The 57,671-nt window shown below is 64.7% G+C and carries 43 protein-coding genes and 1 pseudogene (2 of these 44 cut by a window edge); 16 read left to right on the top strand and 28 right to left on the bottom strand.

Features of this window, described 5'->3' with window-relative positions; translation table 11 throughout:
• The 5 genes and pseudogenes from ACIBI6_RS33925 to ACIBI6_RS33905 all read right to left on the bottom strand — a co-directional run.
• Positions 1 to 3,929 carry the 5' portion of a non-ribosomal peptide synthase/polyketide synthase gene (locus ACIBI6_RS33925; protein ID WP_396958958.1) on the bottom strand. It extends 40,216 nt beyond the left edge of the window, so 3,929 of the gene's 44,145 nt are visible here — the first part of the coding sequence; it begins with the start codon at positions 3,927 to 3,929; its stop codon lies off the left edge, out of view.
• A gap of 337 nt (positions 3,930 to 4,266) precedes the next feature.
• Positions 4,267 to 5,031 carry a precorrin-4 C(11)-methyltransferase gene (gene cobM / locus ACIBI6_RS33920; RefSeq protein WP_364340834.1) on the bottom strand — a complete coding sequence of 255 codons (765 nt, stop codon included), beginning with the start codon at positions 5,029 to 5,031 and terminating at the stop codon, positions 4,267 to 4,269.
• 16 nt (positions 5,032 to 5,047) lie between these two features.
• Entirely contained in the window at positions 5,048 to 5,473 is a 426-nt protein-coding gene (locus ACIBI6_RS33915; protein ID WP_364340832.1) for a PPOX class F420-dependent oxidoreductase, read from the bottom strand.
• A 110-nt stretch (positions 5,474 to 5,583) separates the two neighbouring features.
• Positions 5,584 to 6,201 (bottom strand): LuxR C-terminal-related transcriptional regulator, encoded by a 618-nt coding sequence (locus ACIBI6_RS33910; protein WP_396958935.1) that lies wholly within the window; start codon positions 6,199 to 6,201, stop codon positions 5,584 to 5,586.
• A gap of 365 nt (positions 6,202 to 6,566) precedes the next feature.
• Positions 6,567 to 7,715: pseudogene (locus tag ACIBI6_RS33905) on the bottom strand (sensor histidine kinase); the annotation flags it as partial.
• A 130-nt stretch (positions 7,716 to 7,845) separates the two neighbouring features.
• Here ACIBI6_RS33905 and ACIBI6_RS33900 point away from each other — a divergent pair.
• Together ACIBI6_RS33900 and ACIBI6_RS33895 are read left to right on the top strand one after the other, a co-directional pair.
• Positions 7,846 to 8,904 carry an ABC transporter permease gene (locus ACIBI6_RS33900; protein ID WP_396958933.1) on the top strand — a complete coding sequence of 353 codons (1,059 nt, stop codon included), beginning with the start codon at positions 7,846 to 7,848 and terminating at the stop codon, positions 8,902 to 8,904.
• Between the two features lie 30 nt (positions 8,905 to 8,934).
• Positions 8,935 to 9,666 (top strand): ABC transporter ATP-binding protein, encoded by a 732-nt coding sequence (locus ACIBI6_RS33895; RefSeq protein ID WP_396958956.1) that lies wholly within the window; start codon positions 8,935 to 8,937, stop codon positions 9,664 to 9,666.
• A gap of 96 nt (positions 9,667 to 9,762) precedes the next feature.
• On the opposite strand, the gene ACIBI6_RS33890 is transcribed toward ACIBI6_RS33895, so the two are convergent.
• Complete coding sequence (locus tag ACIBI6_RS33890) at positions 9,763 to 10,686, bottom strand: LysR family transcriptional regulator (protein ID WP_364340826.1); 924 nt, start codon at positions 10,684 to 10,686, stop codon at positions 9,763 to 9,765.
• 141 nt (positions 10,687 to 10,827) lie between these two features.
• Here ACIBI6_RS33890 and ACIBI6_RS33885 point away from each other — a divergent pair, with 141 nt between their 5' ends.
• Both ACIBI6_RS33885 and ACIBI6_RS33880 read left to right on the top strand, forming a co-directional pair.
• A complete protein-coding gene (locus ACIBI6_RS33885) occupies positions 10,828 to 12,255 on the top strand; it encodes an MFS transporter (protein WP_396958931.1) in 1,428 nt (475 codons plus the stop codon).
• Positions 12,252 to 12,998, top strand: a complete 747-nt coding sequence (locus ACIBI6_RS33880) for a 3-hydroxybutyrate dehydrogenase (RefSeq protein WP_364340822.1) — start codon at positions 12,252 to 12,254, stop codon at positions 12,996 to 12,998. Before ACIBI6_RS33885 ends, ACIBI6_RS33880 begins: the two co-directional genes overlap by 4 nt.
• Before the next feature lie 11 nt (positions 12,999 to 13,009).
• On the opposite strand, the gene ACIBI6_RS33875 is transcribed toward ACIBI6_RS33880, so the two are convergent.
• The gene (locus tag ACIBI6_RS33875; protein WP_364341343.1) at positions 13,010 to 13,555 is read right to left on the bottom strand and encodes a TetR/AcrR family transcriptional regulator; all 546 of its coding nucleotides are present in this window, start codon (positions 13,553 to 13,555) and stop codon (positions 13,010 to 13,012) included.
• A gap of 141 nt (positions 13,556 to 13,696) precedes the next feature.
• Here ACIBI6_RS33875 and ACIBI6_RS33870 point away from each other — a divergent pair, with 141 nt between their 5' ends.
• The 6 genes from ACIBI6_RS33870 to ACIBI6_RS33845 are packed head-to-tail and all read left to right on the top strand — an operon-like array spanning position 13,697 to position 21,745.
• On the top strand, positions 13,697 to 15,286 hold the full coding sequence (locus tag ACIBI6_RS33870) for a carboxyl transferase domain-containing protein (protein ID WP_396958929.1): 1,590 nt from the start codon (positions 13,697 to 13,699) through the stop codon (positions 15,284 to 15,286).
• Between the two features lie 5 nt (positions 15,287 to 15,291).
• A complete protein-coding gene (locus tag ACIBI6_RS33865; RefSeq protein ID WP_396958927.1) occupies positions 15,292 to 17,301 on the top strand; it encodes an acetyl/propionyl/methylcrotonyl-CoA carboxylase subunit alpha in 2,010 nt (669 codons plus the stop codon).
• Positions 17,302 to 17,319: 18 nt separating this feature from the next.
• Positions 17,320 to 18,480, top strand: a complete 1,161-nt coding sequence (locus ACIBI6_RS33860; RefSeq protein ID WP_364340816.1) for an acyl-CoA dehydrogenase family protein — start codon at positions 17,320 to 17,322, stop codon at positions 18,478 to 18,480.
• Positions 18,477 to 18,965 (top strand): MaoC family dehydratase, encoded by a 489-nt coding sequence (locus ACIBI6_RS33855; RefSeq protein WP_396958925.1) that lies wholly within the window; start codon positions 18,477 to 18,479, stop codon positions 18,963 to 18,965. Before ACIBI6_RS33860 ends, ACIBI6_RS33855 begins: the two co-directional genes overlap by 4 nt.
• Positions 18,962 to 19,774, top strand: a complete 813-nt coding sequence (locus ACIBI6_RS33850; RefSeq protein WP_396958923.1) for an HpcH/HpaI aldolase/citrate lyase family protein — start codon at positions 18,962 to 18,964, stop codon at positions 19,772 to 19,774. Before ACIBI6_RS33855 ends, ACIBI6_RS33850 begins: the two co-directional genes overlap by 4 nt.
• Positions 19,775 to 19,819: 45 nt before the next feature.
• Positions 19,820 to 21,745, top strand: a complete 1,926-nt coding sequence (locus tag ACIBI6_RS33845) for an acetoacetate--CoA ligase (RefSeq protein ID WP_396958921.1) — start codon at positions 19,820 to 19,822, stop codon at positions 21,743 to 21,745.
• Between the two features lie 62 nt (positions 21,746 to 21,807).
• On the opposite strand, the gene ACIBI6_RS33840 is transcribed toward ACIBI6_RS33845, so the two are convergent.
• Genes ACIBI6_RS33840 through ACIBI6_RS33830 form a run of 3 tightly spaced genes read right to left on the bottom strand, consistent with a single transcriptional unit; the run spans position 21,808 to position 23,469 of the window.
• Positions 21,808 to 22,644: a helix-turn-helix transcriptional regulator gene (locus ACIBI6_RS33840; protein WP_364340808.1), complete on the bottom strand. Its 837-nt coding sequence runs from the start codon at positions 22,642 to 22,644 to the stop codon at positions 21,808 to 21,810.
• On the bottom strand, positions 22,641 to 23,162 hold the full coding sequence (locus ACIBI6_RS33835) for a DUF6879 family protein (RefSeq protein ID WP_364340806.1): 522 nt from the start codon (positions 23,160 to 23,162) through the stop codon (positions 22,641 to 22,643). Before ACIBI6_RS33835 ends, ACIBI6_RS33840 begins: the two co-directional genes overlap by 4 nt.
• The gene (locus ACIBI6_RS33830; RefSeq protein WP_364340804.1) at positions 23,140 to 23,469 is read right to left on the bottom strand and encodes a hypothetical protein; all 330 of its coding nucleotides are present in this window, start codon (positions 23,467 to 23,469) and stop codon (positions 23,140 to 23,142) included. Before ACIBI6_RS33830 ends, ACIBI6_RS33835 begins: the two co-directional genes overlap by 23 nt.
• Before the next feature lie 456 nt (positions 23,470 to 23,925).
• Here ACIBI6_RS33830 and ACIBI6_RS33825 point away from each other — a divergent pair, with 456 nt between their 5' ends.
• From ACIBI6_RS33825 to ACIBI6_RS33810, 4 genes are read left to right on the top strand one after another with little or no spacing between them, the layout of a single operon-like run.
• Positions 23,926 to 24,237, top strand: a complete 312-nt coding sequence (locus ACIBI6_RS33825; RefSeq protein WP_364340802.1) for a hypothetical protein — start codon at positions 23,926 to 23,928, stop codon at positions 24,235 to 24,237.
• Positions 24,234 to 24,533, top strand: coding sequence for a hypothetical protein (locus ACIBI6_RS33820; protein ID WP_396958917.1), 300 nt, complete (start codon positions 24,234 to 24,236; stop codon positions 24,531 to 24,533). The genes ACIBI6_RS33825 and ACIBI6_RS33820 overlap by 4 nt, the downstream gene beginning before the upstream one ends.
• The gene (locus ACIBI6_RS33815) at positions 24,509 to 24,982 is read left to right on the top strand and encodes a hypothetical protein (protein WP_396958916.1); all 474 of its coding nucleotides are present in this window, start codon (positions 24,509 to 24,511) and stop codon (positions 24,980 to 24,982) included. The genes ACIBI6_RS33820 and ACIBI6_RS33815 overlap by 25 nt, the downstream gene beginning before the upstream one ends.
• An 11-nt stretch (positions 24,983 to 24,993) precedes the next feature.
• Complete coding sequence (locus ACIBI6_RS33810) at positions 24,994 to 25,296, top strand: hypothetical protein (RefSeq protein WP_364340796.1); 303 nt, start codon at positions 24,994 to 24,996, stop codon at positions 25,294 to 25,296.
• 200 nt (positions 25,297 to 25,496) lie between these two features.
• Here the strand turns inward: ACIBI6_RS33810 and ACIBI6_RS33805 are convergent, their stop codons facing one another.
• From ACIBI6_RS33805 to ACIBI6_RS33735, 15 genes are all read right to left on the bottom strand, one after another.
• Positions 25,497 to 26,738: a TetR/AcrR family transcriptional regulator gene (locus ACIBI6_RS33805; protein WP_396958915.1), complete on the bottom strand. Its 1,242-nt coding sequence runs from the start codon at positions 26,736 to 26,738 to the stop codon at positions 25,497 to 25,499.
• Between the two features lie 183 nt (positions 26,739 to 26,921).
• Positions 26,922 to 28,208 (bottom strand): TetR/AcrR family transcriptional regulator, encoded by a 1,287-nt coding sequence (locus ACIBI6_RS33800; RefSeq protein WP_396958914.1) that lies wholly within the window; start codon positions 28,206 to 28,208, stop codon positions 26,922 to 26,924.
• A gap of 141 nt (positions 28,209 to 28,349) precedes the next feature.
• Entirely contained in the window at positions 28,350 to 29,039 is a 690-nt protein-coding gene (locus tag ACIBI6_RS33795) for a hypothetical protein (RefSeq protein WP_396958913.1), read from the bottom strand.
• Between the two features lie 12 nt (positions 29,040 to 29,051).
• A complete protein-coding gene (locus ACIBI6_RS33790) occupies positions 29,052 to 30,230 on the bottom strand; it encodes an MCE family protein (protein WP_396958912.1) in 1,179 nt (392 codons plus the stop codon).
• The gene (locus ACIBI6_RS33785; RefSeq protein WP_396958911.1) at positions 30,227 to 31,306 is read right to left on the bottom strand and encodes an MCE family protein; all 1,080 of its coding nucleotides are present in this window, start codon (positions 31,304 to 31,306) and stop codon (positions 30,227 to 30,229) included. The genes ACIBI6_RS33790 and ACIBI6_RS33785 overlap by 4 nt, the downstream gene beginning before the upstream one ends.
• On the bottom strand, positions 31,303 to 32,403 hold the full coding sequence (locus ACIBI6_RS33780) for an MCE family protein (RefSeq protein WP_396958910.1): 1,101 nt from the start codon (positions 32,401 to 32,403) through the stop codon (positions 31,303 to 31,305). Before ACIBI6_RS33780 ends, ACIBI6_RS33785 begins: the two co-directional genes overlap by 4 nt.
• Positions 32,403 to 33,407 carry an MCE family protein gene (locus tag ACIBI6_RS33775; protein WP_396958909.1) on the bottom strand — a complete coding sequence of 335 codons (1,005 nt, stop codon included), beginning with the start codon at positions 33,405 to 33,407 and terminating at the stop codon, positions 32,403 to 32,405. The genes ACIBI6_RS33780 and ACIBI6_RS33775 overlap by 1 nt, the downstream gene beginning before the upstream one ends.
• Positions 33,404 to 34,426 (bottom strand): MCE family protein, encoded by a 1,023-nt coding sequence (locus ACIBI6_RS33770; protein WP_396958908.1) that lies wholly within the window; start codon positions 34,424 to 34,426, stop codon positions 33,404 to 33,406. Before ACIBI6_RS33770 ends, ACIBI6_RS33775 begins: the two co-directional genes overlap by 4 nt.
• Positions 34,427 to 34,430: 4 nt before the next feature.
• Entirely contained in the window at positions 34,431 to 35,900 is a 1,470-nt protein-coding gene (locus ACIBI6_RS33765) for an MCE family protein (RefSeq protein ID WP_396958907.1), read from the bottom strand.
• A gap of 6 nt (positions 35,901 to 35,906) precedes the next feature.
• Positions 35,907 to 36,770, bottom strand: a complete 864-nt coding sequence (locus tag ACIBI6_RS33760) for an ABC transporter permease (RefSeq protein ID WP_364340777.1) — start codon at positions 36,768 to 36,770, stop codon at positions 35,907 to 35,909.
• Between the two features lies 1 nt (position 36,771).
• The gene (locus ACIBI6_RS33755; RefSeq protein WP_364340774.1) at positions 36,772 to 37,632 is read right to left on the bottom strand and encodes an ABC transporter permease; all 861 of its coding nucleotides are present in this window, start codon (positions 37,630 to 37,632) and stop codon (positions 36,772 to 36,774) included.
• Entirely contained in the window at positions 37,629 to 37,817 is a 189-nt protein-coding gene (locus ACIBI6_RS33750) for a hypothetical protein (RefSeq protein WP_364340772.1), read from the bottom strand. Before ACIBI6_RS33750 ends, ACIBI6_RS33755 begins: the two co-directional genes overlap by 4 nt.
• On the bottom strand, positions 37,817 to 38,041 hold the full coding sequence (locus tag ACIBI6_RS33745; protein WP_364340770.1) for a hypothetical protein: 225 nt from the start codon (positions 38,039 to 38,041) through the stop codon (positions 37,817 to 37,819). Before ACIBI6_RS33745 ends, ACIBI6_RS33750 begins: the two co-directional genes overlap by 1 nt.
• Before the next feature lie 473 nt (positions 38,042 to 38,514).
• Positions 38,515 to 39,408 (bottom strand): NAD-dependent epimerase/dehydratase family protein, encoded by an 894-nt coding sequence (locus ACIBI6_RS33740; RefSeq protein ID WP_396958906.1) that lies wholly within the window; start codon positions 39,406 to 39,408, stop codon positions 38,515 to 38,517.
• 207 nt (positions 39,409 to 39,615) lie between these two features.
• On the bottom strand, positions 39,616 to 40,272 hold the full coding sequence (locus ACIBI6_RS33735) for an FAD-dependent oxidoreductase (protein WP_396958905.1): 657 nt from the start codon (positions 40,270 to 40,272) through the stop codon (positions 39,616 to 39,618).
• 172 nt (positions 40,273 to 40,444) lie between these two features.
• Between ACIBI6_RS33735 and ACIBI6_RS33730 the strand changes: the two genes are divergently transcribed.
• Entirely contained in the window at positions 40,445 to 41,251 is an 807-nt protein-coding gene (locus tag ACIBI6_RS33730; RefSeq protein ID WP_396958904.1) for a carboxymuconolactone decarboxylase family protein, read from the top strand.
• A 65-nt stretch (positions 41,252 to 41,316) separates the two neighbouring features.
• Here the strand turns inward: ACIBI6_RS33730 and ACIBI6_RS33725 are convergent, their stop codons facing one another.
• Positions 41,317 to 41,505, bottom strand: a complete 189-nt coding sequence (locus ACIBI6_RS33725; RefSeq protein ID WP_396958903.1) for a hypothetical protein — start codon at positions 41,503 to 41,505, stop codon at positions 41,317 to 41,319.
• A gap of 262 nt (positions 41,506 to 41,767) precedes the next feature.
• Between ACIBI6_RS33725 and ACIBI6_RS33720 the strand changes: the two genes are divergently transcribed.
• The gene (locus tag ACIBI6_RS33720; protein WP_396958902.1) at positions 41,768 to 43,108 is read left to right on the top strand and encodes a helix-turn-helix domain-containing protein; all 1,341 of its coding nucleotides are present in this window, start codon (positions 41,768 to 41,770) and stop codon (positions 43,106 to 43,108) included.
• A 57-nt stretch (positions 43,109 to 43,165) separates the two neighbouring features.
• Here ACIBI6_RS33720 and ACIBI6_RS33715 read toward each other — a convergent pair whose 3' ends face one another.
• Both ACIBI6_RS33715 and ACIBI6_RS33710 read right to left on the bottom strand, forming a co-directional pair.
• Positions 43,166 to 43,384 (bottom strand): MbtH family protein, encoded by a 219-nt coding sequence (locus ACIBI6_RS33715; protein WP_364340758.1) that lies wholly within the window; start codon positions 43,382 to 43,384, stop codon positions 43,166 to 43,168.
• Positions 43,385 to 43,409: 25 nt separating this feature from the next.
• Positions 43,410 to 57,671 carry the 3' portion of a non-ribosomal peptide synthase/polyketide synthase gene (locus tag ACIBI6_RS33710; RefSeq protein ID WP_396958901.1) on the bottom strand. 10,956 nt of this gene lie beyond the right edge of the window, so only the last 14,262 of its 25,218 coding nucleotides appear in the window; its start codon lies off the right edge, out of view — the gene reads right to left on this strand; its stop codon occupies positions 43,410 to 43,412.

Raw genomic sequence — 57,671 nt, 5'->3', positions numbered from 1 at the left:
GGACGCTGCCGATCGGTGGGCAGGTCCAGCTGATCCGGCAGCCCGGCCAGCGCGTCACGCCAGTAGGCGATCTCGCGGGCGGCCATGGAGTCGGGATCGCTTTCGGCGCCGAGCAATTCGCGCTGCCACAGGGTGTAGTCGCGGTACTGCACCGGCAGGGGTGCCCAAGCCGGCGCTTCCCCGGCTGCGCGGGCTAGATACGCGGTCGTGACATCGCGCGCGAGCGGGCCGAACGAGACGCCGTCCGCCGCGATGTGATGCACGACGAATGCGAGCGCGTAGTCGGCGGTGTCATCGGAGGACGCACCGGTGATCTGATACAGGCGCACCCGGATGGGCAGTTCGGTCGAGACATCGAAGCCGGCGGAGGCGAATTCGGTCAGCACGTCGAGGAGTTCGGCCGCCTCGATTGGCTGCACGGTGATACTGAGGTCGACCTCTTCGATCGGCAGCACCTGCTGATAGGCACCGTCGCCCGAGTTGGGGAAAATGGTGCGCAGCGATTCCTGACGGGTCAGCACATCGGTGAGCGCGGCCCGCATCGCGTCGAGATCGACGCGACCGCCGAGCCGCACCACGAACGGCAGGTTGTAGGTCGGCAGCGTGGAGTCGAATTGGTTGATGAACCACATCCGCTGCTGTGCCAGCGACAGCGGCACCTGCTCGGGCAGCTGCTGGGCTACCAGGGCCGGACGTGGCCGCTCGGTGGGCGGCGCCGATTCGGCGCGTGCGGCCAGACCGGCCACGGTCGGGGTCTCGAACAGTGCGCGCACCCCGATGCGGGTGCCGAATGCTGCGCCGATCCGCGTCACCACCTGGGTGGCGACCAGCGAGTTGCCGCCCAGATCGAAGAAGTTGTCGTCGATGCCGATACGTTCCTGGCTGAGCACGTCGGCGAAGATGGCCGCCACGATCTGCTCGGCCGGGGTGCGCGGCGCGCGGAAGACGGCCGCGTCCGCACTGAATACCGGCTCCGGCAGAGCCTTGCGATCCAGCTTGCCAGAGGTGTTGAGCGGGAACGCGTCCAGCACCATGATCGCCGCGGGCACCATGTAGCTCGGCAGCTTTTCCGCGACGAACCGGGTGAGCTCGATCGGTTCGATCGACTGCCCCGGCGCGGGTACGACATAGGCGACCAGCTGCTGACCGGTCGCGGTATCGACCACAAGCACCGCGGCCTGGCTGACGGCAGGGTGGGCGAGCAGATCGGTTTCGATCTCACCGAGCTCGATGCGCTGACCGCGGAATTTGACCTGGAAGTCGGTGCGGCCGATGTATTCCAGGGTGCCCGCGACATTCCAGCGCACCAGGTCACCGGTGCGGTACATGCGCTCGCCATCGGTACCGAACGGGTTGGCGACGAACCGATCCGAGGTCAGATCCGGGCGACCGCGGTAACCGCGCGCCAGCTGACGTCCACCCAGATACAGCTCACCCGGTGCACCGACCGCTGCCGGGCGCAGCCGCGAATCCAGCACGTAGACCTGGACATTCCACTCCGGAATACCGATCGGCACCGTGACCGTGTCGGCGGCAGTGGCCTCCCAGTAGGTGACCGAAACCGCGGCCTCGGTGGGGCCGTAGAGGTTGTGCAGACCGGCGGGAGCGGAGCCTGCGGAGCGACCGGAGAAATCAGTGGTGATCTCCCTGAATTTCGCGGCGGTTTCCGGCGGCAGCGCCTCACCGATCACGAAAACCGCACGCAGCGTGGCACATTGGGCGGCGGTAGCATGGGCGACGAAGACCGTCAGCATGGACGGCACGAAGTCGGTGACGGTGACCCCGTGCCGCTCGATCATCTCGGCGACATACAGCGGATCGCGGTGCCCGTCCGGGGTCGCGACAACAAGTTTCGCGCCGACCAGCAGCGGCAGGAAGTAACCCCACAGCGATACGTCGAAGGTGGTCGCGGTCTTCTGCAGGTACACATCGTCGGCGCTCAGGCGGTACTCGTCCAGCATCCACAGCTGCTGGTTGACGATCGCATGATGGGTTACCGCAACACCTTTCGGGCGGCCGGTCGAACCCGAGGTGTAGATCACATATGCGGTGTTTTCCGGACGCAGCGGTGCGAGCCGCTGCGAATCCGTCACTGGCGCAGCGTCGTACGCCGATACGTCGAGGGTGTCGATTTCCACCCGGCGCACCGATTCCGGCAGCTCGAGTTCGTCACTGGAGACCGTCAGCACACAGACCGGTGCCGCGGACTCGAGGATGTAGGCGGTGCGCTCGGCCGGATGATCCGGATCGATCGGCACATACGCGCCGCCGGCCTTGAGTACCGCGTGCATGCCGACGACGAGATCGAGCGAACGTCGCATACCAAGTGCGACAAGCGATTCCGGGCCGACACCGTCGTCGATCAGGAAGCGTGCCAGCCGGTTGACCCGCGCGGCGAATTCCGCATAGGTCAGCGTGGCGTCCTCGAAATCGAGGGCAACGTTGTCCGGGGTCAACTGAATCTGCGCATCCAGCAGAGCTGCCAGGGTGGTTTCCGGGACGTCCTGCTCGGAGTCGTTCCACTCCGCGACGGTCAGCTCCCGCTCCGCCGCCGTGGTCAGCTCGAGGCCCCATACCGGCGCATCCGCCTCTGCCCGCAGGAAGCGGTCGAAGAATTCGAGGAAGCGTTCGTGCTGACGCCGCGTCTCCGCCTCGGAGTACAGGTTCGGGTTCGTCTCGAAGTCGATGCGCGCGCGCGAACCGCCCTCGGACTGATAGAAGTTGACGCCGAGATCCTCGATGCTGCCGGTGGACAGCACCACCATGGTGCCGACCATGGAGCCCATGCTGATCTTGTCCTGGAACAGCATGATGTTGATCCAAGGACCGAAGAACTCCCTGGTCACCACTCCGTCACCGGCCGCATCGCGGCGGATGTCCTCATGCCGGTAGCGCTGGTGGCGCAGTGCGCCGGTCACCTCGACCTGGACCTGCTTGAGCACGTCGGCCACGGTGGTCTCGTGCCCGATCCGCAGCCGCAGCGGCACGATATTGGACGAGACGCCGCCGGAGCGGCGCATCACGGCGGTGGTCCGCGCGGTCACCGGCAGGCTCAGGATCACGTCCTCGGAACTGGTCCACTGCGCCAGATATCCGGCGAACGCGGCGAGCAGCAACCCGGCTGGCGACGAATCATGGCGCGCCACAGCCGCTTCCAGCACCGCGTTCCGCTCGTCCGAGAGCAGCACACTGCTGAGCGTGTTGATCGGCGCCGGCCCCGCGGACCGGCCCGCAAGGCTGGTGCCGTCCTCCACACCGGCGACCCGCTCGGCCCAGTACTTCTTGTCCGACTGGAACCGGGAGCTGTCCCGGTAGGTCATCTCCTGCTCGAGGAGCGTGCGCAGGTGCGCGGCATTGGCCGGTGCGGGCTCGGTGCCGTTCAACAGGGCGGTATACCACTCGGCCACCCTGGAAAGGTTGGTCACCGCGCCGAAGCCGTCCAGCACGATGTGGTGCGCGCGCAGGTACAGGTACCAGTGGTGATCGCCCACCTGCAGGCCCGCGAAGCGCAGCAGCCGATCCTCGAGCAGGTTCAGCGGGGCGCTGTACTCGGCGCGCATCCACGCCATGGCGGCGGCCTCGGGATCGGCCTCGCCGCGGAAGTCGACGTAGTAGACCTTGTCCCGGTCCGGAATCGTGTAGTCGATCCACTGATACGGCTGGCCGTCGATCTCGGTGATGCAGAGCATGCCGGAGCCGCGCTCCTGCCCGGAGCTGATCAGCGCCTCGCGCAGGACCTTAAGGTCGAGGTCGCCGTACAGGTCGACATACTGCGCGATGTTGATCGGCACCTGCGGGTCGACGTGCTGGGCGTACCAGATGCCCAGCTGCGCCGGGGACAGCGGAAACGGCTCACTCGACTCCCTCGAAGCAGCGTGCGCCCGTTCGCCACCAGTTTCGCCGTTTCCGCCGAAATCCCGCCGGTCCAACCGTAACCTCGCTTCCGGAACACCACACGAGCGCTCCCCGATGAACACCGGGACGTGGACGCGCACCTATGCCAGCGTGGCGTCTGTGTTCCCGCGTTCAGTTCTCATCAATCAAGCAAAAAATGTTCATTGGCACTATCTGCCCGCCAGGCCGACCTTGTTACATGGGCGCGACCATGCCCGCCACCCACCGACCGGCTCCGCCGGGAAGTTCAATGCAGATCACCGAAACAATCTACCGTCGTCCTCGCCGCCCGACCAATCAGCTCCCATAGCTGGAAAACATCACCCCAGGCAGCGGGATCATCGCAAGTTTGCTGGGAACCTGTCACCGATCTCACACTGCTTGCGAAGGTCGGTGACGATCGCGGGCGGGGTCATAGAGATGGGACTGGGCGCAGGACAGATTCGGAGTGAGGGCGCGGCCCACGAGGATGACGGCGGCTTGGCGCAGCCCCGCGGATTCGACCTGGTCGGCGATATCGGTGAGAGTTCCGCGCAAGACCAATTGATCGGGTTGGCTGGCTCGATAGACCACGGCGGTCGGGCAATCGGCGCCGTAGTCCGCAATCAGCTCGGCGGCCAGGGGGCGGATCCGGGTAATGGCCAGATGCAGCACCAGCGTGGCCTGGGTCCGGGCGAAGTTCGTGAGTGCCTCGGTTTCGGGCATGACGGTCGAGCGGGCCCGGGTGCGGGTGAGTACCACCGACTGGACCACTTCGGGGACGGTCAACTCGGTGCCGAGCATGGCGGCCGCGGCGGCATAGGCGGGGACGCCGGGGGTGATGTCCCATGGCACGTCCGCCGCGTCGAGGCGGCGGGTTTGTTCGGTGAGGGCCGAATATATGGAGGGGTCGCCGGAGCAGAGGCGGGCGACGTCCTTACCGCAGCGGTGCGCGCGCACCAGATGCTCGGTGATCTGGTCGATGTCCAGGTGTTGGGTGTCGATCAGTTCGGTATCGGGGGCGCAGTGCGCGAGCACCTCGGGGTCCAGATAGGTGCCCGCGTAGAGGCAGACCGGGGCGGTGCGCAGCAGCTCTACCGCGCGAACGGTCAGCAGGTCCGCCGCGCCCGGCCCGGCCCCGATGAAGTGCACGGTCATGCGGGAGAGTCTAGGGCTAGGCCGTCGCGTCGAAGTGGGCGATCACCTTGTCCGGGTGCACCCGAACCACTAGTTCGCCCGGGACGCCGTTGCGCTTGCCGAATTCTTCGGCGCGATCCGCGCCCATATAGCGGCCGGCGATCTCGGTGGCGGTGCGCAGCAGTTCGTCGGGATCCTCGGACAGTGTCACGGTGCCTTGGATCTGAATGGAGGAATACGGCTCTTGCTCGAGGTCGACCACCACCGCGATGCGTGGATCGCGGGCGAAGGCCCTGCCCTTGGCCGTGGCCTTGCCGGTATTGAAGACCAGTTCGTCCCCCTCGAGGACGAACCACACCGGGGTGACCACCGGCCGTCCGTCGGCGGCCACGAATGCCACCTTTCCGGTTCGATTGGCATGGGTCAGAAAGTCGCGCACTTTGGGATCCGAAAGTGAGGCCATGCCCCAACCCTAGAACCCCCACAGCACCGGACAGATGATCACGTGGAAACTGTGGCCGCAAACCGCCTCCGGCGCTGCCGCCGCCAGTTCCACCTGATCTTGATCGCTCGCTAGATGGCGCCTTGTTCGCGGGCGCGGGCGACCGCGGAGGTCCGGGAGCGCACGCCGAGTTTGGCGTAGATGTGGACGAGGTGGGATTTGACGGTGGTTTCGCTGAGGAACAGATCCTTGGCGATCTCTCGGTTCGAGCTGCCGTTGGCGACCAGGCGCAGCACCTCGATTTCGCGCGGGCTCAGGGTGGTATCGGCGCGGCGCACGCGGATCATCAGTTTGGAGGCCACCGCAGGCGACAGCACACTCTCCCCCGCGGCCGCTGACCGCACCGCCGCGAGCAGTTGCACCGGCGGGGTGTCCTTGAGGATGTAGCCGCAGGCCCCCGCCTCGATGGCGCTGAGAATATCGGCGTCGGTGTCATAGTTGGTGACGACCAGGACATTGGGCGGCTTTTCGAGCGCACGTAGTTCGGCGGTCGCGTCGACGCCGGAGCGGCCGGGTCCGAAGCTGAGATCCATGAGCACCAGATCGACCGGGGTGGTCGCGCAGAACGCGACGGCGGCCTCCGCAGTCTGCGTGTCACCGAGGACGGTGATGTCGGGATTGCTCTCGAGTAGTGCGCGCAGGCCCGCGCGCACGATGGCGTGGTCGTCGGCCAGGAGGAGGCGGATCACGTGGGGTGCTCCTGGTCCGTCGCATTTGGTATGCCCGCTGCGGGCGGGTCGGTGTCACTCGGCGGCGACGCGGGTTCGGCCGCAGTCTGTATCACTGCGGGCGTGCTGGGCCCGCTCGGCGGCGACGCGGATTCGGCCGCAGTCTGTATCACTGCGGGCGTGCTGGGCCCGCTCGGCGAAAGCCCGGATTCCGCCGCAGTCCGGACCGCTGCGGGCGGGACGGATTCACTCGGCGCGGACGCGGATTCAGCCGCGGCCTGAACCGCCGCGGACAAGTCGGGGTCGCTCGGCACGGGCGCGGATTTCGCGGGACTCGATGCCGCTGCCGACAGGTCTGTGACCGAGCGGTATTCCGCTGATACGGCCTCCAGCGGAAACGAGACGGTGACCGCGGTGTGGCCGGGTTCCGACTCGACCGCCATTGTGCCGCCCTGCTGTTCGACGCGACTGCGCATGGCGGCCAGACCGAAGGTCCCCGTCGGTGCGCGGTCGAGCACCGATGGATCGATGCCCATGCCATCATCGACCACGTCGAGGTACACATCGGTGTCGGCATAGGTCAGGGTCAATCGCATCCGGCTCGCGTCCGCGTGGCGCACCACATTCGAGACCGCCCCCTGCGCGATCCGAACCAGTGCCGCCTCGACGGGCATCGGCAGGCGCTCCGGCGTGCCCTCGACGACCATCTGGGCAAGCAGTCCGGGAGTCTCGGCGCGTTGACAGATGCGCTCGAGCGCCTGCGCGAGGCTCTGCCCCTCCAGCGCGGCGGGGGTCAATTCCGCTATCAGCCTTCGGGTTTCGGCTAGGTTCTCCGCCGCGGTCTCGCGGGCGAGGCGAATCTGTTGCAGCGCAGGATGCTCCGGTGCCGACTGCTCCGCGGCGTGCAGCAGTAGTTGGATGCTGCTCAACCCCTGCGCGACGGTGTCGTGGATCTCCTGCGCCAGCCGCTCACGCTCGGCCAACTTGCCCGCCGTGCGCTCCTGTTCCACGAGAGTTGCTCGGGTACTGAGCAATTCGTCGATCAGGCGCTGACGTTCGGCGGATTCACCGAACAGCGCCTCGTAGCCGAGCCCGATCCCCACCGCCACGGCCGCGCCGATAATCGGCCCGATCGCACCCGCAACCGACCAGCCGCGGTGCACCCCGAAACCGATCACCGCCACCACGGTGGCCGCACCGACCGCAAGCAGACTCCACGGCCGTGGTAGCAGGTGCAGGTAGAGGAAGAACACACCGAATGCGAGGTATCCGGCATCGGGTGCGAGCACCACAAGTGCGAGCCACAGCACCGTCAGCGCCGCCAACCAAATGCGGATCCCCGCCGGGTGGCGGCCGACCAGCGCACCGGCGAAGTACACGGCCGAGAACGCCGCGGTCAGCGTGAGGACGCCGAGCGGATGTCCGGCACCCGGCAGCAGTGCACGCGCCGCGACCACCACGGCCAGCGTCGTCACCAGCACATGCAGCCCCAACCGCAGCGCGGTGAAGACGGGGGTGAGCGGCGACGAATGCACGTTGTCAGCTTATGTGCGGCTATCCGGGCGGCATCCATCGAAAGGCGTAAAACACCGAACAACCTTCGATCGGGCCGCATACCTCCGCATGCGCGATGGCGGTGACCTCGGAGCGCGGCAGGGTGGTGGCATGTTCGTCGCACTCCGGGATCTGCGGGCCGCACGCGGCCGTTTTCTGCTCATCACGCTGGTCGTCACCCTGGTGGCGCTGCTGGTGAGTTTCCTCAGCGGTCTCACCACCGGACTCGCGCACCAGAACATCTCGGCCATCGAGGCGATCCATGCCGATGCCATTGTCTTCGCCGATAACGGCGCGGATCCCTCCTTCGACACCTCCGCACTGACCGAGCAACAGGTCGAGGTCTGGCAGGCGGCCGCGGGTTCCGTTGACCCGATCGGCATCAGCCGGGCGCAGGGCGCGGTATCGGGTCAGGGTGCAAGGAAACCCGCCCAGGTCGCGCTGTTCGGGACCACCGCAACCGCATTCGGCAACCGCGTCGCAACCGATTCCGGCACTGTCGTGCTCAGCTCCGGCGCGGCCGAGGACCTCGATGCCATCACCGGTGACACCGTCACGTTCGGCGCGGGCACCTTCCGCGTGGCCGCGGTCCAGGGCGACGATTGGTACAGCCACACCCCCGTCGCCTGGATGACACTCGCCGACTGGCAATCGGTGAGTCCCCGCGGCGGCGCCGCCACGGTGCTCGCGGTATCCGGCATCCCGAATACCGCCTCCGCCAACGCATCTGCGCATACGACCTCGACCAGTGTCTCCGAATCGCTGTCGGCGTTGGGTTCCTACAAAGCCGAAAACGGTTCGCTGACACTGATGACGGTGCTGCTGTTCGCCATCTCGGCGCTGGTGATCGGCGCATTCTTCACCGTGTGGACGGTGCAGCGCATGCCCGATATCGCGACCCTGAAGGCACTCGGCGCGACATCCGGATCGTTGGTCCGCGACGCCCTCGCCCAAGCGGCGATCGTACTGATCGCCGGTGTCGCGGTCGGACTCGGAATCACGGTCACCGCAGCAACATTCATGGGCGAGGGACTGCCATTCGTACTCAGCCCTTCGACAACCCTGTTCCCTGCGGCGGTCCTGATTTTCCTCGGCCTGGTCGGCGCGGCCATCGCCCTGCGCTTCCTGTTCACCATCGACCCGCTGACCGCACTCGGTGCGACCCGCTGACCTCCGGAGACCCGCATGACCACCGCGACCATGACGAAAACCGCTCTCACCGTCAACGAAACAACCCTCACCTACCCGGACGGCGCAGGCCGCCTCACCGCACTGAACAACGTGAACCTGCATGTCACCGGCGGCACCATCGCCGCGATCACCGGCCCCTCCGGCTCCGGGAAATCCAGCCTCCTCGCGGTAGTCTCCACCCTGATCCGCCCCGACTCTGGCGAGGTGACCCTCGAAACACGTTACGGCACCGTGGATTTCGCCACATTGACGCGCCGCAAGGCCGCCGCCCTACGCCGCTCGTCCATCGGCATCGTCTTCCAACACCCCAACCTCATCCCCGCGCTGACCGCCGTCGAACAACTAGAGGCCATGTCCCACCTCGGCCAGCATTTTTTCACCTCTCCCATCCGACGCCGCGGAACCCGCACCAAGGCAATGGAATTACTCGACGCCGTAGGCCTGGCCGACCAACACTCCAAACGCCCCGCGCAACTCTCCGGCGGCCAACGCCAACGCGTCAACATAGCTCGTGCCCTGATGAACGACCCGGCCCTCCTGGTCATCGACGAACCAACCAGCGCCCTCGACACCGAACGCGGCACCGCCATAATCGACCTGATCCTTACCGTGTCCCGCACCCACGAAGCCGCCACCCTCCTGGTAACCCACGACCACACCCACCTACATCAGATGAACGCTGTCTACCGCATGGTCGACGGCACCCTCTCCCTCGACCGGGCCAACGGCCACGCCGCCTGAAACCTGCACGTCCGCCGGGATTTTCCGCGCGAGCCCGCCCCTGCCGGACCGCACGGATACCCGACCCTTGACGACATCACGAAGGCTGTCAACCGATTACGCCGATAAGCCGAGCAGCACATTCCGCTGATCCCGCACCCGAACCTGTATCGCCTCGACGACCGCCGCCACCTCGGGCCTGCGCAATGTCTCGGTGCGAGTGACGAGCCAATAGGTGAGGCGAATGGAGACTTCCTTTCGAAGCACTCGGATCAAGTCGTCGTGGCGATCGGCCATAAAGCATGGCAGCAAACCGAGGCCCGCAGCTGCGCGGGTTGCTTCGACGTGCACGAAAACATTTGTGGAAGTGACGGATTCACGCATGGCGGGTCGGAAGCTGGAAGCCAGGTCCAACTCGTCCACCTGCAACATGGAATCGATGAAGTAGACCAACGAGTGGCGCGCGAGATCCCCTATGGCCGTCGGTGTTCCGTGTTCACGGAGATAGTCGCGGGAACCATAGAGACCGAGACAGTAATCGGCCAACCGAATAGCCCTTGCGCGGTGCACTTGCGGCTCACCCACCACAACTTCGATATCCAGACCGGACCGCTGCTGGGAGGCACGCCGAGTCGCCGCCACGATCTCGACCGAGATCTTCGGATGCCGCCGCTGCACCTCCGCGGCGGCCGGTGCCGCCATATAGGCACTGAACCCGTCGGTCGCCGAAATCCGAACCACACCCTCCAGCACCCGCATGCCGTCGGCATCGGTAGCCAGGGACTTGACCGCCGATTCCACTGCCTCGGCCGCCGCCAACGCCTCGCGCCCGAGATCGGTCAACTCCCAACCGCCGGTCACCCGGGTCAGTACCCGCCCACCCAGCGTCTGCTCCAGTGCGGCAATGCGGCGCGAGATGGTGGTGTGGTTGATCCCCAGCTCCTCGGCCGCCGACACGAAGCGCCCGGAGCGCCCCACGGCGAGCAGAACCAGCAGATCATCCGCGCTGGGGCGGCTGGCACCCGGTGCGGCCGAACTCATATCTGCATTCTTGCAGATGCGCACTGCACAACTGGTTATTGCGGCCGAAGATATGTGCACGAATACTCGTGCTGACCACGAAATGTGGGGGCCGTCACATCTGCTTGCCAGATGTGGCCCCGGTCATGAAGGAGATGTTCGATGAGTGTGCGCGATGCGATGCGGCCGACGGGAAACGATCCCGGCGGGGTACCGGCCGGGCTGAGGCGGGTGGTGGCCGCGTCCATGGCGGGCACCGTCGTCGAGTGGTACGAGTTCTTCCTCTACGGCACGGCCGCGACGCTCGTCTTCAGCAAGGTGTTCTTCGCCAAGGACACCAGCGATCTCGACGCGATCCTCGCCGCCTTCATCACCTACGCCGTCGGTTTCGCCGCACGCCCCTTGGGCGGTGTCGTCTTCGGACATTTCGGTGACAAATACGGCCGCAAGAAGCTGCTGCAGTTCAGTCTGGTGCTCGTCGGAAGCGCGACCTTCCTCATGGGCTGTCTACCGACCTTCGCCCAAATCGGTTACTGGGCACCGACATTGCTCGTCGTCCTGCGATTCATTCAGGGCTTCGCGGTCGGCGGCGAATGGGGTGGCGCGGTACTGCTCGTGGCCGAACACAGTCCGAACTCCAGGCGCGGCTTCTGGGCTAGCTGGCCGCAGGCCGGGGTGCCGGTGGGCAATATGTTGGCGACGGTCGCACTACTGGCGCTGACCTCGACGCTGTCCGACGCCGCCTTCCTCAGCTGGGGCTGGCGTGTGGCGTTCTGGCTGTCCGCGGTGGTCGTGCTGGTCGGCTACTACATTCGCACCAAGGTCACCGACGCACCCATTTTCGTTGCGGCACAGCAGGAAATCGAACAGATCAAGGCCAATTCGCTCAGTGTCGTCGAGGTGCTGCGGCGCTACCCGCGCGGTGTGTTCACCGCCATGGGGCTGCGATTCGGCGAGAATATCCTCTACTACCTGGTGGTCACGTTCACCATCACCTATCTCAAGGTGCACGTGCACGTCGATACCAAGGTCATCCTCTGGTGGCTGCTGGCCGCACATGCCGTGCACTTGGTCATGATTCCGTTGGCGGGCAGCCTTTCCGATCGCTTCGGCCGACGGCCGGTGTACCTGGCCGGCGCGCTCACCGCGGGCACCTGGGGCTTCTTCGCCTTCCCCATGATGGACAGCGGCCATAACGCGATCATCATGTCCGCGATCATTATCGGCCTGGTATTCCACGCCTTCATGTATGCGGGCCAGCCCGCGATCATGGCCGAGATGTTCCCCACCCGGATGCGGTATTCCGGTGTCTCCCTCGGCTATCAGGTCACCTCGATCGTAGCTGGATCGCTCGCCCCGATCATCGCCGTGCGCCTGCTCAATACCTATGGGTCGGCGGTACCGATCGCCCTGTATTTGGCTGCGGCCGCGGCGATTACCGCGATCGCCGTCCTGTTCGCCCGCGAAACGAAGGGCATAACACTGGAGAGCATCGACACCGCCGACGCGGAAAACCTTGCCGCGCAATCGGCACATACACCGGCCGAAACCGTCATGCCGGAGCCGAGCGCCAGCGAGGCGCAGGCATGAGTGATCTGACCGGACGTTCCGCCCTGATCACCGGCGGCGCCAGCGGCATCGGCGCCGCCTGCGCCAGAGAACTCGCCGCGCGCGGCGCCATCGTCACCATCGCCGATATCGATGACGTGGCCGCGAAGGCACTCGCGAGCGATATCGACGGAAAAGCCTGGGCCATAGATCTTCTCGACGTCGCGGCACTGGAAAATCTCACCCTGGACGTGGACATCCTGGTGAACAACGCCGGTGTACAGAGCATCAACCCGATCGAGGACTTCCCGCCGGAGCGATTCCGGAACCTGATGACGCTCATGGTCGAAGCGCCGTTCCTGCTCATCCGCGCGGCACTGCCGCGGATGTACCAGCGAGGTTTCGGCCGGATCATCAATCTGTCCTCGGTACATGGATTGCGCGCGTCCGAATACAAGGTCGCGTACGTGACGGCCAAGCATGCTCTGGAGGGCCTGTCCAAGGTGACGGCGCTCGAGGGCGGCCGTCACGGCGTCACGAGCAATTGCGTCAATCCCGGATATGTTCGAACGCCGTTGGTGGACAAGCAGATTGCCGATCAAGCCAAGGCACATGGCATCGACGAGCAGCAGGTGCTGGAGCGGGTGCTGCTCACCGAGAGTGCGATCAAGCGGCTGGTCGAGCCGCAAGAGGTTGCGTCACTGGTGGGTTGGCTCGTCTCACCCAACGCGGGCATGGTCACCGGCGCGTCCTACACCATGGACGGCGGGTGGACCGCCCGGTGATTCCGGCGGGCCTAGCCCAATGCGGACAGCGCCATCTGTCGCAGGACCGGCCGGGCCCGGGTGGCGGTGGCATTGGTCGCGCTGTGCGGCGTGGAGTTCATCAAGCCGAAGCCCGCATGGGCCTGCACCCGCGCGGTCTCCTCCGGCAGTTCCGGATGCAACTCCCGCAGCACCGTCACCCAGATCTCGACATACTGACGCTGGGTGCGCCGCAGTTCTCGTCTGGGCCCGACCGGCACGTTCTCGAGGTCGCGGTCCTGGATCCGGATGAGTTCGGGCTCGCCGAGCGCGAAGTCCAGATGGAAATCGACAAGCCCGTCCAGCGCCTCCCGCGCCGACCCGGTCCGCGCCACCACCGCCTTCCCACCCGCGAGCAGCCGCTGACTGACCCCGATAAGCAGTTCGACCAGCAGCGCCTCCTTATTCGGGAAGTGCCGGTAGACCGCCGGGCCGCTGATCCCGACGGCCGCGCCGAGGTCGTCCAGGCGCATGCCGAGGAACCCACGATCGGCGATGAGCCGGGCACCCGCATCGAGCAACTGCTCCCTGCGCTGCATCTTCAGTTTTTCCCTGCGGGTGAGCGTGCCGGGGTCGGTGCTGGTCACACGCCCTCCTTTCAGCACACCTGGACATCTCGGTTAATCAACATTAACCTGAATTCCAGTTATCGGCGACTAACTGGATGGCAGGACGGCGTGATGACGGTGACCGAACAGGTCGGGGTCGACAACCGCACGGCACATGGGGCGCTACTGGAGGATCTACGCGCCCGGCTGGCCGCTGCGGCGCTCGGCGGGCCCGCGAAGGCGCGCGAGCGACATGTGGCCCGCGGCAAGCTGCTGCCCCGGCAGCGGGTGGATCAGCTGCTCGATCCGGGCAGCCCGTTCCTCGAGCTCTCGCCGCTGGCCGCGACCGGCATGTACGACGACGAATGCCCCGGCTCCGGGATCATCACCGGCATCGGGCGGATTTCCGGGCGGGAATGTGTGATCGTGGCCAATGACGCCACGGTCAAGGGCGGCACCTACTACCCGATGACGGTGAAGAAGCATCTGCGCGCCCAAGAGGTCGCATTGCAGAACCAGTTGCCCTGTGTGTATCTCGTCGACTCAGGCGGTGCGTTCCTGCCGCGCCAGGACGAAGTGTTCCCGGACCGGGAGCATTTCGGGCGCATCTTCTACAACCAGGCGACCATGAGCGCCAAGGGAATTCCGCAGATCGCCGCGGTACTCGGTTCCTGCACCGCCGGTGGTGCGTACGTGCCCGCGATGAGCGACGAGGCGGTGATCGTGCGCAATCAGGGCACGATTTTCCTCGGCGGACCGCCGCTGGTGAAGGCCGCGACCGGGGAAGTGGTTACCGCCGAGGAACTGGGCGGTGGCGAATTGCATTCGCGCACTTCGGGAGTCACCGATCATCTGGCCGAGGACGATCAGGACGCGCTGCGCATTGTGCGCCGCATTGTGGCCACGCTCGGCCCGCGCCCGGCCAGCCCGTGGGAGGTGACGCCGACTGTCGCGACCGCGAAGCCGGAGTCAGAACTGTACGACGTTGTCCCGGTCGATCCGCGCACGCCGTACGACGTTCGCGAGGTCATCCATCGGCTGGTCGACGGTGGCGACGGATTCCACGAATTCAAGGCCGAATACGGCAAGACGCTCGTCACTGGATTCGCCCGCATCCATGGCCATCCGGTCGGCATCATCGCCAATAACGGCGTGCTGTTCAGCGAATCCGCCATGAAGGGCGCGCATTTCATCGAACTGTGCGATAAGCGCAAGATTCCGCTGCTGTTTCTGCAGAACATCACCGGTTTCATGGTCGGGCGCGATTACGAAGCGGGCGGTATCGCCAAGCACGGCGCCAAGATGGTCACCGCGGTCGCGTGTGCGCGGGTGCCGAAACTCACGGTGGTGATCGGCGGATCCTATGGCGCGGGCAACTATTCGATGTGCGGGCGCGCGTATTCACCGCGTTTCCTGTGGATGTGGCCCAATGCGCGGATTTCGGTAATGGGTGGTGAGCAGGCCGCCTCGGTGCTGTCGACGGTGCGCGGGGATCAACTCGACAGCAGCGGACAGCCGTGGTCGGCCACGGACGAGGAGGCATTCAAGGCGCCGATTCGGGAACAGTACGAACATCAGGGCAATCCGTACTACTCGACCGCGCGGCTCTGGGACGACGGCGTCATCGACCCGGCCGACACCAGAACCGTACTCGGACTTGCCCTTTCGGTGTGTGCGCAGGCACCGCTCGAACCCGTTTCCTACGGCGTCTTCCGGATGTGATCGCGATGATGAACAAATCCCATCCCGTCGATTTCGACATCGTGCTCGTCGCCAACCGCGGCGAGATCGCGGTGCGGGTCATCCGCACCTTGCGCGCCATGGGCATTCGCTCGGTCGCGGTCTACAGCGACGCGGACGCGCAGGCCAGGCACGTGCGCGAGGCGGATATCGCAGTGCGCCTGGGTCCGGCTCCGGCCCGGGAAAGTTATCTCGATATCAAGAAGGTGGTCGCCGCGGCGGTGCGCACCGGCGCCAAGGCCGTGCATCCGGGCTACGGATTCCTTTCCGAGAATGCCGCCTTCGCGTCCGCGCTGGCCGAGGCGGGCATTGTGTTCCTCGGGCCGCCCGCCAAGGCGATCGAGATCATGGGCGACAAGATCGCGGCGAAGAACACCGTCGCCGCGTTCGATGTGCCCGTGGTCCCCGGTATCGCCCGTCCTGGCCTCAGCGATGCCGAATTGATCGACGCCGCAACCGATATCGGCTATCCGGTACTGGTCAAGCCATCCGCCGGTGGTGGCGGTAAGGGTATGCGACTGGTCGAGGAGCCGTCGGCATTGCCCGCCGCGCTGGCCAGCGCCCGACGCGAAGCAGCCGCGGCATTCGGTGACGACACCCTGTTCCTGGAGCGATTCGTCACCCGGCCACGCCATATCGAGGTGCAGATCCTTGCTGACCAATTCGGCCACGTGATCCACCTCGGTGAACGCGAATGCAGCCTGCAGCGGCGGCACCAGAAGGTCATCGAAGAGGCGCCGTCGCCACTGCTGGATGCCGCGACCAGGGCGCGCATCGGCGCGGCAGCCTGCAATACCGCACGCAGCGTCGACTATGTCGGTGCGGGCACGGTCGAATTCATCGTCTCCGCCGATCGGCCGGACGAGTTCTTCTTCATGGAGATGAATACCCGTCTGCAGGTGGAACATCCGGTCACCGAGCTGGTCACCGGGATCGATCTGGTGGAGTGCCAGGTACGCGTCGCGGCCGGGCAGAAGCTCGCGGTGGACCAGGATGAGCTGCGGCTGGTCGGACATGCGATCGAGGCGCGCGTTTATGCCGAGGATCCCGGTCGCGGCTTCCTACCCACCGGCGGCACGGTGCTCGACTTGTCCGAGCCCGAAGGCGCTGGTGTGCGGGTGGATTCGGGCCTACGCATCGGCACCGTCGTCGGCAGCGATTACGATCCGATGTTGTCGAAGGTCATCGTGCACGCCGCCGATCGCCATACCGCGCTCGCGAAACTCGATCGAGCACTGAGCGATACCGTTCTGCTCGGGGTCACCAGCAATATCGAGTTCCTGCGCTTCCTACTGGCCGACCAGGATGTGGCCGCGGGGAAGCTCGATACCGGTCTGCTGGATCGTCGTGTCGGCGACTTCCGGCCCGCCACCGTCGGGGACGAGGAGTTCATGGCTGGCGCCGCCTATCACTGGCTGCGGCGCTGGCCTGCGGCGGTGAGCGATCCGTGGGATATCCCGTCCGGGTGGCGCATCGGCACGCCCGCGCCGACCACCATCAGGCTCGCCAGCGGTGACCGCACCGAGCACGTCTACCTGACCGGCTCGCCCGACGCGGCCGACGTGCACCTCAACAGCGGCGAACCAGTTTCGCTCACTGCTGATTTCACCGACGGCAGGCTGGTCCTGACGCTGGACGGTGTGCGCCGGGATTACCGTGTCGCGGAGCACGACGGACAGCTCTGGGTGGCCGGCCCCTCCGGTGTCGCGGTATTGCGCGAGGTTGCCGAGGTGAATGTCCGCGGTGGCGCCGAACATGTCGGCGACGCCGAAATCCGCAGTCCCATGCCGGGTTCGGTGATCGCGGTACCGGTCGCCAACGGCGCCACCGTCGCCGTGGGGACCCCGGTCGTCGTGGTCGAGGCCATGAAGATGGAGCACACGCTCACCGCGCCGGTCGCGGGCACCGTTGAAGTCCTGGTCGAACCGGGGGTTCAGGTCCGCCTCGACCAGCCGCTGGTGCGCATCGCCGCGGCCTCCACCGAACCCGAACGCTGAGCGAGAAGGAATTTCCGCATGAGTGACTTTCTGTCCACCGGCACACTGCCCGAGGACTATCGCGACCTAGCACTGACGGTGCGCGATTTCGCCAAGTCGGTAGTCGCGCCCGTAGCCGCCGAACACGATGCGAACCATACGTTTCCGTACCAGGTCGTCGCGGGTATGGCCGATATGGGCCTGTTCGGCCTGCCGTTCCCTGAGGAGTACGGCGGTATGGGCGGCGACTATTTCGCGCTGTGCCTGGCGCTCGAGGAACTCGGCAAGGTCGATCAGAGTGTCGCGATCACGCTCGAGGCCGGTGTCTCGCTGGGCGCCATGCCTATCTATCGCTTCGGCAACGATAAGCAGAAGCAGGAATGGCTGCCGCAGCTGACGAGTGGCCGTAATCTGGCCGCCTTCGGACTCACCGAACCCGGTGCAGGCAGCGATGCGGGTGGCACCAGGACCACCGCGGTCGCCGATAGCGGCGAATGGGTCATCAATGGCAGCAAGCAGTTCATCACCAACTCCGGCACCGATATCACCAAACTGGTGACGGTGACCGCGGTGACCGGACAGTCGGGCGGCAAGAAGGAGATCTCGACCATCCTCGTGCCCACCGACACCCCCGGCTTCGTGGCTGAACCGGCCTACAACAAGGTCGGCTGGAATGCCTCGGATACGCATCCGTTGAGCTTCACCGACGTGCGGGTGCCGGAGGAGAATCTGCTCGGCGAGCGCGGTCGCGGCTACGCCAACTTCCTGCGCATTCTCGACGAGGGCCGCATTGCCATCGCGGCGCTGTCGGTCGGCGCGGCCCAGGGCTGCGTGGACGAGAGCGTGCGCTATGCCAAGGAGCGCGAGTCCTTCGGTCAGGCCATCGGCCGCAACCAGGCCATCGCCTTCAAAATCGCCCGCATGGAGGCGCGCGCCCACGCCGCGCGCACCGCCTATTACGACGCCGCCGCACTCATGCTGGCGGGTAAACCGTTCAAGAAGGAAGCCTCCATCGCGAAGCTGGTGGCCAGCGAGGCGGCAATGGACAACGCCCGCGATGCCACCCAGATCTTCGGCGGCTACGGCTTCATGAACGAATACGCTGTGGCCAGGCACTATCGCGACAGCAAGATCCTGGAGATCGGCGAGGGCACAACGGAGGTACAGCTGATGCTGATCGGACGGGAGCTGGGCCTGTGACGGAGACGGACGCCCCACGCCGGGTGGTGCAGCGCGGCCTGTGGTTCGAGGAGTTCGAGATCGGTGTGGTGTACGAGCATCGACCGGGCCGGACCATCACCGAGGCCGATAACGTTCTGTTCACCACGCTGACCATGAACACCCAGGCACTACACCTGGACGCGGCCTTCAGCGCTCAGCTGCCGCCGTTCCACCAGCGCCTGGTGAATTCGATGTTCACCCTCTCCACCCTGATCGGCCTCTCGGTCGCGCAGCTGACCCAGGGCACGATCGTCGCCAATCTGGGCTTCTCCGAAGTCGCCTTCCCGAAGCCGCTGTTCCACGGCGACACCATGTATGCCGAGACGGTGGTCACCGATAAGCGCGAATCCAAGAGCCGTCCGGGCGAGGGCATCCTCACCTTCGCGCACACCGCTCGCAACCAGCATGGCGATATCGTGGCGACTGCGGTACGCAAGACATTGGTGCGCAAGGAGCCCGCATGAGTTGGCAAATCCCCGGACCGGCCTGGCTGTTCTGCCCGGCCGACCGCCCCGAACGCTACGAAAAGGCCGCCGCGGCGGCCGATGTGGTGATCCTCGATCTCGAGGACGGGGTCGCGGCCGGGGATAAAGCCGCCGCGCGCAAGGCACTCGTCGGGACCGAGCTGGACCCCGAGACCACCGTGGTGCGGATCAATGCCGTCGGCACCGATGAACACGAATCGGATCTCGCGGCATTGGCGCGGACCCAGTATCGACGGATCATGCTGCCGAAAGCCGAATCCGCCGAACAACTCGACTCACTCTCCGACTACGAGGTGATCGCGCTGGTCGAATCGCCGCTCGGCGCCATGGCTGTCGGACAAGCGGTATCGGCGCGCAATGCGATCGGGGCCATGTGGGGTGCGGAGGATCTGGTCGCCGGGCTCGGCGGCAACTCCAGTCGGCATGCCGATGACAGTTATCGCGATGTGGCACGCCATGTTCGGTCGACGACGCTGCTCGCGGCCAAGGCGTACGGCAAGTTCGCGCTGGACTCGGTGTATCTGAACATCCGCGATCTCGACGGGCTGCGCGCCGAAGCGGTGGACGCGGTCGCGAGCGGCTTCGACGCCAAGGTGGCGATCCATCCGAGCCAGGTGCCGGTCATCCGGGCGGCCTACGCCCCGTCCGATGACGAAATCGACTGGGCTCGAAGGGTACTCGACGAAGTCCCGAACCATCGGGGCGTTTTCGCATTCGAGGGCCGTATGGTCGATGCCCCGGTGCTGCGCCATGCCGAGCAGATCGTGCGGCGCGCGAACCACACCTGATTTTTCGAAACTCAGCCAGGAGGTAATGCGGTGCAACCACAATGGATGCCGACCGAATCTGATATCGCGGAGGCGAGCATCACCGACTTCGCCGGGTTCGTGGCTGCCCGCACCGGACATTCCGCGCCGGATTACCGGTCGCTGTGGCAGTGGTCGGTCGACGATCTGCCCGGCTTCTGGGGTGCACTGTGGGATTACTTCGAGCTCGGTCCGATCGCGGGCGAGGTGCTGGAAAGCACCGAAATGCCTGGCGCGCAGTGGTTTCCGGGCACTCGGCTGAATTATGTCGATCAGGTCGTACGACAATTTCGCACCGATCGGCCCGCCATCATCGCAGTGACCGAGGATGCTCCGGCGCGGGAGGTGTCCTGGAGCGAATTAATCGACAGCACAGCCGCATTCGCGCGCACACTGCGCTCGCTCGGCGTGCGGCCGGGTGATCGGGTGGCCGGATACCTACCGAATATTCCGGAGGCGGTGATCGCCTTTCTGGCCACCGCGAGCATCGGTGCGGTGTGGAGCGCCTGCGGTCAGGACTATTCGCCCAAGGCGGCGCTGGACCGGCTCGGCCAGCTCGAACCAACCGTGCTGATCACCGCCGACGGCTACCGGTTCGGCGGTAAAACGCATGACAAGCGCGACGATATCGCGGCCTTGCGGGCGGGACTCGACACCGTGCAGACCACGGTCGCCGTCTCCCAGCTGGGCCTGCCGGTTCCGGACGCACTGGCCTGGACCGAGGCGGCCGCCAATACCGAGGCCGTTGTCATCGAAACCGAGACGGTCGATTTCGACCATCCGCTGTGGATCGTGTTTTCCTCCGGCACCACCGGACTGCCCAAGGGCATCGTGCACGGGCATGGTGGAGTCGTACTGGAGCATCTCAAAGCCGTTGCGCTGCAAGCGGATATCGGACCCAACGACACTTTCTTCTGGTACACCAGCCCGAGCTGGATGATGTGGAACTTCCAGGTCGCCGGACTGCTGGTCGGTGCGACCATTGTCTGCTACGACGGCAGCCCCACCTATCCGACCCCGGATGCACTGTGGCACATCGCATCCCAGGTCGGCGCGACCGTACTCGGCACCAGTCCGGGCTACGTGCTCGCCTGCATCAAGGCGGGTTCGGTGCCGCGCACCGACCACGACCTCACCGCGCTGCGGCAGGTCGGCATCACCGGTTCGTCACTGCCACCCGCATCGGCGATGTGGTTGAGCGACAATGTCGGTGACCACGTGCAGGTTGCCTCGATCAGCGGCGGCACCGATGTGGTCTCCGCCTTCATCGGCGGCGCGCGGACCGTACCGACCTGGCCGGGCGAGCTTTCCGCGCCCTACCTGGGTGTCGCGCTGGAGGCCTTCGACGCCGACGGCAAGTCGGTTCGTGACGAGGTCGGCGAACTCGTCATCACCAAGCCGATGCCGTCTATGCCGGTACGCTTCTGGAACGATCCGGACGGAATCCGTTACCACGACGCGTATTTCGACATGTTCCCCGGCATCTGGCGACACGGCGACTGGATCACCATCACCGAACGGGGCAGCATCGTGGTGCACGGCCGCTCCGATTCCACCCTCAACCGCCACGGCATCCGCATGGGTAGCGCCGATATCTACCAATCCGTCGAGCGCCTCCCCGAAATCACCGAGGCCCTCGTCATCGGCGCCGAACAACCCGACGGCGGCTACTGGATGCCCCTATTCGTCACCCTCACCCCGGGCACCGCCCTCACCGAAGACCTGAAAACCCGCATCAACACCACCATCCGCACCGAGGTCTCCCCCCGCCACGTCCCGGACGAAATCATCGTCGCCCCCGGCATTCCGCACACCCGCACCGGCAAGAAACTCGAGGTCCCCATCAAAAAGCTCTTCCAAGGCGCGGACCCGACGCGCGTCGTTGAACGCAGCGCGGTCGACAATCCGGACCTGCTCGACTGGTACGCCGCCGTCCGCCCGGCCCGGAACTGAACCGGCAAACTGACCGTGGCTGCGCTGTCGAATATCCGACCCGGATACGGCTGGGGAGAGGGCTATCCAGACCGGGTTTCGATAGCCTTCCGAATGAGTGTCCGCGCCGCTTCACCCGTTGCGGATTGCCTAGCGAGAATATCGAACGCCCGACCATAGAGGGAAATCTCCCGTGGCTGGGTAATGGTGATGCCTGCCGTATGGCCTTCAACCTTCACCATTCGGTTGTCGAACATAAAGAAGTTATCCACCACAACCAAGCCTTCGGCAGTGTTTGGAACAATTCCCAGAGTCACTCGAGGCATACCGATTACCGAATATAAACGGTCGAGCTGGCCAATCATCACCTGATCGTTCCCGAAGGTGGTATATAGCGACTGTTCAGCCATCAGTATATGGAATCGTTTACCCTTTTGATAAAGGACACGTTGCCGCTCCATTCGCTTTGAAACGGCTTCGTCCAAATCGTCGGGAATCTGATAGAACGCTATGACGTTTCTCATGATCGCTGTTGCGTAATCGGCCGTTTGGAGTAGGCCCGACACTACGGCTGACTCCCAGTTCCGAATGAACGTAGCTTGTGATTCGACCTTCATCGTCTGCTGCTGCCGACGCTTCATGCCTGTACCGAGCAGTTGACGCCACTCACCATATGCACTGTCGATGTTATGCAGCGTGGCCAGGAGGTCTTCGAGCTGATCACTGGCGTCACAGTGACGGCAGTAAGCGCGGACGACGATATCTGACACATGCAGTCGCGCGTACTCGTACTTGCTGACCTTCGACTCGTGCCAGCCCTCGAGGCGGGCGAGCTCCCGGCCGGACATTCCGGCGCGTCGCCGAATTTCCCGTAGACGTTTACCGAGAGCTTCCCGCGCTTCCTGAACTGAGCTGGTCACTGGATAGAAATCACCCGCGCATACTCGTCGTACGGCGTCGCCGAATTCCAGAGTCGATCCCGGACACCCCGACAGTACGAGACAATCGCCGGATCGTCGGTTACCGCCGACCCGCCAACCGCGCGGCCGTCCATATCGGAAAGGTTGAATGCCACAGTTTGGTAGTCGACCAACCACCAATCATCTTTTGGCACTTCCCCGGCAAGATGACGGGGAAGATAACGAATCTCCTCGCCAGCTTCCACGTTGAACGCTGCCATCGTGAGCGACCAGCGCTGGTAGTCGCTGTGCGGAACAGTGACTACGCGAACCCGTTTGAACGATACCCCGCGTGTCACAAGTTCCTGAACGAAATTAGACCAGCCCTCGTACCATTTCCGATAATCGAATGGCTCATTGGTCAAGAACTTTTGGAAAGGCTCGTCTTCCGATGGCACTCCGTACGAGTCCCGGACCTCCAAATGGAATGCTTCGTGTCTGGATTCCGTCAGAATTTCACGAGTCGGCCGGAATTCCAAAATAGATCCTTTCTGCCTTCGGAACCTCGATAGCTGTTTCGTAGTCTTCCATGGTCATCTGATCCAGCGTCTCCTGGTCGGTGACCAGTCGGCCGGACAGAGTGAAGGTGCCGCGTCCGGTATCCCTCATCGGTGCCCCGATGTATGTGCGAGGTTCAGCGAACCCGACCAAAAGGTGCGGGATCTCCACAGTTTCCGCCTGATCGGTCCGCCATCCGAGGACGACGTACGAGCCTTCGTCGGTGGCGAACAGCGTCGGACAGCCGTCATGATTCGATCCACCCTTGCCGAGGTAACGCAAGCGCATGGCCGCAACTCCTGTCTATAAGTGTGCTGCTCTTTGCAGCACATTCGACCATGTTCCCTTCTCCCATGACAGCATGCACCCAAATCGCACAGACATTGGCAAGTATTGGCACAATTCTGGTGTCCGCCGGTCAGTCGTTCGTAGCGTCGGAGTCGGCCCCGTGACATGTGACGCCAGCCGGTCACGGGGTGCCTACCAAGGATGCGGCCGAGCGGAGGAGAGCACCCGTGTTGAACAAACGACGGTCACAGCCTGATTGTGTTCTGCCGCAGCGAAACCCGTTCGTCGGCCTACCACGGCCCGAGCGTCAAGGCTGGTGGCAACCGCCTTCCGCCGAAGTGATCGAACTGTTCGTCGTTGCGGTCAATCAGTGGAGTTACCAGACCGACCCTGATGAATCGTCCCGGTGCCGGGGTTCGGAGTCCCCGGCACCGGGCGCACCAACAGGGAGGCGTGATGCGTCGAGTTGAGTTGCGGACCGCGCAAACCGAGGACGGTCACAAGGTCGCGGTGTGGCAGTTGGTAGCGCGTATGCCGCGTGTCCTGCGTGTGCAGTTTCCTACTGAGCATTTCACCGCTTACCGAGTGCCGTCTAAGACACCGCTCTACGGAGCGCAACCCGGAACGATCATGTTCGACGGGTATCCGGATTTGGCCGATGCCCGGGAGATGCTTCCAGAGCACGAAGACCTGTGGAACATCCTGCGCGATGACTACTGGGCCGTGCTGCTCAGTACAAGGGATCTTCCAAATCCATTGGGGGCGTGAAAATGCCGTCCGATCTCGTTCCGTCTCGTTCACGGGAGATAGCTCCTTCGGTACGGGCGTTGCTCGCGCAGTTCCATGAAGAGACTATTCAGAAGCTCGCCATTGCTCCGATCGATAGCGACCCGATCTACCAGGCTGCGGACGGCTCGCTGAGCGGGGTTGAGGACGGCTGGATATCGGACCCGGACACCGACCTAGACAAAGCCGATGCAATCACGATCCAGCCGACCAGCGTTATCGATAGAGAAGTTGGCGCGATAGGGGAAAGTCCTTGCAGTACAACATTTCTCGACTAAGCGTCATCGCCGCATTGCTCGGTGCGACGCTGATTTCCGGCGACGTCGCGAGCGCCGATCCGAGCCAACCATGGGTCACAGAGGCGAAGAAGACCATATGTGACAACGGCTTCAGCCCTTGGACCACACCGACGGTTTTGCCGCCCAAGATCGAAGGCTACGGCTGGGCAAAATGCGATCTCCCTGCCGATGGCGATCCTGGTCTTACGCATAACTACTACCTGAGCTTGCAGCGCCGCAATTCGTCTGGTGGCTGGGATTCCGTGGGTGAGCACATCCGAACCAGCCTTGTACCGTGGACCCGCCAGACCTACACGGCCAGCGCGCCTTGTTCGGCCGGATACTGGCGGATCGTCTCGTCGGCGAGCGGTACCATCCAGGGCAAACAATTCGGGCCAATCGAAACCGTCTCCGATTCACGGGTCGTCACAGCGGCCGAATGCGGATAGAAGGGGATGACATGGATCTGCCGAATGGACGCCGTTACGCCGAGTACATCGGCCCAGTCAGCACGCGCGAGCGGGTAGCCGGTTTGGTGCGTGCGCTGTCGCTGGAATTGCCGCGTCGGCGGAAGCTACATCCGCAGGACGCGGGCGGCGGGTACCAAGGCGTTCGCCGAGAGTTCGGCCGCTGGGTCGTGCGACCGATGACCGGCCCGGGTTCTCGCCGTTGGGTCAGCAAGCCGCACTACGCCACCCGCGCTATTCCCGGGAACGACCGCGAAGCGGCAACCGACTGGATGCTCGCGACTCTCGGACTCTGACAAGTCCGACATAGACCACAGCCCCCGGTTGCTTTCGAGCAATCAGGGGCATTGTCGTTCAGCGCTGCCTTAAAAGCTACGGACAGCAACCGCATCGCCTACCTCCATGACGGTCTCCCCGTATTAGCCCGTCGTCCTACTGCCGAGAACTGAACCGGCGGACGATCGCAACGCCCGGTCGTGGACGCGTTGTCGCAAACCTAGCGGCCGAAGAGGATGACCCGCATGAGGTGCGCAACTCGCTGCTGCGAGCACAGCGGGTTTTCCGGTCCGAGCCACTGCCCGAGGTCGACCACCAGTGCCAGTGCGGCGTGCACCAGCACACGCGCCTCGGCCGCGGATAGCTCCGGCCGGACTCCGATGAGCAGCTTGGCCCACTCTTCTACGTTGAGCCGCTGGATATTTCGCAGTACGGTGCGAACCTCCGGCGGCACATTGCTGATCTCCGCGTAGTACACGAAGGTCAGCTCGCGCTCGGCGAACGAGCCCTGCACGTACAGCTCGATCAGAGTGCTCAGTGCCTGTTCCGGGGTATCCGATGCGGCGATGGCAGGTCCGATGGCCGCCGAAACCCGGTCCGCCGCACGGCGAAACGCGGCTGCGAGTAGGTCGCCCTTGCTGCGGTAGAAGCGGTACACCGCTGACGAGGCGGGCATGCCCGCGGCATTGGCGATATCCTCCACGCTCACATTGGGATACCCGTGCTCATGAAAGAGCTCGATGGCCCGCACCAACAACAGCTCGTGTTTGAAGGTGAACGGAACCTCCTTCACGCCAAGGGATTCGGTGTCGTCGCCGGGTGTGGGCAGATCACAGGCGGTCACCGCATGACAGGCCGAGCGCAGCAGTGCCGCCAGCGCGCGCACCGGCACTGCGACATGGTGATCGGAGATGCTGCCGATCACGCTCATCGCGGCGGCCGAGAGCACCGCCCGATCCCCGTCGGGCAGTTCGGGTCGGGTCTCGGCCAGCAGTTCGCGGGCCACTGCATCGGTGGTGATCAGGTGATCGATGAGGGTCTGGCGATCGGGATCCTCCAGATACCGGTTCTGCCAGCGCAGCAGTGCGGCGCTGCGGCGATTCGCGATGGAGGCCGTGATCAGGGCATCGAGGATGTGGTCGAGGCGTTCGGCGGCCGGCCGGTCACGCAGTTGTTCGGGCAGGCGCACGGCCTCGGTGCTCAGCCCGGCCAGCCGCAGCGCCTCCTCGCGGAACAGGGCGTATTTGCTCGGATAGTGCCGATACAGTGCGGTAGAGCTGATATCGAGGCGCGAGGCTATATCCTCCATGCTCACGCCGTGGTAGCCGAATGCGCCGAAGGCCTCGGCAGAGGCGGCGGCGATCTGCGCCCGTCGGTTGCGCGGGCGGCGGCGCACCTCCCGCGATTGCGCGGCGCGGCCTGCGGTCGCGTCCTCCGGCGCGCGACGATCCTCGGCATCCATCCCGCGATGTTAGCCCAACCGGACGCTTGCTCGGCGTCTCTTCCCAGTGCTGAAATCGTATTGAATAGAGGATCACAAAAATATGCTCTTACATGGTGTCACTCCGCGAAACATGTGTAGAATACTCACTAACATACTCGGCAAAAGCGGCGGGCAGCATATCGAGCTGACGCGGGGCGCGGACTACGAGCGGGCCGGGCGGCCGAACAGAACCATCTGCATGAGCAATCGAACCCGGGCCGGGGAAGCGATCGGTTCGGCACTGAAGTTGCGCCCCAAATCGACCACCAACGCGAAGGCGGCGTGGATCAGGAAGCGAGCCTCGGCGGGTGAAAGCTCCGGTCGGACATCACGCAGCAGCCGCGCCCACTCTTCGACGCTGAGCCGCTGGATATTCCGCAGCACCGTGCGCTCATCGCTCGGAACATGCTGGAACTCTGTGTAATACACGAAGGTCAACGCGCGCTCGGAGAACGAGCCCTCGATGTACTGTTCGATCAATGTGGTCAGTGCCTCTTCGGCGTCGCCCGCCGCCGCTACCGCCGGGCCGATCGCACCGGAAACCCGGTCGGCGGCGCGTCGGAACGCGGCCGCGAGCAGATCACTCTTGCCGCGATAGAACCGATACACCGCCGAAGCGGCGGAAAGTCCTGCGGCAGTGGCGATTTCCTCGACGCTGACATTCGGGTAGCCGCGATCATGGAAAAGTTCGACGGCCTTGCGCAGCAACAGCTCATGTTTGAACGAATCCGGAATCTCCGCTGCCACCGGCAGTTCGGCATCGGCTTCCAGCGCTGGCAGCTCGGCGGGCACAATCGACCAGCAGGCCGAATTCAGCAGTCGGGCAAGGGATTTAGCGGGCAGACTGGCATGGTGATCGGCGATGCTGGTGATCACGCTGAGCAGGGCGGCGCGCAGCACCCGCAGCTCGTCCTCGGCGAGCTCCGGTCGCAATGCGGCCAATTGCACACCGATCGCGCCGACGACGGCGAGCTGCTGGTCGGTGAGGACCGTCAGATCCTCCGGCTCGAGATAGCGACCCTCCCACCGCACCAGGGTGACCGTCGGCCGATTCTCGATCGTGACCGCGATCAGGGCGTCGAGGACCTGACGCAGCCGTCGCTCCGACGTCCAGCGTTCACCCACCCCGCCGACTCCGTCGGCTGCCATCCCCCGGCCCGCCGCCTCCGGCAGCTCGACCGACTCCGTCATGGCCCGGCCCACCCGCAGTAACTCCTCCCGGAACAGCGCGTACTTGCTCGGATAGTGCCGATACAGCGCCGCCGAACTGATCCCGAGCCCGGACGCGATGTCCTCCATGCTCACACCGTGATAGCCCAGCGCGCCGAACGCGGCCGCCGACGCCGCCGCGATCTGGGCCCGCCGATTCTTCGGCCTACGCCGAATCTCCCGCGGTGCCGAGTCGCCGCTGACCGCCTTGCGCGCCGTACGGCGATTGTCGACACTCATGCCGCCATGGTATCGACAACCTCGACCGCCCCGGCTGTCCAGGTCGGTCTGATTTGCCCAGGTGGGGCGCGCAGTCGCCGGATCGACCAGGTACTGAACGATCGGTATGGTTTCGGCGTCGGGCCTCCCGCCATACCCGGGTTAGGAGCGTGGCGGCGTGGCAAGGGGTGAGTTCACCTTGTTGACCAGCCAGCGCCCGTCCACCTTTTCCAGGCGCATTACCATGGACAGTTGACCGGGGGCCGGCTTGCCCTGGGTGCCCATGCTGGTGATGGTTTGGCCGATTACCACGATCGCCTCGGCGGAATTCGTGTCGCCGGATTTGATTGCGCACTGGACGTCGTTGACCTTCGAGATCACCTCGCCCTGGGTGAGCACATCACGCAATTCTTTGCTGGTGCTGTCGAATTGCTTCTTCCAGTCACCGGTGGCGCCGTCGAGCACTGCGGCGAAGTATTTGTCGAGATTCTTGGCGTCGTAGTCGGCGAGTACAGGGGCGTATTGGCAGGCAGCGAGGCGGGCGTCCTCGCGGGCGGTGACAATGGCCCTGTTGTCCTTGTTCTGGAGGTAGTAGAACACCGTGGAGGCTACTGCGGCGACGAGCAGTAGTGCGGCGGCAGCGCGGTAGCCGATCGCGGTGCGATTGTTGGGCGTGCGGAGAAATCCGAACCGTTTGGCTGCAGGCACTTTCGAACCCACATCTGGCGTGGCGTCAACATTCGACGCCGCATCCGCGTCGATATCCTTGCCGAGCGAGACGGTAGCCTCCGGCACCTCGGCCTGCGCATTCTCGATTTCGTTATCGGCTGTATCGATCGTTGGCTCGCTCATAGCTTCTCGTTCCTATCTGCCAGGTGCGGGTCGGGAGAGTTCATTGCCGGTGACGCCGGGTGGCGGACCGGAACCGTTGTCCGGCACATTCGGGCGCGGCGCATTCGCCGAACCGCGTACCTGCAGTGCGGGATTGGTGGTGACGCAGTAGTTGTAGAGCCGCACCCTGGTATCGACGGTCTTGTCGGTCGGCACCACGGGGATCGTGTCGTAATCACAGGTCGGCCGCGGCCACGGATCGACCATTGTGTTGAAGGCGTTGTCGTGCGCCGGAATTCCGATGGCCTGCGAACCCTCGCGCAATGCCGGGAACAGCGCTTCGATGGCCGGTTGACGCAGCTTGGCCGCCTTGGTGATGGCGACGAAGTTGGTGATCAGATTGGTCATCGGGTCCTGCGTGTCGTGCACGATGCCGCCGAGGGTGGCCAATTGGTCCGGCCCGAGTTCGAGGAATTCGCGCACTTCCTGATCGGCCACGGTCAGCTGCTGGAACAGTGCGCTCGAGCCGGTGGTGAGCGTGGTCAGATCCGGTTGGGCGTGGGTGGTGGTTTCGGCGATCACCTGAAGGTTCTGGATCAGCCGCTGGGTCTGCGGCAGCAGATCGGTCAGGCCCGACATTGCCCGGCTGATTCCGGCGACCATATTGCGCAACCGATCCGGACCACCGGCCAGCGCCTTGTCGAGTTCATCGATGATCACATTGAGTCGCGTCGGATTCATTCCGCCGATCAGCCCACTCATATTCGTGAGCACCGCTTGCACCGTCACCGGTGTGCTCGTCGCCGACCGGTCGACGATCGAACCGTCGGACAGATACGGACCGCTATCGGAGTCGGGTCGGAAGTCGAGGTACTGCTCGCCGGCCGCCGAGAGTCTGCCGACAGCGACGGTGCCGCCCACCGGAATCCGTGCGGTGTCGTTGATTTCGGCGATGGCGGCCACACCGTCACCGGATACCCGAACGTCGACTACCTTGCCGACCCGACTGCCTCGGAAAGTGACGTCATTGTTCGCCGCGAGTCCACCGGAACCCTTCAGCTCGACCCGGACCCGGTAGGTGCTCGGCAGCGGGTTGATCCGCAGTACGGCCGCACCGAGATAGGACATGCCGAGAATCAGCACGACGATCAGCCCGATATTGGCCACCGCGATCCGATGCCGAACCAGCCGGTGCCACAGTGGAATATTCATCGTGCACCGCCCTGCAACCGACCGATGACCTTCTGGATCACCTCGGCCAGACTGCCGACAAACGCCGGTACATCGCCGATTTCCGGCCAGCGGCTGCCCTTCGGGTCGGTGATGGCACCGATATCGAGATAGGAGACCGTGGCGGCGACCGCAAGCACCGGTCCGTCGTAGCTGGCCATGACATCGGGATAGATGGCGTGCAGACCGTCGAGCGTGCCCGCCAGATTGTCGCCCATCTGGGTGAAGCCGGACATCAGCCGCTGGATGCTGTCGAACAGGCTCAGGAACTCCGGGCCGGTGGTGTCGGTGAAATCACCGAGCGCGGACATGGTGACCGAGACCTTGGCGACGAGTTCGGCGATACTTCTGTTGTTTTCGGCGACCAATCCGATCAGCGGCGGAAAGGTATCCGCAGCGGCACCCAATTCCACCTTGCGCCTGGCTAATTCGCCGGTGAGCACATTCAGCCCGGACAGCACGCTGTCGACATCGGCGGTGCGTGCGTTGAGTGCCGCGAGTACATCGGTCATTTCGGTGATCAGATGTGCGAGCTGCGGTGCCCGACCAGCGAACATCGAATTCATCTCGGTGGCTATCCGAGCAACCTGATTGAGTCCACCGCCATTGAGCAGCATGGAGATCGACATCATCAACTGTTCGACCGACGCACCGGTGCCGGTGTGGTCGGGTGCGATGGTGTCGCCGGGACGCAGCATCTCGGCGCTTTCCTGCTCGGCGGGCAGGGTCATGGCGACGAACATGTCACCGAGCGGGGTGGCCTGGCGCAGTTCGGCGGTGGTGCCGCGGGGCAACTGAATATCCTGCCGGATCCGCAATTCCACATCGGCGAGAAAGTTCGTGGTGCTGATCTTGGCGACCATGCCGATTTCGGTGCCGCCGATCTTCACGTGTGCATTCGCGGGCAGGTTGAGTGCGTCCTCGAAGACGGCGTGCAGCTCATAACCCGGCCCACCGATCCCCGGCTTGGGCAGCGGCACATTATCGACCGTCACGGCACATCCCGCAGCGGCGAGAACAACAATCGTCGCGGCGAAAACCGCACGTGCCGGCCTCATTTGGTGATACCGAGCAGCGCGGCGGTCAACCCGAAGTCAGGGCCGAAGTCCTGGATCTTCCCGGTGCGGCAGCCGTCGAGGCGTAGCTGGATGCGCTCACAGAACAACGAAAGCGCTTCACCGTCCAGCACCGCCTTGTCCAGCAGACCGTGCAGGCGCAGCGCCCCGTTCTCACGGCTCACGGCGTTCGAGAAGTTCTGGAAGAACAGCGGCGTCACATCGGTGATTTCGGTGAGCCCGCGGGCATTGGCCCGCATCTGGGCGGTCAATGTCGTGAATCGGGTGAGCGCACCGAGCAGTTGTTCGCGGTTCTGGCCGACCACGGTCGAGGTATTGGTGACGAAGTCGTTGAGCTGAGTGATCACCGCCTGCAAACCCGGCGCCTGCTTCCCCATAAGTTGCACGAGTTCGGTGAGCCGACCGCTGAAATCCCGCACCGTCTGGTCGTTCTGGGCAATTATCTCGGTGATCTCATTGAGTTTGACGATGGTATTGGAGATCTGGTCGCCATTGGCGAGGGTGACCTCGAATGCCGACGACAGATCGTCCAACGTTTCGCGCAGCTTGTCGCCATTGCCATTGAGCAGCGGGAACAGCACCCGGCTGGCCATCGGTCCGGTTTCGTTGTCGCCCTTCAAGGCCGCGCCGAGTTGATCGAAGGTTTCCAGGATGCGGTCGAGTTCGACCGGGGTGCGGGTCCGGGCGAGCGGAATGTGCTGGCCGTCGGTCAGCACCGGACCATTGCCTTCATAGGCTGGGGCGAGTTCCACATGCCGATTGGTGATCAGCTGCGGTGAGATCAGCGCCGCCATGGCGTCGGCCGGAATGCGCACGCCCTTATCGATGGACATGGTGACTTCGACATAGCTACCCTTGGGGATCACGGTATCGACCCGGCCGACCGGAACACCGAGCACCGCAACGTCATTGCCCGGGTACAGGCCGGCGACATTCTCGAAATCGGCACTGATCTGCAGGTGTTCGCCGAGGTACTGATCGGGCAGTGCGGTGAGGCTGTCGGGCAGCAGCGAACAACCGGTCGCCACCATCACTGCCAGGCCGAGCACCGCCGATTTCAGCAAAGTACCCATCTTCATCAATTGCACCCCTGTACAGCTTGGGCGAAGCAGAGCCAGTTGTCCGGGAATACCCATGGCGCCCACACATCGCCGTAGGGGCCATTGCCGAGGGCATTGTTGAACTGCCGCAATGCGACCGGCATGATCTCGTAGAGCGAATCGAGGTTGTCCCGGTTCTTTTCCAGCCCCTCGGACATGGTGTTCAGATTGTGGATGAGCGGACCGAGTTGATCCTGGTTCTCCAGGCCCATCTCCTGCAGCAGCCGCGACAGGCTCGCGACATTGTCGAGCAATTGCTCGAGCAGATTCTGCCGCAGTGCGACAGCATTGCCGATGGCCTCGCCTCGGGTGAGCAGCAGCAGCACGCTATTGCGGTTGTCGGAGGCCAGCTGGGCCACTTGATCCATGCTCTTCAGCAGGGTGTCCACCTCGTCGCGGCGATCATTGATCACCTTGGCCAGCGCGCCGATGCTGTTCAGCGCCTCGACGGTGAGCTGTGGGGAGTCACCCATCTGCTGGCTGAGCACATCCAGTGACTGCCGCAGCTTCGCCGGATCCAAGCGTTCGATGCGCTCGAAGGACGATTTGTAGTTCGGATCCCGGATGACCTTGCCGAGGTTGTAGGGCACCGAAGTCTGCTTCAGCGGAATTCGATTGTCCGGCAGTCCTTTTCCATTTCCGGGCAGCAACTCGATGTGCAGCTTGCCGAGAATTGTCGTCATCTTGATGGCGGCCGAGGCATCCGGGCCGAGTCGAAGATCCTTGCGCACCTTCAGATCCACGACGACCTTCGCACCGTCGAGTCGTACGGCACCAACGGAGCCGACCTCGATGCCGGAGACATCCACCGATGCTCCCGATCGCAGACCCGCTGCCTGCGCGAATTCCGCGTGAATTGTCTTTTCGCCCAAATGCGCCTGCGATAACGCACTCGAGCCGACCAGCAGCACAACGACCGAGCCGGCCGCGAGCAGTCCCAGCCACAACAGGCGATTGCGCACCGGGCGCATCAATGCCGTCATCGGCAGACCTCCGAATGAGAATTGCCGCCCACCTGTGAGAACAGCCCGGGTGGCAGCAGCACGCCCCATAGCGAGACGTCCAACGAGCAGATATAGGCATTGGCATACGCGCCGTAACTGGTGAATCGGGCGAGACCATTGAGGACGGTCGGCAGCTCGACCGCCGCCTGATCCAAGGACGCGCCGTTGAGGATCAGCAGCGCGACACCGCTGGTCGCATCGTTCTGCGCCCGAGCCAGATTCGGTTTCACCTGATTGATCAGAGCCGCCAGCGAATCGGTGGATCTCGCCACCGTATCGACCGACGACTTCAGCGATTCACCCTGTGCGTAGAGCGATTCCACCAGCGAACGCGCCTGCGTGATAAGGGTTTCCAATTCGCCGCTGCGATGAGCCAGGCCCGCGATCACACTGCTGAGATTGCCGATGACATCGCCGAGAATCCTGTCGCGCTGACCGAAGGTGCCGGCGAGTTCGGCGGCTTGGGTGATCAGGGCACTCAGCGAGACATTGTTGCCTTGCAAGGCCTGGATCAGGGTCTCCGACAGCGAATTGACCTGATCCGGTTGCAGCACACTGAACAGTGGTTCGAAACCCGACAGCAGCGATGACACATCGAACGACGGTTCGGTGCGCTCCAAGGGAATCGCGGATCCGGCAGTCAGCCACGCGCCCTCGTCCTTGCCGGGAACCAGGGCGATATAGCGCTGGCCGATCAGATTATGGTAGCGCACAAGGGCTTTCGTCGTCGTGGTCAGTCGCTGATTGTGCTGGATTCGGAAGTCCACGCGCGCCTTGTAGTCGCCGTCGAAATCTATGGCGTCGACGCGCCCGACCCTTACGCCCGCCATCCGGATGTCATCGCCGATACGAAGGCCCAGCACATCGGTGAAGGTGGCCGAGTACGAATCGGTATCGCCGGTTACCGAACGTTGCAGCGTCGACCAGATCGTGTAGGTCAACAGCACCGCGACCACGGCGAACAGACTGAATCCGACCAGTGCCTTCCCTGACTTCATGTACTCACCGCCCTTCGTTCGGTGCGGTGTCGTAGACGGTCACCGAACCACCGGCCAGTACCGGAGCCAAAAGCAGGTACTGCGCCGTGGTCGGCCGACCGCCGACGATCGCGGCGGCGGCATCGAGTCCGCGCAGATCCGAATGCGGCTGGGTAGATTGATCCGTCGCAGCGGCTGGCGCGGTGATGCCCGGAACGCTCGGCAGCCCCGGAACGCTCGGCAGTCCCGGAACGCTCGGCAGTCCCGGAACGCTCGGCAGTCCCGGAACGCTCGGCAGCCCCGGAACGCTCGGCAGTCCCGGAACGCTCGGTAACCCCTGCGCCGGAGCCGCAGGCGCTGGCGCTGGCCCCGCGGCTGCCAACCGCTGCGGCATCAGCTGCGGCGGAAACTCCTGCGGTGGTGCGACATCCGGCACCGTACCGCCCCCGCACCGCGGACCGGCCATTGTGCCGTAATGCGGACAGTCCTTGGCCGTGTACTGCTGGAACGGAGTGAAGCTGACATCCATCTTCCACACCATCTGTCGGCTCGGTCCGAATCCGAAGGTCGTGCGCACTCGCTGCAGCGCGGCATTGAAGTTGGCGGCGGTATCCGGGATGGCCTGCGGATCCCTGGCCAGACCGCCGAACAGGCCGTCCAACCCGACGACCAAGTCCTTCCCGGCGTCCGGATTCCGCGCGAATAGTGAATTGACCGAGTCGACCGCGCCGCTGGCATTGGTCAGCAGTGCGACCAGATTGTCGCGCCGCTCGGTGAGCGTGCGTGCGGTGGTCACCGAATCCGACAGCACACCGACCAGCTCTGGCGCCGAAACGCTCAGCGCCGTCACGGCCCGGCCGAGGTTGCCGAGCAGATCGCCGATACCGGGAATCGCGTGCACCTGGGTGAGCCAGGTATCGAGGCGTTCGATGGTGGAACCCGGCACCCGTGCGGCGGGATCGAGGGCATCGGCGAGTGTTGCGAGCACGCGGCCCAGCTTCTCCGGCTGAATATGGTCGAGCACATCGCGCAGCACACTGAGCGTGGTCTGCAACTGCGTAGTGCCTTCGCTGGTGTCCTCGGGAATTCGGGCGCCCGCGCGCAGGGTTTCGGTGGCGTGCCCGTTGTCGACGAGTTCGATGGCGGTGACGCCGAAGATATTGTCGGGGATCACCCGCGCCGTGACATTCGCCGGAATCAGGCCAGCCACAGCCGGTTTCAGATCTAGTGCGGCATCCTGACGTTTACCCTTGGCGACTACATCGACCCCGGCAACCGTACCGACGACCATGCCGCGGAACTTCACATCGGCATGAGTCGGCAGCCCATCGCCGGTGCTGGTGAGCACGGCGACGACCGAGACCTTGTCCTGAAAATAGCCGGTATAGCGCAGTCCGAGCAGGTACAGCAGTAATGCGGCCGCCATGGTCATGGCGATTCCGGCGAGCGTGAGTTGACGTGCGGTGGGTCCACGTCCACTTGGATCGAGCAGCATCGCCACCTACCCCGAAATCCGGAATCCGGGGTCGATACCCCAGATCGCAAGGGTCAGAAACAGATTCACGAACACCATGACGACGATCACCATCTTGATCGCGCGGCCGGCCGCGTGGCCGACGCCTTCCGGACCACCGGTGGCGATATAGCCGTAGTAGCACTGGATGAAAGTCGAAATGAGTACGAAAACCACGACTTTGACGATCGAGAACAAGACATCGATACCGTTGAGGAACTGGAAGAAGTAGTGGTCGTAGGTGCCAGCGGAGGTGCCGCCGAGGAATAGCACGGCCAGCTTCGTCATCAGGTACGCGACGGCGAGGCCGACGCTGTAGAGCGGGACGATGGTCAGCGTTGCGGCAATCATCCGCGTGGTGACCAGATATGGAAGTGGCCGGATGGCAATGGATTCCAGCGCGTCGATCTCCTCTGCTATCCGCATCGCCCCCAGCTGCGCGGTGAATCGGCAGCCCGCCTGGATGGCGAAGGCCAACGTCGCAAGGATCGGGCCGATTTCGCGCGTCGTCGCGAAACCGGAGATCGCGCCGGTCAGCGGATTCATAGTCAGCAGATTCAGCGCGGTGTAGGACTCCATGCCGACAGTGATCCCGCCGAATCCGCACAGGATGATGACCACACCGACCGTGCCGCCGCCGACAATGAGCGAACCATTGCCCCAGCCCACATCGGCGGTCAGCCGCAGCACTTCCTTGCGATAGTGCCTGAGCACGAACGGAATTGCCGCCACCGCCTGGCCGAAGGTGATCGCCTGGTGGCCGAGTCTCCGGTTGGCCTGCAGCGGCACGCCGGCCACCGCTCCCACCGCGCGAAACGGCTGCAGCGCGGGCGGGGTGTATCGGGTGCCCATCTCAGATCACCTTCGCCGGGAAGAGCGTGTTGTAGATCTGGGTGATGATGATGTTCGTCGCGAACAGCATCAGCGCCGAATTGACCACCGCCGCGTTCACAGAGTTGGCGACCCCACCCGGACCACCCTTGGTGTGCAGTCCGATATCGCAGGCGATGATCGCGGTGAGCGCACCGAAGATGGCGGCCTTGACCAGGGCGATTACCAGGTCGTTCGCCACCGCGAAGGAGGCGAAGGTACTGATGAACGAACCCGCCGTACCGCCCTGGGCGTACACGTTGAACATATAGCCGGTGGCGAAGCCGACGAAGACCACGAATCCGCACAGCAGGATGCTGACCAGAATCGCGGCCAGCAGTCGCGGCGCGACCAGTCGGCGCACCGGATCGACACCCATCACCATCATCGCGTCGATCTCCTCGCGAATGGTGCGAGAGCCGAGATCGGCGCAGATGGCCGAACCGACCGCACCCGCGATCATCAGCGAAGTGACAAGTGGCGCACCCTGGCGGATGATGCCCAAACCACTGACCGCGCCGATAAAGCTCGTCGCGCCAACCTGATTCACCAGCGCACCGACCTGGATCGAGACGACAACCGCCACCGGAATCGCGACGAATACCGTCGGCGCCGCGGAAACGCTTGCCATGAAAGCGCACTGCTTGATGAACTCGTGGAATGGGAAGCGGCGCACAAACATCGCGCGCAGCATCTCGACGAAAGCATCGCGCATGAGCCGAACCTGGCGACCCAAGGTTTCCAACGAGCGCTGTGGATGCCGTTGCCACAGTCCCTTCAGGTCCTCCACGGCCCGCTCTAGATCTGTTGGCTCAGTGGAACTTTCAGTGGCCCGGGTGCTCATGCCGACTCGCTGAGTTGATGCTGCAGCAGGACGAGGAGATACCCGACCACGGCGATACCGGCGACGGCGGTGCTGAGCACTGCGAGCCAGAGCCCGATCCGCAGCACCGGATTGACCTTCATGCGCCCCCCGAGGATCTTGACGCCGATCACCAAGATGTCGATGAGCCAGACCAAGATCATCATCAGGTCATGCACACATTCGAGAAGGTGAGCACCGGCCAGCACACGATCGAGCCGAGGAAGGATATGACCACGTCGATGCCTTGCATGCGGTGCAAATGGCTGGTGTGGGTCAGCGTCCAGATGAGTCCGACGAGCCCGTATGGAATGGCGAGAATGATGATGGTGCCGAGGAATTCGGAGACCTTCATCTCGTAGCTGAATATTCGATCCAGCTTCTTGAGCATGCGCCTATGTCCTTTCCCCCGCCGCCTGAGCGGCACAGCCGGACACGCGCCGGGCGAGGCATCGCTGCGGTGCGAGTGCGGCCGATCACGCTGCGATCGGTCGGGTATGAGTGCGTATGTTACGCACAATTCCTTCGGATACGGAAGAACTTGAGAACACTTAGTTCGATGAATCTCAAGAGAGAACCCAGTACAACCAGCTATACTTTGCTCGTATCGTTGAGAATCTTCAGTAACATAACCGATGGCCAGTCTGCTATGGGCCGGTTTGATGGCAGGAGCGCTCGATGACGAGCAATGCGGCAATCCAGGCCACCCACCACAGCGACACCAACGAACCGATGGCCGATCTGCGCCACATCCGCAAGAACGTGCTCCGAGACGTCGAGCCGAGTCGAAACACGGTTGCGGACAGTCGAGCAGTACCACCATTCGCCTCGGCTCGACGGACGCCCGCCACTTCGAGACAAGACTTAGCCGGAGTAGGCGTGCCACATCTGGTCGACGATCGCCGCGATATCGGAATGCTTTGGTACCCAACCTAATTGGTGCAGCGCCTTGGCTGGATCAGCGACCAGCGAACTCGGCTCCGGCACCGCGGGGCGATGAGTGAGCGCCACACGTCGTCCCGATACATTTTCGACAGCGGCAACCACCTGGCGGACGCTCGTGCCCCGACCGCTACCGATGACATATCGCTCGGTCGCGCCCGGCGGTGGCAGGTGTTCGAGCCCGGCCACGAACGCATTCGCGGCATCGGCCACGTGCACATAGTCGCGGACCGTCGTGCCGTCACCGTTGACCTCCAACGGTTCATTCCGCGCCGCAGCGCCGAGCACCCTCGGGATGAGTCGGGTGGGGTCCGGATCGCGACCGCCCGCCACATTCGTCAGCCGAAGAACGACAGTGGCGCCATGGTGCGCTTCGACGGCTGATTCGGCCGCCAGCTTGCTGCTTGCGTAGGGGTGCGGCGGGCTATCGGACAGATCCTCGGTGATCGGTCGGCCGCTCACATCGCCGTAGATCGCGCCGGTCGAGGCGAATACGAGCCGGGGCACCTCGACGGCCGCCATGGCATCGAGCAGGGTGATGGCCCCGACGGTATTGACTCCGAAGTACCGGAGGGGGTCGGTCATCGACTCCCGCACCCGGGTCAGCCCGGCCAGATGACACACCGCATCCACGCCGTCGACAGCCCGTCGAAGTGCGATCGGGTCGAGCAAGTCGGCAATGCGAATCGCGCTGGCATGCACGATGTCCGGTCGCTGCGCGCGCACCATGCCGACAGCCTCGTGCCCGGCCTCGGTCAAGGCCGAAACGACAGCTCTGCCGAGGTAACCCGCCGCTCCCGTGACAAGTACGCGCATGGCGCGAGCCTACGAAAGGGCGCCACAGCGACCGTCACCGGCGGCGAATCATCACGGTCGCACCCACCACGGCGCTGTGGTGCAGCACATCATTCGCGGCCGCTGCAGTGGGTGTTGTTCTGGTGGGCCGAGGTTGGCGCGTCGCGAGCGTGGCCGAGAAGGTGGGCGCCGACGCACACGAACGTTCCGCTGTGGATGGAAGGTCGGCTACCGGATCGGGTAGCGACGGTCGATGAGGTCGAACATGTTGGGCTGGCCCGCTTTGTAGAGTTCGCGGTCGATTAGTTTGAGTGGCTCCCAGAGGGGCATGGTGTAGCGAGGTGTGACGGTGGCCAGCCCGGCCGACGAGCCGGAGGCGTGCAGGACGGCGTTGGCGGCAAGGCGGCCGCCTTCATTCGCGCCCTCCATACAGGCGACATTCATACCGGTCTTGATCCAGTCGCCTGCGAGGAAGAGGTTGTCGATCGCGGTAGCGGCGTCGGGGCGGTCGGACCACGAGCCCGGGTTCTGGATGAAGATGGCGTCGTCGTAGGCGATTTCGGGCGTGCCCGCGTCGGTGAGGGCCGGGTCGATCATCCAGGAGTGCAGCATATCGTCGGCGAGCTGGATCTCGCCGTCGTCGTTGACGTGTGCCTTGATCTGCGCCCAGGTTTCGCGGGCGATCTCCTCGGGGGTGCACTGCTTGGCGGTCTTGCGGTTGAAGGTGCCCGGCTCTTCCCATTCGGAGATGATGGCGGACAGCACGTCCTGGACCGCACCGTCACCGTAGGTGGTCAGCGGCCGTCGCCAGAATTGGGCCTCGCTGATCGAGGTCAGGCCCCAGGGCGCGTCGTTGTAGCCGACGTGGCCATTGGCCAGGTCCACGCGTTTGCGCAGGAAGAATTAGGTTGCGACTTGTGCGAGCAGGTCGCCAGCTGTGCGACAGCCTTGCCGAGCTAGGGCTTCACACCGCGGTGCGTCACGATCCCGAGGCACAGCACAGTCGCTACGGGTCAAAGCTTGCGTTGGAGCACACTCCAACTTTTAGAGTTCGGGCATGACCAACACACAGGCCTCTAGCAGCAATGATCGTTTCGAGCGCGGACTGGAACTGCTTCGGCAGGTCGGTGGGCAGGAGCGGCCCGCGGTGCTGGACAGTCTCGCGGATATCGCACCGGACCTGGGGCGGCTGACCGTCGAATTCGGGTATGGCGACATACTGTCGCGGCCGGGGCTGACGTTGCGGCAGCGGCAGTTGGCGACGGTGTCGGCGCTGGCTGCGATGGGAAATGCCGCCCCGCAGTTGCGGTTCCACATCGACGGGGCGCTGAATGTGGGGTGCACGCGGGAGGAAATCGTGGAGACGCTGATCCATGTCAGCGTGTATGCGGGGTTCCCTGCCGCGCTGAACGGGCTCGGTGCGGCGCGCGAAGTGTTCGACGCCCGTACCGATCTCCCCACACCGGCCGACCCGGCGCCGGCACCGACGGGTGACCGGTTCGAGCGCGGGAGCGCCAAACTCGCCGAGATCGACGGGCACGCGGGCGAACAGGTCATCGCATCCCTGCGCGATATCGCACCGGATCTGGGGCGCTACATCATCGAGTACTGCTTCGGCGATATCTACTCGCGTCCCGGCCTGGACCTGAAGACCCGTGAAATGGTCACTGTCGCAATGTGCACCGCACTCGGCACCGCGGCGCCGCAACTGGGCGTGCACATCCACGGCCTGCTGAATGTCGGCGGCACCGAGACCGAGGTCGTCGAAATCATCACGCAGATGGCGGGTTATGCCGGTTTCCCGGCCGCCCTCAACGGAATCACCGTGGCACGCAACGTTTTCGCCGAGCGGACGCAGCACTGAGCACTCGAACCCGTTGCGGCGCTGTGTAACCGAGCGCCGCACCAAGCCCCTCGTCAAGGTAGTGGCTACTTATCGGCGGCGTACCGGAAGCAGTATGCGGAGGCGGCCAGATACTGTCGGCAGTGGGCACCGTGCCCGGCGTGCACGGACAGAATGAAGCGCGCTCGGTCATAGGTCAGTCCCACCGGCTCTTGATTGCAGTCGCGGCTCTGCACGAGCCACAATTCCCGTATATCCGAATGCAAAACGTCCATTGTTCACCTCCACCGAAGAGATAAGTGCACCCAGCACCGGCGGCCCCACCGGAACCCGCCGTCAACGCTGTGGATCGCCGACAGCGTCGGGACCGTGCGTCGGGCTCCGTCAGAGCCGGCACCCCCGAAAGGGTTTGGGGCACAAAACCGGTGCCGGGTACCGCTTCAGCGTGCACGTTGCGATTCGGTGGATAACAGAGCCGAATGCGATAAATGCGAGTAATTTTCGATTGAATCAGCCTGGTACAAGGGAGCGGGACCTATGGTTGAGGTCGACTGGACCGGCGAAGACGTACTCGCTCTTCGCGTGGCGATGAAGCGAAGTCGCTATGAGTTCGCGCGCCTGGTGGGCGTCACCCCGCGCACCGTGATCTTGTGGGAGAACGGCCGGACAACCCGGATGCATGCCGCAAGCAGGCGTTTGCTCGATCGAGTGCTATCGGAGGCCGATTCGGTTGTCGTCGCGCGATTCGAGCGCGCGATCGCGGGCCCGACGGCGGCCCGCGATACCGAAGATACGAGCGTGGCGCTCGATCGGATACAGCTCGGTAGGGACATCGGGCTCGACAAGGAAGTCGAGGATGACGACGTGAGAAGGCGATTGTTATTGGCCTGCATCGGCGCTGGCGTGGCCGGTCAGGCGGCTGAGATGGTCGCGAGCGAACCGGAGAAGATGCTCGCCACCCTGGATGCGGGTTCGATGAGCGAACGGCGGCTCGGCCTGCTCGAGCAATCCGTCGAGGCGCTCGGCGCCCGCGTGGTGCAGGTCCCGCCGCACGAGTTGCTGCATAGCACGCTCGACCAATTCCGGGCGGTCCGCGGCTGTCTCGCGGAGCGACAGGCGACCCATCATCAAATCCGACTGGTCCGTACCGCCGGGCGCCTGGCGAATGTGGTCGGTGAAATTCTGTTCAATGAGGGACATTTCGGTCAGGCCCGATTGTGGTACACCACCGCAATTCATGCCGCCCAGGACATCGGAGATCGCTATTCCGAGGACATCGCACTGGCAGGATTGGCGTATTTACCGACCTATAGCGATAATCCAAAGGAAGTTTTGAACCTACTCGGCCCGCGTCTCGAAGAAAATCCGGGCCACGGTCCGGCGGCGGCCTGGCTGTGGGGAATGGCGGCCCGCGCGCACGCCAGCCTCGGCAATTTCGACGGCTTCGTCAGCTGCATCTCCAGATCGGAGCAGGCGCTGGAAAATATGCCCGCGGAACAACTCTCGATCGGCATCTTTTCCTTCCGCCCGGAGAAGCTCGCTTTCTATCAGGCCATCGGCTACTCCCGCTTGGGCCGCGCCGAGCAGACCGCCCTGGCATCCGAGCGAGCTATCGGACTCTACGACCCCAGCGAGACCATGGAACCCGCGCTGGTCCGCTTCGAACACGCCACCGCCCTGCTCGCCTCGGGCGAGGTGGACGAGGCGTGCGCGGTGGCGACCTGCGCGATCACCAATGGCCACACCTACGTCGGCCTCACTGTCACCAAGCGCGCCAAACAATTCGATACCGCGCTGTCAGGTTTCCGAGGTCGTGCCGTCGCTGATTGGCGCGAGCAGGCCCGGATGGTCGTCGATACTGCACGCACCCGGGCATGAGGGGGCAGGGCGCACCGGTCGGCAGGGGGGATGTACGAACCGGCGCGCCCTACCTATTCAGTTGGCATCGGGTTGCATCGCGGTAATCAGCGAATTCGGACGCATATCCAGCCAGTGGGATTCGACGTATTGCAGGCAGGACCGGCGCGCGGCCGCGCCGTAGGCGACCGTCCAGCCGCCGGGGACGGCGGCGAAGATCGGCCACAGGGAGTGCTGGCCCTCGGCATTGATCAGGACGTAGAACTGGGCGTCATCGTCGTCGAAGGGGTTGGTCATTGATCGGCCTTCCTGGTGGGAGCGTTCAGGCCCGCTCGGCGTGCGCCATGACATTGGTCAGGACGTGGCCGATGCGGGCGAGGGCGGATTCGGAGGTCATGCGCCAGTGCGTGGCCTGGACGGCGTGGTTGTGCACGGTGCCGTCGACTGCGTCGGACCAGCTGGCCGCGCCGGTGGCCCCGGTCGGGTCGTCGAGTGCGGCGGTGAAGTAGACGAGATTGCCTTTATAGGGCCGTGGGCGGTAGCGGGTGATGAGCTCCAGTGCGTGCGTGCCCGCGTCCAGCAGACGGTCGAGCCGGTCGAATCCGAAGGATGCGAACGGTTCCGGGAGTTCTGCGATACGGCGGGCGAGCTGGGTGCGATCGAGTTCGGTGTCGATATCCTCGGCTTGTTCGCCGAGCAGACCGCCGAGCAGATCCGCCACCGGAACGCTTGCCGTACCGTCCACCGTTGTGTGCAGCGGGCTGTCCATCATGGCCAGCAGCGCGACATGTTGGCCCTGGTCCCGCAATTGGTTCGCGACGGCATGTGCGAGTACACCGCCGAGTGACCAGCCGAGCAGATGGTAGGGGCCCTCGGGCTGTACCGCGCGGATTTCGCGGACATAGTGTCCCGCCCAGTTCTCGATGGAATCCGGCAGCGCCGCCACCGAATTCAGCACCGGCGACTGGATGCCGTAGATGCCGCGTTCGGAATCAATATGTGCGGCCAGACCCGCGAACGACCACGCGACACCGCCGACGGGGTGGATGCAGAACACTGGTTCGCGAGATCCGCCGGGGCGCAAGGGCAGTAGGACATCGAAGGCGGCTTGCGCGTCGACGCGGCCGCGGCCGCAGTGGTGCAGTTCCAGTTGGGTGATCAAGTCCGCAGGTGTCGGCGCGGCGAACAGCCACACCACCGGGATCTGTTCGGCGAGTGCGATACTCAGCTGGGTCGCCAGTCGCGTGGCCAGCAGAGAATTGCCGCCGCGTTCGAAGAAGTTGTCGTCCATGCCGATTCGCTCGACCGCCAGCGCTTCGGCGAAGACGGCGCAGACCAGCAGCTCCAACTCTGTTTCCGGAGCGCGGAATTCCCGTATGCCCAACTCGGGCTCCGGGAGTGCGGTCCGGTCGAGCTTGCCGTTGGTGTTGAGTGGCAGGGCATTCAGTTGGATCAGCACGGACGGAACCATGTAGCTCGGCAGCGTCTCGGTCAGGGCGGATCGCAGCGCATTCGGATCGATCGCCTCGGTGGCGGTGAAATACCCGACCAGCAGGTCGCCGCGATGGGCGATGACGACGGCCTCGGCGACCGCCGGACGTGCGCGCAGCGCATGCTCGATTTCGGCGAGTTCGATTCGGTAGCCGCGTATCTTCACCTGAAAGTCGCGGCGCTGGACGTACTCGAGGTTGCCGTCCGCACCCCAGCGGACCATATCGCCGGTTCGATACATCCGGGTGCCATATGCGCCGAATGGGTTGGCCACGAACCGCTCCGCGCTCAGGTCGGACCTGCCGTGGTAGCCGCGGGCCAGCTGCGCGCCGCTCAGGTACAGCTCACCGGTCACTCCCGCCGGCACCGGATGCAGTCGGTCGTCGAGCACATAGACCTGGTTTCCGGGTTCCGGTGTGCCGATCGGGACCACCGTCTGGCGGATACCGGCCTCGGTGCGGAATCGGGTCACCGAGACCGCTGCCTCGGTGGGCCCGTACAGGTTGTCGATGCGGGCGGCGGTGCGGGCGCCGATCCGGTCGACGGTCGCGGCGGGCAGTGCCTCGCCGATGACGAGTAGTCGCCGCAGCGATCTCGGCAGTCGCTGATCACCGCTGACCTCGGCCAACATGGCCAGCAGCGATGGCACCAGCGTCAGCGTGGTGACCGAGGCGCGTCGGATCAGATCCACCACGCCGGCCGGGTCACGTTGTGCGCCTTGCGGTGCCAGTACTACTCGCGCACCGGTGCGCAAGGCCCACCAGAACTCCCAGACCGAGAGATCGAAGGCCGCCGAGGTCATCAGTAGCGCCGCGTCATCGGCGTGCAGTTCGTATTCCGTTTGCAGCCAATCCAATTGGTGCGCGACCGCCGAGTGCGTGACGGCGACGCCCTTGGGCGTTCCCGTCGACCCCGAGGTGAAGATGACATATGCCGTGTGCGCTGGAGTGAGTGTGGACAGCCGCTCCTCAGCACGAATCGGACTGTTGTCGAGAACGCCTGCGGCAACCGAGATATCCAGCACCGAATGGTGGTCCGCCATCGATTCGGGCAGCACCGGCCGTTGCGCCGAGGTCAGCACCAGTGCCGGGTCGGCGGCGGCGAGTACGCTCGTGGTCCGGTCGAGCGGGTGGGTCGGATCGAGCGGAACATACGCACCGCCCGCCGTCACCACCGCGTACATGGCGACGAGTAGGTCGACACTGCGCGCAATGGCCAGAGCCACCAGCGAATCCGGGCCGATGCCACGGCCGATGAGGGCACGGGCGAGCCGATTCACCCGCGCGGCCAATTGGCCATAGGTGACAGTTACGGCGTCATCGACGATTGCCACCGCATCGGGCGTCTCGACGACCTGTGCTTCGAAGGCGGCAATGAGGGTGGCCGGAGCGAATTCGTGTTCGATCCGGTTCCAGGACAACAGCATCCGATCGCGTTCGGCGGTGTCCAGTAGCGGCAGATCACCGACCGGCAACTGTGGTTCGGCACAGATGGCGGACAGCAGACGCTGCAGTCGACCGGCGAAGCCGGCGACCGTGGCTTCGTCGAACAGCGCGGTCGCGTAGGTGACCGATGCGGCCATGCCTGCCGCATTCCCATCCGGGTGGTAGCGATCTGTGACGACCAGATGCAGGTCGAATTGCGCGACCTCGGAGTCGAAATCGACTGCGGTGGCAGTCAATCCGTCCATTACGAATTCCGCCTCGGCCTGGTTGTGGAAGGAGAAGCCGACCTGGAACAGCGGATGCCGCGCGGTCGAGCGCTCCGGATTCAGCACCTCGACCAGCCGCTCGAAGGGTACGTCGGCATTGGAGAAGGCGGCGACATCCGCGGCGCGTACCCCATCCAGGAGTTCGATGAAGCCGGTGGCCGCGTCCACCTGGGTACGCAGCACCAAGGTATTGACGAACATACCGACGACATCGTCGAGTTCGGCCGCACCACGACCCGCGACGGGAGTACCGACGGCGATATCGGCGGTGCCGGAAAGGCGGGCCAGCAACACCGCGAAAGCGGCGTGCACGACCATGAACAGTGTCGCTCCGCTGTTCCGGCCCAACTCCGCCAGCCTCGCCTGCAGGTCGGCGTCGATGCTGAAATCGACATGGCGGCCGCGGGTGGAGACCATGGCAGGTCTCGGGCGGTCAGTCGGGAGGGTGAGTTGTGCGGACAGGCCCGTGAGGGCTTCGATCCAGAATCCGAGTTGCTGGGAGATCAGCGAATCCGGATCGTTCTCGCTCCCGAGCAGATCCCGTTGCCAGCGGCTGTAATCCGCGTATTGCACCGGCAGTGGGATCCATTCCGGCGGCATGCCGTGCCGACGTGCGGCGTAGGCGGTCATCACGTCACGTGCCAGCGGAACCAATGACGAGCCGTCCGCTGCGATGTGGTGGACGACCACTACCAGCACATATTCGCCGAGGCCTGTCGGACCTGCCACCGGACAGAACAACCTGGCGCGCAAGGGAACCGAGCCGGTCACATCGAATCCGCCGGCTACGAAATCTGCGACCGCCGAGGTCAGATCGTCGACGGGCACCGGAATCGGGGCGAGCACCGGCGCGCCCGCATCGGCCATCGGCAATACCACCTGTACCGGGCCGCTTTCGTGCTGCGGGTATACCGTGCGCAGCACCTCATGGCGTTCGACCACGTCGGTGATGGCCGCATTGAGTGCGGCGATATCGAGATCACCGATGAGCCGCACTGCCAGTGGGATGTTGTATGCGGTCGACTGACGGTCGAGGCGGTTGAGGAACCACATGCGCTGCTGTGCCAGCGAGAGCGGTATCGGATCGGTGTCGGTGCGTCGAGTCAAGGCCGCACGTGCACGCGTCGCAGTGGTGTCGAGGGCAGCGGCCAAGGCCGATACGGTCGAGTTCTCGAAGACGAGTCGCACCCCGACCGTCGTGTCCGATCGAGCGCCCAACCGCGCGACCAATTGTGTTGCCGTCAACGAATTTCCGCCGATAGCGAAGAAATCGTCATCGAGGCCGACGACGGCCAGGCCGAGCACCTCGGCGAAGACCTCGGCCACGATTCGCTCGGCGGCCGTCTCGGGCGCGCGGAAGGTCGCGGTACGGAACTCTGGTGCGGGCAGTGCCTTGCGGTCCACCTTGCCGACCGGGGTCAGCGGGATTTCGTCGAGCACCATGATGGCGGCGGGCACCATATAGGCGGCCAGTGAGCGCGCCGCGAAGGCCGTGAGCTCAGCGGTGTCGATCGCTCCGTTCGCGACGACATACGCGACCAGCGAAACCGAGCCCGTGGCATCGGTTTGCCCGATGGTCACGGCGAATTCGACGCTCTCATGGGCCGAGAGGACCGCGTCGATCTCACCGAGTTCGATACGCAGACCGCGCACCTTCACCTGATGGTCGGCCCTTCCGACGTACTGGATAGCGCCGGATACGGTCCAGCGCACCAGATCACCGGTCCGGTAGAGCCGCCCGCCCGCCACCCCGTAGGGATCGGCGACAAAACGATCCGCCGAAAGTCCCGGCCGCGCGTGGTAACCGCGCGCCAGGCCTGGTCCGCGCAAGTACAGTTCGCCGGTCACCTCATCCGGGACGGGTTGCAATCGGGTATCGAGCACCACCGCGGACATGCCGTGAATGGTGCTGCCCAGATCGAATTCACCGGGCCGCAGCGGTGCGCTGATATTGGTGATGATCGTGGTCTCGGTCGGGCCGTAGGTGTTGTGGAATGCCCGCCCTGTTCCCCAGCGTCGCACCACATCCGGGCCGTACGACTCGCCACCGACGGTCAGGTGGGTGAGTTCGGGCAGTTCGTTCGAATCCAGCGTCCGCAGCACGGCCGGGGTGATGAAGGCGTGGGTCACCCGCCGATTCCGGATGAGCGCGGTCAATTCCGCGCCACCGTAGACACCTGCGGGTGCGATCACCAGTGCGGCGCCTGCGGGTAGGGCGAGCAAGAGTTCGAGCATGGAGGCGTCGAAACTGGGCGAAGCCACATGCAGGACGCGGGATGTCGCGTTGACCTGGTAGCGATCCCGCTGCGCACGCGCCACTCCCGCGAGTCCGCCGTGGGTGGCAACTACGCCCTTCGGGGTGCCGGTGGAACCGGAGGTGTAGATCATCCACGCGGGATTGGCCACGCGCACGGGACGCGTCAGCTCATCGGGCGCGAGAGGTGCCGCGCTCGAATGCCGTATGCGGGCCGCCGTGGCAGGTGCGTCGAGTGCCAGCCATTCGGCGGTTGCGGGCAATACCGAGCGCCATGCGGTGAGCGTAAGACCGACCGTGGCACCGGAATCCGACAGCATGTGGGCGATTCGATCTGCCGGGTAGGTCGGGTCTACGGGTACGAAGGCGGCTCCGGTCTTGGCCACCGCCCAGACCACGAGGATGGATTCGGCGGAACGCGGGATGGCCACGGCGACGAAGTCTTCGGCACCGATACCGTGTCCGATCAGCATTCTGGCCAGGCGGGACGAGTGCTCGTCCAGTGCGCGATAGGTCAATTCATGGCCATCCGAAATCAGCGCTAGCGCATCGGGATTCATCGCGACGGCCGCGGCCATCAGCTCCGCGAGGGTGCGCGGCGGAACCGGTTCATCGCCGCGCCTGCCGAGCAGTTCGGTACGTTCGGCCGGAGTGAGCACATCGATGGTGCCGATCGGCGCGGACGGATCCGCGGTGAGTGCGCCGAGGACACGACCGAACCGGCGCAGCAGCCCGGCGGCGGTAGCCTCGTCGAAAAGATCTGTCGCGTAGTCGAGTTCGATCGGCAGGTGGCCTTCGGCGTCGAGTTCTGCCGCCACGGTGAACTGGAGATCGAAGCGCGCCACCGGCTCGTCGAATTCGACAGCAGTCAGTTCCAAGCCCGCCAGCGTGAACTCTGCCGCACCGGCATTCAGATAGCTCAGCGCGACGGTGAACAGCGGGTGTTTGGACTGCGATCGTGCGATGCCCAGTTCATCGACGACGCGCTCGAACGGGACCGTCGCATGGGCGAATGCGGCCAGATCGTTTGTTCTGGTCTCGTCGAGCAGATCGATGAACGAGCAGGCCGGATCCGGATGGGTGCGCAGCACCAAGGTGTTCACGAACATGCCGACCAGGTCGTCCAATGCCGCCGCGCCGCGACCCGCTATCGGGGTGCCGATGGCGATATCGGCGGAACCCGACAGCCGGGACAGCAATACCGCAAGTGCTGCGTGCACCACCATGAAAGGTGTTGCATTGTGGGCCGCGGCGATTTCGTGGATACCGACCCCACTGCCAATGCGGGCACGCACCGTGCCGCCACGCTCGGACGCGATGGCGGGACGTGGCCGATCGGTGGGTAATGCCAGTTCTTCCGGCAGATCCCGCAGCGCTTCGGTCCAGTACGTGAGCTGTTCGGCCGCGACCGAATCCAGCTCGGCCGTCTGCCAGAGCGCGTAATCGGCGTACTGTGCGGCGAGTTCCGGCCAGACCGGGGGCCCGCCGACAACCCGGGACAGGTAGGCCGACAACAGGTCTCGCAGCAGCGGCCGCATCGAATGGCCGTCCGCCGCGATGTGGTGCAGCGCGGCGACGAGCACATGGCTCGCCGCGTTTTCCCGCAGCAGAATCGCGCGCACCGGCACCTCAGTGGTGACATCGAAACCAGCACTGAGGAATTCGGCTATGCGCTCGTCCACCGAGCTGGGGGTCTCGACCACCAGGGATACCGGTGCCGGTTCGGCAGGCAGGATCACCTGGTGCCCGATGCCATTCGCATCGGCCGGGTACACCGTGCGCAGCGCCTCGTGACGCGCGATCACATCCGTGAACGCGGCACACAGTGCCGCCTCGTCCAACTCGCCGCCGATGCGCACCGCGACCGGGATATTGTGGGCCGCCGAGTCCGGGTCGAGCCGGTTGAGGAACCACATGCCGCGCTGCACCGGTGCCAGCGGAACGCGCTCGGGGCGTGGACCGGCGATCAGCGGTACGACCTGGTCGCCCGCTTGGGCGGCCAGGCGTGCCGCAAAGGCATGCACGGTGGGGGCCTCGAACAGCAACCGCACAGGCACACGACCGATCCGCTCGCCGAGCCGCGCCAGGACCCGGGTGGCGATCAGTGAATTGCCGCCCAGGTCGAAGAAGTTGTCGTCGGCACCGATCGGCGACCGTGCCAGTACCGCCTCGAATGCCTCGGCCACCAACCTTTCGGCCGGAGTGACCGGCGCACGATAGGCGACGCGGTCGAATACCGGCTCCGGCAGTGCCTTTCGGTCCAATTTGCCGGAGGTATTGAGCGGGAAGGCGGCCAGCACGACAATCGCCGACGGAACCATGTATGACGGCAAAGCATCCATCGCGGCCGCCAAAACTGTCGCGCGCAGGTCGCTTTCACCCTGTGCATCACTGACGACGTAGCCGACGAGTTGATCGCCGGTATGCGTGGCGACCATGCTGGCGGCGGCCTGCGAAACACCGGGCACGGCCGCGAGTACGCCCTCGATCTCGCTGAGCTCGATGCGCTGGCCGCGGAACTTCACTTGGAAGTCGGTGCGGCCCAGGTACACGAGTTCCGGGGTCACGCCACTGGTATCCCAGCGAACCAAATCGCCGGTGCGGTACATGCGCTCACCCGCAGGTCCGAATGGGTTCGCCACGAAGCGATCCGCCGTCAAATCAGGCCTGCCGTGATAGCCACGGGCGAGTTGGGTGCCCGCGAGATATAACTCCCCCGCGACGCCGGGCAGCGTCGGTCGCAGCCGGGAATCCAGCACGTATACCCGGCTGTTCCATTCCGGATTGCCGATCGGCATGACGGTGCGCTCGATTTCGCCCGTGACATCGCGGTAAGTGATGCTCACCGCGGCCTCGGTCGGGCCGTACAGGTTGTGCAGGCGCGCGGAACTCAGTGCGCCGAAGGCCCGGACGGTCTCGGCGGGCAGTGCCTCTCCGATGATGAATACCGTGCGCAATGTGTCGAGATCGGCCGTTTCGACCTGTCCCGCGAACTCACTCAACATCGACGGCACGAAATCGGTGACGGTTATGCCGTATTCGGCGATCACCTCGGCGAGGTATCCAGGTTCGCGGTGGCCGTCCGGGGTGGCCAGCACCAGCGTCGCACCGATGCGCAGCGGCAGGAAGTAACCCCACAGCGAGACATCGAAGGTGGTCGCCGTCTTCTGCAGGTAAACATCGTCGGCGGTCAGCCGGTATTCCGACTGCATCCAGGTCATCTGGTTCACGATCGCGGCGTGGGAAACACTGACGCCCTTGGGTTTTCCGGTCGAGCCAGAGGTGAAGATCACGTAGGCCGGGTTCTGCGGATGGATCGGCGCGCTCCGCTCGTTCGCCGCGATCGGATCGTCGGCATGGTGAGCCAGCGCGATGGTATCGACACACACTGTCGCACCGGCATATCCGAAGTCCTGACGATCACGCTCGGTGGTGAGCAGTGCGATAGGTGCGGCGGTGTCGATGATGTGGGCGATGCGCTGTGCCGGATGGTCCGGGTCGATCGGGACATAGGCGCCACCCGCCTTGAGCACCGCGTATATCGCGACCGCCAGATCGCTCGAACGTCGAATCGCCAATGCCACCAATGACTCCGGACCGACACCGGTCGCGATCAGATGCCGGGCAAGCCGGTTGGTTCTGCGGTCCAATTCGCCATAGGTCATGGTGGTCGCGTCGAAGACCAAGGCAACGTCGTCCGGTGTCGCGGCAGCCTGCTGCTCGAATTCGTCGAGCAGCATTTCCGCGACGAATGCGGTGTGCGCGGAGTCGTTCCACGCGGTCACCACCCGTTCCAGCTCACCGGTCGCGAATAGATCGATATCGCCGACCACCTGTTCGGGATCGCCGATCACCGCACCGAGCAGCCGGACGAAGCGCGCGGCGAAGGTCACGATGGTCGACTCGTCGAAGAGGTCGGTGGCATAGGTGAAGCGCAATGCATCGTCGCCGACAGTCAGTTGCAGATCGAAACGTGTCGTGTCGTAGTCGATCTCGTATTCAGCGATGGCGATACCCGCCAGCTCCACCGTTACGGGTGCGAGATTCTGGAAGAACAGCGCGATTTGGAACAGCGAATGCCGTGCCTGCGATCGCGGCGGATCCAACACCTCCACCAGCCGCTCGAACGGCACATCGGCATTGGCGAAGGCGTCCAGGTCACCATCGCGGACGCGGCGCAGCACGGCGGCGAAGGAGTCCGAGCCCGCCACCTCGGTGCGCAGCACCAGCGTGTTGACGAACATTCCGACGAGATCGTCGAGCTCGGCGGCACCGCGGCCCGCGATCGGCGTGCCGATGGCGATGTCGGCCATGCCGGACAGTCGAGCGAGCAAGACGGCCAGTGCGGCGTGGACGACCATGAACGGGCTGACGTCATATCGCACGGCGATGGTGGCAATGCCGTCGCGTATCGCGGCGTCGAGTCCGATGGTGGTGCTCGCGGCGGCGTGGCTGGCAATGGCGGGACGTGGCCGATCCGAGGGCAGATCGAGCTGAGCGGGCATCCCGCCCAGTACGCGGCTCCAATAACGCAGTTGCCGTGCGGCCAACGATTCCGGATCGTCCTCGGCTCCGAGGATCTCCCGTTGCCACAGGGCGTAATCCGCGTACTGCACCCGGAGGTCCGTCCACGTCGGTTCGACATCGGCGGCACGTGCCGCGTATGCGGTGGCGATATCGTCGGCCAGTGGGGCCATCGAGAAGCCATCCGCCGCGATGTGATGTACCACGACGGCGAGTAGGTATTCGCGATCCGACAGCGTGGCCAGACCGACGCGCAGCGGTATTTCAGTGGTGACATCGAAAGGCGTGGCAACCAGGTCCACGAGGGCCGATGAATCCAGCGCGACGATTTCGGGCACGTGCGCCGCGTCCAGAATCCGCTGGTAGCCGACGCCATCGACATCCGGGTATACGGTGCGCAGGGTTTCATGCCTGGCGACCACGTCGGCCAACGCGGCGGCGAGCGCATCGGTGTCGATATCACCGGTGAGCCGGATCGCGACCGGAATATTGTTGACCGTTTCGCCGGGATCGAAGCGGTTGAGAAACCACATTCGTTGCTGTGCCGGCGAGAGCGGAATCAGGTCCGGGCGTTGACGCGCGGTGAGCTCCGGGCGAGCTCCGGTGCCGGTCAGCCGAGCAGCGCGGGTCGCCATTCCAGCGACTGTCGGTGCCTCGAACACCATCCGCACGGGGACTTCGGCATCCAGTGCAGCACCGAGCCGCGCGGCCAATTGAGTGGCGATCAGTGAGTTTGCGCCGAGTGCGAAGAAGTTGTCGTCGGCACCGATTCCTTCGATGTCGAGCAGTTCACCCATGATCTCGGCGACGGCTTGTTCGGTCTCGGTAGTGGGGGCACGGTAGGTGACGGTCTCGAAGACGGGTGTGGGCAGCGCCGTGCGATCGAGCTTGCCGGCGGCATTGAGCGGGAAGGCGTCCAGCACGACGAAGGCCGACGGCACCATATATGCAGGTAGTACGGCATCCAGTTCGGCGCGCACGGCATCGATATCGACCGAGGGGTCGGCCACCAGATAGGCCACCAACTGATCGCCGAGCCGCTCGTCGGTACGCACCACAACGACGGCCTGATCGACGACATCCTGTGCGGTGAGCGCGGATTCGATCTCGCCGAGTTCGATGCGCAACCCGCGCAGCTTTACCTGGAAGTCGGTGCGGGCCAGGTACTCCAGCTCACCGTTCGTATTCCAGCGGACAAGATCACCGGTGCGGTACATCCGCTCCCCCACGCCGCGGAGCGGATTCGCGACGAAACGTTCAGCCGTCAGCTCCGGACGACGCACATAGCCGAGTGCCAACTGCTCACCCGCAAGGTACAACTCACCGGCCACACCCACCGGCACCAGGCGCATCCGTGCATCCAGCACCAGCAATCGGGTATTGAATACCGGCTTGCCGATCGGCACCGACTCCACATCGGCATCGGTCACCTCGTGGAAGGTGACATCGACCGCTGCCTCGGTCGGCCCGTACAGATTGTGCACGCGGGCACCGGTCAGCTCACGGGCCCGCCGCGCGGTTGACGCAGGCAACGCCTCACCTGAAGCGAATAGCGCTCGCAGCGTGACACATTCGCGCGCATGCGGTTGCGCAAGGAAGACCGCGAGCATCGAGGGCACGAAATGCGCGACCGTGATTGCTTCATCGACGATCAAGCGCGCCAAATAGGCCGGATCTCGATGACCATCTGGCCGCGCGAGTACCAGCCGCGCGCCGATCCACAACGGCCAGAAGAACTCCCAGACCGAGACATCGAAGGTCACCGGGGTCTTCTGCAATATCGCGTCGTCGGCGTGGAGCTCGTAGTGGGTCTGCATCCACACCAGCCGGTTGACAATCGCGGCATGCGATACCGCGACGCCCTTCGGACGGCCGGTCGAACCGGAGGTGAAGATGACATACGCGGTGTGGCCGGGCAACAGCACACCGAGCCGATCCATCGTGGTCAGCGGCGCGGGCGAATATCTCGTCAGCTCCAGACGATCGATTCGAACCTGCCCTGCTGCGACAGTTTCCAGATCAGCACCGGAGGTCAGCACCCACATCGGCCGCGCTGTCTCGAGTACATAAGCGATCCGGTCGGCCGGATGGTCGGGATCCAGCGGCAGGTACGCCCCACCGGCAACAGTGATCGCGTACATTCCGACCACCAAGTCGAGCGAGCGCCGCATGCCGAGCGCGACCACCGAATCCGGGCCTACGCCATGACCGACCAGCCATCGCGCAAGCCGATGTACCCGGCTTGCGAACTCGGCATATGTCAGCGTCGCGTAGCGACTCGATGAGAGGTGGGGGTCGGGCGACGGGTGGACCGGACTGCGCCCCTCGAATGTCACCGCGATTGCGTCGGGCGTCCGCAGCACCTGTTCTTCGAACAGCGAAACGAGAGTCTGCGAGCCGTCTAACGCGAACGAGGTGTCGTTCCATAGATCGAGCAGGGACAGCTCGTTGCGATCCAGCAGCTCGATATCGCCGACACGTATGGCGGGATCGGCCACGACCGCCGCGAGAAGGCGCACGAAGCGCGCCGCGAACGATTCGATCGTCGCCCGGTCGAACAAATCCGTCGCGTAGCGCATGGCCGCACGCATCGCGGTACCGTCGCCCTCAGCGAGTTCCAGCGCGAGGTCGAACTGCGCGACCTGGTTATCGATCGGATATGCGGCTACCTCGAGGCCTGGTAGGCGCAGCACCGTATCGTCGCGGTGCTCGAAGGTGAGCAATGTCTGCACAATCGGCGAATGAGCCTGTGAACGAATCGGATTCAGCTCATCGACCAGCCGCTCGAACGGCAAGTCGGCATGCGCGAAGGCCCGTACGTCGGTGGCACGAACCTGCCGGAGCAATTCGGCGAAGGTCGCCTCGGCCGCCACCTCGGTGCGCAACACCAGGGTGTTGACGAACATGCCGACCAGATCGTCCAGCGCCGCCTCGGCCCGGCCCGCGACGGGGGTGCCGATCGCGATATCGTCCACCCGGGCCAGGCGGGCCAGCAATGCCGCGTAGGCGGCGTGCACCACCATGAACGACGACACCCCGTGTTCGCGTGCCAGACCGGCGATCGCGGCCGTCAGCTCCGAGGTGATGGCGAACTCGACCGCGGCTCCACGACCGGATGCCACGGCGGGGCGCGGCCGATCGGTGGGCAATTCCAGCACCGGGGCGAGTCCGTCGAGTTCGGTGCGCCAATGCTCGATCTGGCGGGCCAGTACGGAGTCCGGATCGTCGGCCGAGCCGAGCACCTCGTGCTGCCACAGTGTGAAGTCCGCGTACTGGACCGGCAGTGGCTGCCACTGCGGTGCTACACCTTCGGTGCGCGCGCTGTATGCCACCATCAGATCCCGCGCTAGCGGACCCGTTGAGACACCGTCGGCGCCGATATGGTGCACCACAACGACCAGCACATGATCGTTGGGAGCGACCCGGAACAGCTCGGCACGCACCGGTATCCGACTGCGCAGATCGAACCCGACGCCCGCGAAGCCGACAACCCCTGCGGCAAGATCGGATTCGGTGATCTCGACCCGTCGCAGCTCCAATTCGAGCGATTCGGTCACCACCTGCGCGGGACCGAGGTGGTCCGCAGGGAACACGGTGCGCAGCGACTCGTGCCGAGCGACGACGTCGCCCAGCGCGGCGCGCAAGGCGGCTTCGTCCAACGTACCGGTCAGGCGAATAGTGATCGGAATGTTGTATACGGCCGAATCCGGATCGAGCCGGTTCAGCAGCCACATCCGAGTTTGCGCCAGTGACAACCGAATACGGTCCGGACGATCCCGTGCCACCAGCGCCGGCCGCACGACATCAGCGCACGTCACCCGCAGAGCCAATTCGGCAACGGTCGGTGCTTCGAAGATCTCACGCACGCTCAGCGCACTACCGAAGGCAGCGTTCGCCCGTGCGACCAGCCGCATGGCCAATAGTGAATTGCCACCGCGCACAAAGAAATCGTCATCCGCGCCGATCCGCGGCCCGGCGATCAGATCGGCCATCAATGCGGCGAGCACCGATTCGGTGCCTTCCTGCGGTGCACGGAATTTCGTTGCCGCACCGGCGACTTCGACCGCTGGCAGCGCCGCGCGATCGAGTTTGCCGACCGTGGTGAGCGGCATCTCGTCGAGCACAACCAGGTGCGCGGGCACCATGTATCCGGGCAGATGCTCACGCACCTGCGTGAGTACCGAATCCGGAGACAATTCCGCCCCACTGATGTAGCCGACCAGGCAGTCGTAGCCGGAGGTGTCGCGGGTCGATATCACCGCGGCATTCGTCACGCCCGCGACCGCGGCCAGGACTGACTCGATCTCCCCGAGTTCGATGCGCTGACCACGCAGCTTGATCTGGAAGTCGTTGCGGCCCAGGTAGATCAAGTCGCCGACGCGGTTCCAGCGCACCAGGTCGCCGGTGCGATACATCAACCGCCCGGGCACACCGAACGGATCGGCCACGAAGCGCTCGGCGGTCAGTCCGGCGCGTCCGTGGTAGCCGCGGGCCAGTTGGTCGCCAGCGAGATACAGCTCACCCGTGACACCGATCGGAACCGGCCGCAGCCGTGTGTCCAGGACATAGGCGCGGGTGTTCCAGCACGGACGTCCGATGGCGAC

The organism is Nocardia sp. NPDC050412, from assembly GCF_044458825.1.
Lineage (GTDB): Bacteria > Actinomycetota > Actinomycetes > Mycobacteriales > Mycobacteriaceae > Nocardia.
This window is presented reverse-complemented; position numbering and strand designations above follow the sequence as displayed.

Excerpts from the sequence above, each read along its gene's own strand:
- cobM (WP_364340834.1), bottom strand. The coding sequence starts at position 5,031 with ATGACCGTGCACTTCATCGGGGCCGGGCCGGGCGCGGCGGACCTGCTG.
- ACIBI6_RS33915 (WP_364340832.1), bottom strand. The coding sequence starts at position 5,473 with ATGGCCTCACTTTCGGATCCCAAAGTGCGCGACTTTCTGACCCATGCC.
- ACIBI6_RS33900 (WP_396958933.1), top strand. The coding sequence starts at position 7,846 with ATGTTCGTCGCACTCCGGGATCTGCGGGCCGCACGCGGCCGTTTTCTG.
- ACIBI6_RS33895 (WP_396958956.1), top strand. The coding sequence starts at position 8,935 with ATGACGAAAACCGCTCTCACCGTCAACGAAACAACCCTCACCTACCCG.
- ACIBI6_RS33890 (WP_364340826.1), bottom strand. The coding sequence starts at position 10,686 with ATGAGTTCGGCCGCACCGGGTGCCAGCCGCCCCAGCGCGGATGATCTG.
- ACIBI6_RS33885 (WP_396958931.1), top strand. The coding sequence starts at position 10,828 with ATGAGTGTGCGCGATGCGATGCGGCCGACGGGAAACGATCCCGGCGGG.
- ACIBI6_RS33880 (WP_364340822.1), top strand. The coding sequence starts at position 12,252 with ATGAGTGATCTGACCGGACGTTCCGCCCTGATCACCGGCGGCGCCAGC.
- ACIBI6_RS33875 (WP_364341343.1), bottom strand. The coding sequence starts at position 13,555 with ATGCAGCGCAGGGAGCAGTTGCTCGATGCGGGTGCCCGGCTCATCGCC.
- ACIBI6_RS33870 (WP_396958929.1), top strand. The coding sequence starts at position 13,697 with ATGACGGTGACCGAACAGGTCGGGGTCGACAACCGCACGGCACATGGG.
- ACIBI6_RS33865 (WP_396958927.1), top strand. The coding sequence starts at position 15,292 with ATGATGAACAAATCCCATCCCGTCGATTTCGACATCGTGCTCGTCGCC.
- ACIBI6_RS33860 (WP_364340816.1), top strand. The coding sequence starts at position 17,320 with ATGAGTGACTTTCTGTCCACCGGCACACTGCCCGAGGACTATCGCGAC.
- ACIBI6_RS33850 (WP_396958923.1), top strand. The coding sequence starts at position 18,962 with ATGAGTTGGCAAATCCCCGGACCGGCCTGGCTGTTCTGCCCGGCCGAC.
- ACIBI6_RS33845 (WP_396958921.1), top strand. The coding sequence starts at position 19,820 with ATGCCGACCGAATCTGATATCGCGGAGGCGAGCATCACCGACTTCGCC.
- ACIBI6_RS33830 (WP_364340804.1), bottom strand. The coding sequence starts at position 23,469 with ATGCGCTTGCGTTACCTCGGCAAGGGTGGATCGAATCATGACGGCTGT.
- ACIBI6_RS33825 (WP_364340802.1), top strand. The coding sequence starts at position 23,926 with ATGCGTCGAGTTGAGTTGCGGACCGCGCAAACCGAGGACGGTCACAAG.
- ACIBI6_RS33810 (WP_364340796.1), top strand. The coding sequence starts at position 24,994 with ATGGATCTGCCGAATGGACGCCGTTACGCCGAGTACATCGGCCCAGTC.
- ACIBI6_RS33805 (WP_396958915.1), bottom strand. The coding sequence starts at position 26,738 with ATGGATGCCGAGGATCGTCGCGCGCCGGAGGACGCGACCGCAGGCCGC.
- ACIBI6_RS33800 (WP_396958914.1), bottom strand. The coding sequence starts at position 28,208 with ATGAGTGTCGACAATCGCCGTACGGCGCGCAAGGCGGTCAGCGGCGAC.
- ACIBI6_RS33795 (WP_396958913.1), bottom strand. The coding sequence starts at position 29,039 with ATGAGCGAGCCAACGATCGATACAGCCGATAACGAAATCGAGAATGCG.
- ACIBI6_RS33790 (WP_396958912.1), bottom strand. The coding sequence starts at position 30,230 with ATGAATATTCCACTGTGGCACCGGCTGGTTCGGCATCGGATCGCGGTG.
- ACIBI6_RS33785 (WP_396958911.1), bottom strand. The coding sequence starts at position 31,306 with ATGAGGCCGGCACGTGCGGTTTTCGCCGCGACGATTGTTGTTCTCGCC.
- ACIBI6_RS33780 (WP_396958910.1), bottom strand. The coding sequence starts at position 32,403 with ATGAAGATGGGTACTTTGCTGAAATCGGCGGTGCTCGGCCTGGCAGTG.
- ACIBI6_RS33775 (WP_396958909.1), bottom strand. The coding sequence starts at position 33,407 with ATGACGGCATTGATGCGCCCGGTGCGCAATCGCCTGTTGTGGCTGGGA.
- ACIBI6_RS33770 (WP_396958908.1), bottom strand. The coding sequence starts at position 34,426 with ATGAAGTCAGGGAAGGCACTGGTCGGATTCAGTCTGTTCGCCGTGGTC.
- ACIBI6_RS33765 (WP_396958907.1), bottom strand. The coding sequence starts at position 35,900 with ATGCTGCTCGATCCAAGTGGACGTGGACCCACCGCACGTCAACTCACG.
- ACIBI6_RS33760 (WP_364340777.1), bottom strand. The coding sequence starts at position 36,770 with ATGGGCACCCGATACACCCCGCCCGCGCTGCAGCCGTTTCGCGCGGTG.
- ACIBI6_RS33755 (WP_364340774.1), bottom strand. The coding sequence starts at position 37,632 with ATGAGCACCCGGGCCACTGAAAGTTCCACTGAGCCAACAGATCTAGAG.
- ACIBI6_RS33750 (WP_364340772.1), bottom strand. The coding sequence starts at position 37,817 with ATGATGATCTTGGTCTGGCTCATCGACATCTTGGTGATCGGCGTCAAG.
- ACIBI6_RS33745 (WP_364340770.1), bottom strand. The coding sequence starts at position 38,041 with ATGCTCAAGAAGCTGGATCGAATATTCAGCTACGAGATGAAGGTCTCC.
- ACIBI6_RS33740 (WP_396958906.1), bottom strand. The coding sequence starts at position 39,408 with ATGCGCGTACTTGTCACGGGAGCGGCGGGTTACCTCGGCAGAGCTGTC.
- ACIBI6_RS33730 (WP_396958904.1), top strand. The coding sequence starts at position 40,445 with ATGACCAACACACAGGCCTCTAGCAGCAATGATCGTTTCGAGCGCGGA.
- ACIBI6_RS33725 (WP_396958903.1), bottom strand. The coding sequence starts at position 41,505 with ATGGACGTTTTGCATTCGGATATACGGGAATTGTGGCTCGTGCAGAGC.
- ACIBI6_RS33720 (WP_396958902.1), top strand. The coding sequence starts at position 41,768 with ATGGTTGAGGTCGACTGGACCGGCGAAGACGTACTCGCTCTTCGCGTG.
- ACIBI6_RS33715 (WP_364340758.1), bottom strand. The coding sequence starts at position 43,384 with ATGACCAACCCCTTCGACGACGATGACGCCCAGTTCTACGTCCTGATC.